Consider the following 57,671-nt stretch of genomic DNA (forward strand, 5'->3'; position numbering starts at 1 on the left):
ATCTCGATGCCCGCCGTCTCCTTCAGGTACGACCGGGCGACGGCGCCGAGCGCCACGCGGGCCGCCGTCTCGCGCGCCGAGGCACGCTCCAGGATCGGCCGGGCCTCGTCGAAGCCGTACTTCTGCATGCCCGCGAGGTCCGCGTGTCCGGGACGCGGACGGGTCAGCGGGGCGTTGCGGGCAAGCCCCGCGAGGATCTCCTGGTCCACCGGGTCGGCCGCCATGACCTGCTCCCACTTGGGCCACTCGGTGTTGCCGACCATGACCGCGACCGGGGAGCCGAGGGTGAGACCGTGCCGGACTCCGCCGAGGAAGGTGACCTCGTCCCGCTCGAACTTCATCCGCGCACCGCGCCCATAGCCGAGCCGCCGCCGCGCGAGGTGGTCGGCGACCATCTCCGTGGTGATCGGCACGCCGGCGGGAAGGCCCTCCAGCGTCGCGACAAGTGCGGGACCGTGGGACTCCCCCGCGGTCAGCCAACGCAGCCTGCTCAACAGTGCTCTCCCGTCCCGCCGATGCGGGCCCCGTGCAGCCACTCGACCTTGTCGTACAGTTCGTGGACCGTGAAGGAGGACAGCATCGCGTTGCGGGCGGCAGCGGCGTCTTTGGCCGGGTGGTAGAGCTGTTCACCCATGGCGCGGGCCAGGTGCTGCACCGCGGCGGTGCGCCCGTACCGCTCGGCGTTGTACTTCTCCAGGCGTTGCGGAATGTCGTCGGCGGCTCCCGCGAGCAGTTGGCCGATGAGGACGCCGTCCTCGAGGGCCATGCAGGCGCCCTGGGCCGCGTACTGGAGCATGGGGTGCGCGGCGTCACCGAGGAGGGCGACGCGGCCGTCCGTCCAGCGCTCGACCGGGTCGCGGTCGCACAGGACCCATTCCTTCCAGTCGGTCCCCAGTTCCAGCAGCTGGCGGGCGGTGTCGCTCAGTTCGGGGAACTCGGACAGGACGTGCGTCCGCTCGGCGGGCCGGCCGACCACGACGTCGCGTGCGCCGTCGTCGCGGGTGGCCGCCAGGTTGAGGAACTTCCCGCTGCCGATGGGATAGTGGACGAAGTGCCATCGGGGACCGGCCCACAAGGTGACGGTGTTCCAGCGCAGTTCCTGCGGAACCAGCTCCATGGGGATGACGGACCGGTAGATCGTGTGGCCGGACACGCGCGGCGCACCGTCACCGACGAGCCGGCTGCGAACGGCGGAACGGATGCCGTCGGCGCCGATGAGCACCGCGCCGATGAAACGCTGCCCGGTGTCGGTGATCGCCGTGACGCTCTCCGCGTCCTGCTCGTACCGGGTCACGGAGCACTTGGTGTGCAGCGTGATGTTCCGCTCCGCGACACAGCCGTCGAGGAGAGCCTGGTAGAGGTCACCGCGGTGCACGACGGCGTACGGATTGCCGAAGCGGGTGCGGTATGCGCCGGTGAGCGGCATGCTCGCGACCCGCTGACCGGTGGTACCGTCCATGAACCTCAACTCGTCGATGTAGACGGCGCGTTGCCGTGCCGCTGCGCCGACGCCGAGGCGGTCCAGGGCATGGAAGGCGTTCGGGCCCAGCTGGATGCCCGCACCCAGTTCGCTGAAGTCGTCCTTTCGTTCCAGCACGACGACCTGGTGGCCGTGGCGCGCGATGCTCAGTGCCGCCGCGAGGCCGCCGATACCGCCCCCGGCAATGAGTACCTTCATCATGATCCTTGTCGCTGTGGGGAAGTCGGTTGAGAGGTCGGGGGGAAGAGCCGGCGCAGCTCCTCGTGGAATCCGGGAAAGGTCTTTCCGACGCAGGACGGGTCGTCGAGCGTGATGCCGGGGACACGGAGTCCAAGGACGGAAAAGGCCATGCCGATGCGGTGATCGCGACGGCAGGCGACACGGGCGCCCGTAGGAGTGCCGGGGTGGACGGTGATCCGGTCGTGGCCCTCGTCGGTGTCCACGCCGAGGGCGCGCAGGTTCTGCGCGACGGCGGCGATGCGGTCCGATTCCTTGAGCCGGGCGTGGGCGATGCCACGGATGGTGATGGGCGCGTCGGCCAGGGGGGCGATGGCCGCCAGTGTCATGAAGGTGTCGGAGATCTCCCCCATGTCGACCGAGAAGCCTCCTCGCAGCCGGCCCTCGCCCGTGACGCTGGTGGCTGCCTCCGTGACCTCCACCCGCGCCCCCAGCCGCCGCAGCACGTCGACGAAGCGCAGGTCGCCCTGGAGGCTGCCGTGGCCCAGGCCGGGCACGGTGACGGTGGCGCCGGTGACCGCGGCGGCCGCGAAGACATAGGAGGCGGTGGAGGCATCCGGTTCCACGATGAGGTCGACGGCGCTGTAGCCGCCGGGCCGGACTTCGATGACGTCTTCGAGCGGTTCGGTGACCTGCGCGCCGAACCGACGCATCAGGGCCAGTGTCATGGCGATGTACGGGCGGCTGACGAGGCCGTCGACCGTGAGGGTCACCGGTGTGCGCATCAAGGGGGCCGCCATCAGCAGCCCGGACAGGAACTGGCTGCTCAGCGAGGAGTCCACGGTGATCGCGCCGCCGTCGAGTCCCCCGGCCTCCACCGCCATGGGCAGTCCGCCGCCCGGACCGGTGGTCACCGTGGCTCCCAGCGCGGCCAGCGTGTCGGCCAGCGGACGCAGGGGGCGGGCTCTGAGCTGAGCGCTGCCGTCGAACACGAACCGGCCCCGGCCCACGGCCGCGAAGGGCGGCAGGAAACGGGCCGCCGTTCCGGCGTCCTCACACCAGACGTCGGCCCTCCCCGTGGGGCCGTGCCCGACGCCCGTGACCTCCCAGACCTCGTCGTGCTCCGGTCCCCCGGCCCAAAAGCCGAGGTCCACCAGCGCCGTACGGAAGGCGAGGGTGTCGGCGCTGACGAGGGGGAACCGCAGCCGGGACGTGCCCATCGCCGCTGCGGCCAGCAGCAGGGCGCGGTTGGTGATGCTCTTGGAGCCGGGGATACGGGCCGTCCTCCCGGCGGGGTGCGCGGTCGTGTCCGTCATGGACTGTCCTCCAGCGTGTGGCACGTCGGGGCGCGTGGGCTCAGCCGGTGAAGGCGAGGCCCAGACGGGCCAGTTGGACGGTGTCGTAGGCGCCCTCCGTGGTGGCCTCGACGTCGAAGACGTGCCTCTCGGTGGGCGGATAGCCGATGAGTTCGGCAGCCCTGGCGGGGATGGGCGCGGCCGCGGCCTGCGCCGATTCCCACAGGAAGACGGCGCCCCACCGGTTGGTGCGCTCGTCGGAGATCCACACCTTCAGGCGCAGCCCCTGTACCCGGGAGAAACGATCCACTGCCTCGTCGCGCAGAAAGTCCCGGAGCGAGGCGATGGTCTGCTCGGACCGGTCGAGGTCCCACCACGCGATCACCGCCCGCACGAGCGCAGCACCCCCACGAGCGCGTCACCGATGATGCGTACGCCGTCCTGGGTGAGCACGGACTCGGCGTGGAACTGCATCGAGGCGAAGCCCGGACCGCGCAGCGCGTGGACCTCCCCGGTGCCGTCGTCCCGGCTCGCCTGGACGATCCCCCTGCCGGGAACCTCGAACTCGTCCCGTGTGCTGCGGGCGGCGAACGTGTTGTAGAAGCCGACCCGTTCATGTGCTCCGAACAGGTCGATCTCCCGCTGAACGCCCTGGTTGGGCACCGGCCGGCGTACCAGTTCCAGGCCGAGCAGGGTGCTGAGCACCTGATGGCTCAGGCAGACGGCGAGGAAGGGCCGGCGCTGGTCCAGGAGCGCGTGGAGCGCGGACCGCAGGAGTGTGATCTTGGGGTTGCGGGTGGCGCGCGGATCGCCGGGGCCGGGGCCCATGACGACGACGTCGTGGTCGTCGAAGGAGTACGGCTCGTCGAAGCGCCGCACCGTCGGCTTCAGCCCCATGGCCCGCAACTGGTGGCCGATCATGGAGGTGAAGGTGTCCTCCGCGTCCACCACGAGGACCCGGCAGCCCGCCAGTTCGGACCTCTGGCCGGTCCGGTCCGCGCGCTCGCCGATCCAGAACCCGGCGATCGAGTGGTTGCGCTGCTCGAGGGCCTGGCGCACGCGCGGGTGCTCGGCGAAGCGTGCGGAGCCGTCGGCGCCCAGAGCGGCGAGGAGGCCGGCCGCCTTGGCCCGCGTCTCGTCGACCTCCGAGCCCGGGTCGGAATGCCGTACCAGGGTGGCACCGACGCCGATGCTCAGCCGACCCCTGTCGTCGATGTCGGCGGTGCGGATGAGGATCGAGGAGTCGAGCGTGCGCCGTCCCCGCTCGTCCTGCCCGATCAGGGCGACGACACCGCTGTAGTAGCCGCGCCCGCGGGGCTCGTACCGGTTGATCACCCGGCAGGCACTCTCCAGCGGACTGCCCGTCACCGTCGGTGCGAACAGGGTCTCACGCAGGATCGTGCGGGGGTCGTGGTCGCTCGCGCCCTCGATGAAGTACTCGGTGTGCGCGAGCCGCGCCATCTCCTTCAGATACGGCCCCACGACCCTGGGAGCGGGGTCGCAGATCCGGGCCATCATCTTGAGTTCCTCGTCGACGACCATGTACAGCTCGTCGGCCTCCTTGCGGTCGGCGAGGAAGTCCATCACCCCCGACAGGGTGGGGCCGGAGGGCGGATAGCGGTAGGTGCCGCTGATGGGGTTCATCACGGCCCGGCCGGCCCGCAGGCTCACGTGCCGCTCGGGGGAGGCACCGACGAAGGTGCGGTCGCCGGTGTGCACGACGAACGTCCAGTACGCCCCCTGCTCCCGCTCCAGCAGCCGCCGGAAGAACGCCAGGGCACTGTGCACCGTGTAGTCGGTGATGTCGGCGACGAATGACCGCTTGATGACGAAGTTCGCTCCCTCGCCCGTGCCGATCTCGTCCGCGATCACCTTGCGGACGATGCCTGCGTACTCGTCGTCGTCCAGGTCGAAGGCGCCGCCGCTGAGCGCGACCGGCTCGCCCGGCAACCGCCCCAGGGCGTCGCTCACCGCGACGGAGGCCTGCTCCTCCACGGTGATCGTGATCAGCGGTTCGCCGTCGTCGGCACAGGCGTAGCCGCGCTCGGCGACCTGGCGGTAGGGGATCAGCGCCAGGACCTCCTGGCGCGCCCCGGCGTCGGGATCGGGTGCCTCGCCCAGGGGTATCCGGTCCACGGCGTCCACCGTCGAGGCCGTACCCGTCAGGATCTCCAGGGTGTCCGGGCCGCTCACTTCGGGGCGGTGCAGCAGCGCGAAGGCGGACGGCCTCGGTCCGAGGATCCGGCCGAGCAAGTCGTGTGCCATGCGGGGGCTCTCCTCGTTCACCGGCCGAGCTCCTCGATCAGGGACTTCGTCGTGGTGACCTGGGCGCAACGCTCGGCGGCGTAGTCGAGGGCCAGCCGGTGGTACGCCTCGGTGAAGTCGGCGACGGCGTCGGCCACCAGAAACGTTTCGATGTCGTTGGTGAAGGCCTCCACCGCGGTTGACAGCACCCCGATGTGCGCGTACACACCGCACAGGATCAGCTGGTCGCGTCCGTGGGCGCGCATCCGGTCCAGCAGGTCGGACCGGAAGAAGGCGCTGTAGCGCCACTTGGTGAGCAGCCAGTCGTCCGGGCCCGGCGCGAGCGGCTCCACGACCTCCCGGTCGGCGGGGTCGACGCGCATCCCCGGTCCCCAGAAGTCCTTGAGCAGTCCGCGCTGTTCGTCGGTCATTCCGCCCGGCTGCGCGGTGTACGCGACGGGCATGCCGGAGGCGACCGCCTGTTCGCGGAGCCGGGTCGCGTTGCGCACGAGGTCGGCACCGGGTGCCTCGCCCTCGGGGAACTGCCGGACGAAGTACCGCTGCATGTCGTGGACGAGCAGGACCGCGCGGTCCGGATCGGCCTGCCACGCCGCCGTGTTGGCGGGCAGGTCCCCGGCCCGGGGCATCGGATAGGGCTGGAGGGAGGGTATCCCTGGCATGGTCTTCCTCGTATCGCTTGGGTTGTCAGACGCCGAGGGTCGCGCCGCCGTCGACGGTGAGGTCGTGCATCGTGATGTGCGAGGCCTGATCCGAAAGGAGGAACGCCACCGCCTCGGCCACGTCCGAGGGGCGGGCCAGCTTGCCGAGTGGTATGCCGACGCGGTAGGCGCCGGGCGAGCCTTCCAGGGTCGCGGTGCGCCCGCTGTCGTCCTTCCACATGGACGTGAGCATCGGTGTCTCGGTGGAGCCGGGAGCGACCACGTTGCACCGGATGCCGTACGGGGCGACCTCGAGGCCGAGGCACTTGGTGAACATGGTCGCCGCGGCTTTGGACGCCGAGTACGCGGCCATGTCCGTGCGTGCCGTTCCCGCCGCGTTGGAGGCGATGGTGACGACGGCCCCGGAGCGCCGCGGGACCATGCGGTTGACCGCCGCGCGCGACATGAAGAACACGCCTGTGGCATTGACCGCGAAGGTCACGGCCCAGTCCGCGTCGGTGAGGTCCCGGGCCTTCGCCAGGCGCAGTACGCCCGCCCCGTTGACCAGATGGTCGAGCGGTCCCAGCGCGTCCTCGACATCCGCGACCAGTCGCTCGGCGCCGGCGCTCGTGGTGACGTCGGCGGGGAACGCCCGCACCCGCAGCCCGTCGGCGGCCAGTTTCCCGGCCACCTCGCTCAGCCGGTCACCGTCCTTGTCCACGGCGGCCACCGAAGCCCCGCGTTCGCCCAGGGTACGGACGACCGCTTCGCCTATTCCGCCCGCTGCTCCCGTGACCAGCGCGATCTTTTCCCGCATGATGAACAGGTCTCCTTGTCAGCGACGCCAGGCGGAGGCGACCTCAACGGCCTGCCGGGGATTGAGCCGCGGGTCGCAGAAGCTCGTGTACTTGTCTCCGACCGAATCCAGGAACGTGGGGTCTGCGACACATTCCGTGACGTGGTCCGGGGTGGTTTCCAGGTGCAGGCCGCCGGGAATTTCACCGGCCAGCGCCACGGATTCCTGGAATTCCTCGACCTCGCGTACGACGGTCTTCACGAAACGGGTCTTCAGACCGTCGGGGCCGCACTCGGTGTTGCCGTGCATCGGGTCGGACAGCCAGATCGCCGGGTGCCCGGCGCCGCGCACGGCGGCGACCAGGGCGGGGAGCTTTCGGGGCGCCGTACCGGCGCCCATGCGCGCGATGAGCGTCAGCCGGCCGGGGACCCGGTCGGGGTCCAGCCGCTCGCACAGGCGCAGCAGTTCCTCCGGCGTCATGGTCGGTCCCACCTTGCAGGCCACCGGGTTGCGCACGGCCGCCAGCAGCGCCACGTGGGCGCCGTCCACCTGCCGGGTGCGCTCGCCGATCCACGGCCAGTGCGTCGACGTCAGCAGCAGGCTGCCGTCCTCCTGCCGGCGCAGCATGGGCAGTTCGTAGTCGAGGAGGAGGGCCTCGTGGCTGGTCCACACGGGGGCCTGGGCGCGCCGGGCGCTGCCGGCCGAGCCGAGGTGTTCCATGACCTCGCGCGCGGCTCGGTGGCCGGTCAGCATGCGCCGGGGGTCGGGCTGTCGCAGCACCGGGTCGGGGTTCGGGTCATTCACCATGTGCCCGCGGTAGACGGGCAGTTCCACGCCCTGGACCGTTTCAGTGGGCCTGGAACGCGGCTTGGCGTACTGGCCGCCGAGCCGGCCGACGCGCACCACGGGCCTGCCCGCGTTGACGCGCATGACACCCGCCAGGAGGTCGAGCACCGCCGCCTTGCGGGCGATGTCCACACGGCCGTTCTCCGCCCAGTCCTCGGCGCAGTCACCGGTCTGGACCACCTGGGCGTGCCCGTGGGCGACCGCCCTGAGGTGGTCGTGCAGCCGGGCCACGTCCGCGGCCTCGACGAGCGGCGGCAGCGCGCTCAGTTCGCGCCTCACTCGCTCCGTCTCAGGATGGTCCTGCCAATCGGGCTGCTGCAGAGCGGGGAGCGATTCGATGTAAGCGAGCTCGCTGTTCAACTCGGTTCCTCTCGTGGGGATGAAGAAAGATTTCTTCGGCTGAACTCGTGAGTTGCTTTCATCGATTCTGCGGAATTGAGGAATCTCCGTGAAGGGGAGATTCCTTACTTCGTCATGTTCCGGTGGAGCGCGACGAATTCATCCGGGGGGCGGAAACACATTCGTCCGACCGGGGGCCGCGGTAAGTCATGGAAAACACGCGTCCCGGCCTCGTGGCACATCGGGCCACGAGGCCGGGACGCCATGGATCAGGCGATGAGACCCGCCTGCGGGATCAGCTGGTGACGCCGCCGTCGATGACGAGGTCGTGGCCGACGACGAAGCTCGACTCGTCGGACGCCAGCCACAGCACCGCGTTGACGATCTCGTCCGTGGTCGCGACGCGGGCGATCGGAACCGTCGTGGCCAGCCGGGCCGCGCGGTCGGCGTCGGTCTCCCCGGGACGCAGCGACATGCCGGTGTCCGTGGCGCCGGGGCTCACCGCGTTGATGCGCACGTTGTCCTTGATGTGGTCCAGGGCGGCGACCCGGGTGAGGGTGCTCACGGCGGCCTTGGACGCGGCGTAGGCGGCCATGCCGGGGCGGCGGCCGTGGTAGCCGATGTTGGACGCGGTGTTGACGATGACGCCGCCACCGTGCGCTCGCATGTGCGCGATCTCCTGCTGCATGCCGAGCAGGACGCCGTTCAGGTTGACGTCCAGCACGGACCGCCACACGGTCAGGTCCAGGTCTCCGACAGGGGTGGGCTTGCCGAAGATGCCCGCGTTGTTGTGCGCGACGTGCAGGCCGCCGTGGCGTTCCACCGTGGTGCGTACCAGGCGCTCCATGTCCTCGGGCCGGGTGACGTCGGCGACGACGGCGCCGGCGGTGCCGCCGTCCTCGTCGACGAGTCGCACGGTCTCCTCGATGGACTCCGGCCGGGCTCCGGCGGCGACCACGGTGGCGCCCTCACGGGCGAACGCCCTGGCGCTGGCCCGGCCGATGCCGGATCCGGCCCCGGTGACGATGACGACCTTGTCCTTGAATCGGGCGGTCATGGGTGGTGCTCCTTGACACTTGTCGTAGCAGATGGATGTTCAGGGTGCCCAAGCGGCGGAAGGACCGCGGTCTTTCAGCCGCCGTCCCGGGGTGGGCGAGGGCGCAGCAGGAAGACCGCGCACACCGCGGCGGCCGCGAAGGCCACGGCCGCGATGGTGAAGGCGAAGCCGTAGCCGGAGGTCAGGGCGGACGCCGTAGCCATGCCGGTGTGCTCCATTTTTGTGGTGTGCCCGGTGGCCAGGGTCACCAGGACGGCGAGACCGATGGCCGGGCCGGCCTCCAGCGCGGTGTTGACCACGGCGCCGGCGAGACCGGCCTGGTCCTGAGGGACGTCGGTGGTTGCGGTGACGGTGGAACCGGCGAACACCAGCGCGGCCCCGGCGGGAAAGAGCACGAGCCCGGCCAGTAGGGCGCCGCCGTACGGCGTGTCTGTGCCGATCAGGCCCAGCGCCGCCAGTCCCAGCCCGGCGACCGCCAGACCGGTGACCAGCACCACGCGTGGGCCGAAGCGCTGCACCAGCCTGCCCACGCACAGTCCGCTGACGACCAGGGTCAGACCGAAGGGCAGGAACGCCGCTGATGTCTCCAGAGCGGAATAGCCGCGGACCTCCTGGAAGTACAGCGCGAGCATGAAGAAGATCGTGGTGATCCCGGCGGCTCCCAGGAAGACCGCCAGCAGCGCCATCGCCCTGCGGGGTGAAGAAAGGAACGACAGCGGCAGGAGCGGCTGCGCCACCCGTGCCTCGGCCACGACGAAGCCCAGCAGCAGCGCGCCGCCGCCGGCCAGCGTGCCGAGCGCCACCGGGGAGGTCCATCCGCGCTCCGGCGCCTCCACCAGGCCGTAGCTGAGCAGGGCGATCCCCGTGGTGACCAGGGCGGCCCCGAGCACGTCCAGCCGACCGCCCCGGCCCCGGGGAGCTGCGCCTTCGGGGATCAGCCGTGGGGCGGCGACGACGGTCACCGCCGCCACCGCGACGGGCACGACGAACGCCCAGCGCCAGGAGTTCGACGAGGCCACCACCCCGGACAGGAGCATCCCGGCGGTCCCGCCGGAGGCCGCGAGACCGCCCCAGACCGCCATGGCACGGGCGTACCGCGCGGGCTCCGGGTGTACGACGCTCACCAGTGCCATCGCGGCCGGTACGGCCAGTGCGGCGCCTGCCCCCTGGGCGAAGCGCGCCGCCAGCAGCATCCACAACCCCGTGGACACCCCCGCCAGCGCCGAACTCGCGCCGAACACGAGCGTGCCGAGGAGGAACACCCGGCGGTTTCCGTACAGGTCGGACAGCCGGCCGCCCAGCAGCAGCACTCCGCTGAACGACATGCCGTAGGAGGCCGAGAGCAGCGCGAGTTCGGCACGGTCGAGTCCGAACTCGCGCTGGATGTCGGGGAGTACGACGTTGAGCACGCTCATGGCGAGGATGAGCACGAACTGGACCGACGCCAGCAGGGCGAAGGCCAGGCCTCTTCTCCTGTCGCGTGCCGCCCCGCCGGCTGCTTCGGCCGGCTTCGTCCGCTCCGCCTCGGCGACGTCATGCTGCTGCACAGCTCGCCTCACGTGTGGTCGGGAAGGGTGATGGACTGCGAGTGCCGGAAGGTGTTCCGGGGATCGTAGGCGGCCTTGACCCGCTGCAGGCGCGGGTAGTTGTCCTTGTAGTAGAGCGTGTGCCAGGGCACGCCGGTGGTGTTGACCTTGGTGTCGGTGATGTCGGCGTCCGGGTAGTTGACGTAGCAGCCGTCCGTGGCCGCGCCCGGTACGGGATATCCGCCGGTGGTGGAGAAGACCTCGCCGTACACGTCACGCACCCAGCCGATGTTCGCGTCGTCGTCGGTGGAGCTCGACCAGAAGCTCTGGAACAGCCCCTTGAAGAGCGAGTCCCGCTGCGCCGACGCGGTGTCGCCGGAGCCCACCGTGTTGATCTTTCCGCCGTACGAGAGGAGGACGACCATGGACTGGGGATTCTGGTGGTCGGTGCGCGTCAAGTGCCGGTACATCGCCGTGGCCTGCGCCGCGGTGACGTTCCTGCGCAGGTAGGCGGACTTGTGGTGGCCGCGCAGCGTCGGATTGGTCAGGGTCGGGTTGCTCGCGCCCAGCAGCTTGACCGAGTGCAGCCACGGAAGGCGCTGCGGCGTGAACAGGTCGGGCAGCGCGCCCAGTTCACCGACGGACTCGGACATCGGACGTACGGCCGCATCGGACAGCGAGGAGGTGACCTCGGTGAGGAAGTCGTCGAGCACCTTCTGCGCGTTCGGCACGGTGGCGTCGATCTGGGTGAGCAGGCCGATGCTGCCGTTCGCCCGGTGATTCATCATCAGGAAGCTGCACAGGGAGGCCGCGGCGGATTCGGCCGAGCGGTTCTTCTCGTGCCAGGCGCCGAACTTCTGCACGAGCGAGGTGAAGGAGTCCTTGTCCAGCTCGCTCCAGGGCAGGGCGATTGCGCTGACGAGGACCTCCTTCGGGGGCTTGGGCAGCAGCGAAGAGGGGTCGGTGCCGGTGGCACCAGGGCTGCGGAACCAGTACCGCGTGATGACACCGAAGTTGCCGCCGCCACCGCCGGTGTGCGCCCACCACAGGTCGCGGTTGGGGTCGTCGGCCTCGCGCGTGGCCACCACGCTGCGGGCCTTGCCCTTCGCGTCGACGACGACGACCTCGACCGCGTACAGGTGGTCCACGGTCAGGCCGTGCCGTCGGGAGAGCATTCCGTAGCCGCCGCCGCTGAAGTGACCGCCGGCCCCCACCGAGTAGCACATGCCACCGGGGACGGTGACACCCCAGCCCTTGAACAGGGAGTCGTACACGTGGAGCAGCGTCGATCCCGCGCCCACTTCGAAGGCCTTGAGCTTCTCGTCGTAGGCGACGGTGTCGAGCAGGGAGGTGTCGATGACCACCCGGACCTCGGAGTTGAAGACGAAGTCCGTGTAGCAGTGGCCGCCGCTGCGCACCGAGATGCGCTTGTTGCCGTCCACGGCTTCCTGCACGGCCCTCACCACCTGCTTGGTGGTCCGCACCAGCCGGACGGAATCGGGGCGGGCGACCCAGCGGGTGTTGTTGCCGACGACGAGATCGGCATAACGGGGGTCGCCCGGAAGAACGGTGACGGCGTCGGCGTCGGGAGCGGCGGTGGCGGCCGCCGCGACGGGGCCGGCCTCCAGGGTCGTGGCGGCTATCGCGGCGGCCGTGCCGGCCAGGACGCTTCGTCTTTTCATGGAACTCGCGTTCTCTTTCTGTATCGGTGCAAGGTTCTGGACAGTCGCACGGGTCCGGTGTGTGTCGAGCGGTCAGTCGCCCCAGATCACGCCGAGCCCGAGATTCTCCGCGAATTCCATGGTGCGGTCGACCGACCAGGATTCACCGACCGGCGCCGAATTTTCCAGCCGGGTCGGATATCCGGTCTCAGAGAAGAACCTCTCGAATCCGCCGGGCGTGGTGATGACATAGAATCGGGCGGTTTCGCTCTCCACCAGGTAGGAATGCGGTATGCCACGGGGCAGAAACAGCACACCAGCACCGTTGACGATTTCGGTGCGGTCCCCGACGGTGAGGAGAACCTCCCCTCCCTCGATGATGAAGATCTCATCCTCGAGCGTGTGGGTGTGGCGCGGTGCGCGTTCTCCCATCACCGCGCTGAAGTGCGTGATTCCCAACGCGCCACCGGTCTCCTGGGCAGAGAGTTTCGTGGTGACCACAGACCCCTTCCCCCAGAGCCGGGAAACCCCCTCGCCGTCGCGGCGAATCACCGGTGACCGTCCGTCGAGCCCTGTGGTCAAGGTACCTCCAGAAAAACTGCATTTACTCACTCACCAGTTCGCCGGGAGCCTCACATGCCACCGTCGCCGCCTGCAACGCGAACGGGCTTAGTTTGTCAGGTATCACCCCGCCGACTTCCGGAACACATAACGAGTCGGCGTGCAACCCCGAGCCGCATACTTTGTCAGGTGCTCGCGACGTGACCACTCAGCAACTCGGCCGTTATCGCGGCATGCACGGAAGCGTTGTGCCGGGCCCTAGAATTACGGCTGCCCGTTACGTCTCGTTCGACTGCTGGAGTGGAGGCAGTCATTGACCATGTGCCCGCGCACGAAACGCAGTGGCGTCCTGGACCAACTCACGGCGGAGGGGGTCGGTCTCTGGCTGGACGACTACCACCGTGGCCGGCTGGCCGACGGCAGCCTGCAGAGACTGGTGGCCGACGGGCTGGTCAGCGGTGTCGTCTCCCGGCCCGTGGCGGTCGCGCGCGCGATGTCGGACACCACCGCCTACCGGGATCAACTGAACCGGCTCTCGAGCGCGGCCGGCTCGGCCGAGGAGCGCGTCTATGCGCTCCTCGTCGAGGACGCCCGTGCAGCCTGCACCGCGCTGGAACCTGTGTTCCGGGCGACGAAGGGCATGCACGGCTGGGTCTCCCTCGGCATCGCGCCCCGGCTGGCCGCGGATGCCAAGGCCATGGCCGACCACTCCAGGCGGCTTGCGGAGATGGTCGACCGCCCCAACGTACTGATCCGGATTCCCGTCATGGGCAGGGGACTTGCCGCCGCCGGTGACCTGCTCGCCCATGGAGTCGGCGTGCATGTCACCTCCGTGTACTGCGTTCAACGGTATGCCCAGGCAGTGGACGTCTACTTCCGCGGCCTGGAACGCGCCATGGCCGGCGGACACGCCGCGTCGGCCGTCACCTCGCTCGTCTCGCTGGACCTCGGCCATCTGAACGGCAGCGTCGACGCTCTGCTGGACGACTCGGCGGACCCCTGCGCCGCCGCACTGCGCGGTCAGGCCGGGGTGGCCACCGCGCGGCTCGTCTACCGCCGCTACGAGGAGAGCCTCGGCAGTTCCCGCTGGCGCTCCCTGGTGGTCGGCGGCGCCCGCCCGCAACGCCTGCTCTGGACATCGGAGAACGCGCCGGAATCCCCTCTGGCCGCGCTGGACCGGGTCGAGCGGCTCATCGCCTGGATGACCTTGCACGCCCTGCCCCAGTCGGCGCTCGAAGCGCTGGACCGCCACGAAGGGTTCCACGGTGACACCCTCTCCGATGAATACGGCTCGGCCTGCGGGGTGTTGGACGGGCTCGAACGGGCCGGCATCGTCTTCGACTCGGTCGCGCGCGATCTGGAAGTTGCCGCGCTCGAGAGGGAACGGGCCGGATGGGACGAGCTCTTGACGGCTGTTCAGGCGGGCTGAGTCATCGTTCGGACGGGCGGGGTACGCAGCCCGCCCCGGAGCACGGCGCCGTCGTACACCTCCGAGGACCTCTCGCCGGAACGTATTTCCACCAGGAAGTGCTCGACCACGTCTCCCCTGTCCGCGACGACGTGCCTGCTGAGCACCCGCAGTCGCCGCCCCGTCTCCTCGGCGATCCGGTGCAGTCCGTCCAGGTCTCCCCTGCTGCTGAAGTGCAGCAGGGCCCGGCCCCCGTTCGTCAGCCGGCGCGGGGCCTCGTTCACGTACCTGCGGTGTGCTTCGTATCCGGGATCCACATAGGCACGTTCCAGGTCAGTACCGAACCGGTAGTGCTCAGGCGCGCGGACGTACGGCGAACTCCAGACGATCGTGTCGAAGAGCTGTCCCGCGGGCAGCCCTTCAAAAAGGTCGCTGTGCACGGCCCGGACCCGGTCGGCGACCCCGTGCCGCCGTGCGTTGAGCGCTGCGTTCGCCACCGCCTCCGCGTTGATGTCAGAGGCGACGACCCGCTCACAGCCAGCGAGCGCCGCGGCAACGGCAACGACTCCGGTGCCGCAGCCGACCTCCAGAAACGCGCCGCGCCAAGGGCGGCCCACGGGATCGGTGAGGCCGAGCATGTCCAGCACGATCTCGGTGGTGCCCGCGTGCAGGGGAGCGAAGACCGTGTCGAGCAGGTCCCACTCCCTTCCGCACAGCGAGAAGACCCCGGTCCGGTGTTCCGGCCGCATGGAGTCACGGCTGCGTGCGAGCGAATGCAGATAACTCTTGATCTCGGACATACCGCCCCGACGTTCCCCCCTGTGCACCGGGCACCGCCTTCGGCGTTCCCGGCCATCATCCCCATGTTCATGGGCCCCGGCCCGATCCTTCCGTGGCATCCCGGACGAGCGACAGGTGATCCGACCACACAACTGAGCGCGGAGAGGGGTGGCCAGGTCACCACCACCGGGGAACCTCCGCAGTTGCAGCCACGGGGCCTTGAGTTTAGGCTCCCTAAAGACCTGCTTGATCATCGGGGATTCACGGGGGGATGATGACGGGCGGACTGGTGTCGGCCTCGCCGGATGTGATGTCCGTACTGGAACTGCTTGCCGAGGGGGCGCCGGCGGCACGGTTCGAGGAACTACTGCGCGCCGCCCGGAGCAAGGGGGCTTCCGGCGACACTCTCACGGAGCTTGACCAGGCCGTCCGTCTGGCCTCGCGCGTCCAGGCCCTGATCAGCCACGCACAGCAGCGGGAGGCGGGACTTGCCGCGCTCGTCGACACCGCCCACGACCTCACCCTGGTGCACGGCATGGAAGCGCTCCTGCACGAGATCGCACGCCGGGCACGCCGATTACTGAACTTCGACATGGCCTATATCGGACTGCGCGACACGGACGACGAGGGCCGCGCCTCCTCCATCCGCGCGGCGGAGGGCGAGACCACCTCACGCAGCGTAGGCCTGAAGACCTCCGACGGCTCCGGTCTCGGCAGCCTCGTCCAGCGGAGCGGGGCGCCCGCCTGGACCCCCGACTACCTGGCCGACAGGGACGTCCCGCACTCCCCTGACATCGACGGCGTCGTACGGGCCGAAGGCCTGCACGCCATCCTGGCGGTGCCACTCGGCTACGGCACCGCGGTCTTCGGCACCCTCTACGGCGCCGACCGGAAGGTTCGGCACTTCACGCCGGACGAGATCAGCCTCATGCGCTCGCTCGGCAAGCTCGCGGGCGTCGCCATCGAACGCGCGCGGCTGCTGGAGGAGACCCGCGCCGAGGTGACCGAGCTGGAACTGGACACCTCGCGCGCCAGGAGCAGTCTCAACGTGCAGCGCCGTGTCGAGGCCGCCTACATCCGGCTGATCGACCTGGTACTCAGGGGCTGCGATCCGCAGACCCTGGCCGAAGCGGCAGCCAAGGAACTGTCGGGGGCGCTCGTCGTCAAGGACTGCGTCGGGCGCACGGTCGTCGTGACCGGTACGCCTCCCGAGCTCACCGAGGACGACGTCCTCAGGTGGACCTACGACGCCCATGCGGCGGGCTGCCCGGTGTCCATGCCCGAGGGCGGCTGGGTCGCGCCGGTCACAGCCGGCGGCGAGAACCTCGGTGCCATTGTGCTGGTCCCCGACGAACCGCTCACGGACGGCTTCGGGGTGCGGTTGCTCCAGCTCACCGCGCGGGCGATCGCTCTCATCCTGTTGCTGCAGCGCACCTCGACCGTGGCCCACGACCAGATCCGTGACGAACTGCTGGAGGAGTTGCTCAGCGACATCCGGCCGCAGCCGCGCCAGCTGATCCCACGGGCGCGCCGGCTCGGCATCGCCATCGACGAACCGCATGTGATGGTGATAGCCCGGCCCGAGGGAGGTCCGGAAGGCCGGGCCGCCGCGTGGGCGTCCTCGTACGCCCATCGCATGTCCGGGCTCGTGAAGTTCCATGACGGCTGTGTGACGCTGCTCGTCCCCGGCGAGGACCCGCACGCCGCGGGCACCGCAGTGTCCGCGGAGCTGGCGCCGCTCGTCGGCCATCCCGTCACGGTTGGCGCGGCCGGGCCCGTCGTGGGCCCGGGCCGTGTGGCCCAGGCCCACCGCGAGGCCCTCAGCTGCCTGGAGGCGCTCACCGAGCTGGGCAACCTCGGCTGTGTCGCCACCCCGCAGCAGATGGGCTTCCTCGGAGTCCTGCTCTCCGAGACCCACGGCGTCGGCGACTACATCGAGTCCGTGATAGGCCCCGTACTGGACTACGACACCCAGCGCTTCACCGAGCTGACCCGCACGCTCGACGCCTATTTCGCCTCCTCATCGAGCCCGACGCGCGCGGCGTCGGAGCTGCATGTGCACCCCAACACGGTGTCCAGGCGGCTGGAACGCATCACCGAACTCCTCGGAGACGACTGGCAGGATCCCGAACGAGCACTCGAGATCCAGCTCGCCCTCCGACTGCACCGCACCCGGCGAACCCTGCAGCACCGGCAGACGACCGCCGGGGGCGTACGGGACACCGGCAATCCGGCCCCACAGCGGTCGGGTCCGCAAGGGCCGGTTCCATGAGGGTCAGGCGGAGAGCTGACGTGCATAGAAGTGCAGCTCGTCCGGCTCGTCCGCCATGGCCGCCAGCACCGACACCATGTGGGCGACGGAGGCCAGGGTCATGTGACGGTGCCAGCCCCGGAACGAGCGCCCCTCGAAGTCCCGGACGCCCACCTGCTCGCCGATCTGTTTCTCGTCCTGGGCGACCCGCTGCGCGAGCCGCGTCAACCGCACGAGGTCGCCGGCCGGTGCAGTGGCCGGGGCCGCGAGCCACAGGGCCGCCGGCGCCTTCCCGTGCTCGTGCCACTCGCCGATCAGCAACAGCTCGGGCCCGGAACCAGGCTGGGGGAGTCGCACCCTGACCGCCGCCGCGAGCGTGGTGCGCCGCACCGGCCCCCGGGGGGACTCCAGCGGACGGCGCAGGCCCTGCACCGACTCCATGATGCGGCGGGCCGGGATCGCTCCCGCCCGGTATCCGGGCATCGCGGGGTCCGCCACGGTCAGCCGGATGCTCCCGTTCACCCGCGTGAGCAGGGGAACCCGAGCTTCGGCGAAGGCCCGGACGACCCCGCCGAGGCCCGTCACGTGGGTGTCCAGCACGACGGGACCCTTCGGCACCTCCCACTGGCCGAGCACGCTCAGCGCCGCGGCGGTCGCGCACTCGTCCGGTGTCTCCGCCTGGGCACTGTCGGGAATCTCCGCCCTGCGACGCCTGCGCGCGTCCCCGAGCCAGGACTCGGGAAGATGCAGCCGCCACTGAACGGGGACACTGGTCCCCTCGGTCGCGGCCCAGGCCCCGAAGGCCAGTTGGCCGTTGAGCACCTGTCCGCGCTCCGGTACGAACTGCCGCTCCACCCCCACGGAGTGCTCGCCTTCCTTCGGGATGAACAGCGGTCGTACGACCCAGGCCCGTGGTGCCAGCTCCCGCGTGACGTGGTCGGCGAGGGCCTTGCGTATGGGCGACCAGTCCCAGGTGGAGCTGCTGATGAAGTGGTGCAGGCTCTGCTCTGCCGCGGCACCACCGACGAGCGCGGCGATGTTCCGGATCGACTTGCGTCCCTTCGCCGCCAGCAGCCCATTCAGATAGTGCCGCGCCCGCAGCCGCTGGTCACTGCGGCGCAACGACGCGAAGAGCGCGGCGCTGAACTCGTCGCCCGGATGCGTGACCTCGTAGGAGCCTTCTCGTATTCGGTAGCTGGAGACGACTTTTGCGTTCATGCTTTCCCCCGTTCGCCAACCAACTTCATGGCTGTGCCCTCAACACTGGCCGCCCACGTCCGACAACGGGAGGTGCACCGGGCACACACCTGCGGGCGACGACGGTTGCCGGGTCACCGGCGGGCTTCGCCCCGGAGCGACCAGACGCCGTCCACCGGATCGGACTCGGGTGCGTGGCACGCATGAAGCAGGTGCACCGGGCGCGGTGAGTTCGCCAGGGACGTCGGGGAAGCCGGTCAGCCGCGAGCCGTCACAGCGACCCGTTCACTTCTCAGGCGGCTCAGCGCCTGCATGGCGTCGCGCTCCATGCGTGAAAGGTCGCAGAGGACGGTACCTGCCCGTTCGAGGCACTGCGCATCTCCTGATTCACCGGCTTTTGTGATCAGTGCCGCGGCCTGCGTCCAGAGGATGGCCGCCTCGGCGTACAGCCTGTGACCGGTGCGCAGGTGGCTGCTGTCGAGCAGTTGGGTGCATTCGGCGAGGAAGTCGCGGTAGAGGTTGCGGAACAGAGCGCCGCCGGTGCCGGCCTGCTCCATGAAGCGGGCGGCCTGCGGCAGGTCCCGCTGCGGATCGTCGGTGCGCCGGAGCCAGGTGCGGACCAGCTTGCCGGCTTTCTCGATGCCACGGTGTCCCAGGTTGGCGATGGGCGGGTCGAGGAAGGCGTCGGCGCAGGCGGTGATGGCGGGAACGATCCGGCCCCGCAGGGAGGGGAGGTTCTTCGGAGCGGTGAGGGTGAAGGACCGGTGCCTGGCGGTCATCGGGCCGCGCGCGGCTCTGGCCCGGGCGAGGCTGGTCAGACTGGTGGACACCGCTCCGCCCTGCTGGTGGGTGTCCACCAGGTGGGCGTCGCGGTCGTCGTAGCCGTACATGGCGACGACATGACCGCCGAAGTGCACCTTCGATGCGAAGTAGTCCAGGTGGTAGCTGTCGAGCTGCAGTCCGACGGGCTGGCCGGCGTCGATGGGGGCCACCACGTTCTCCCAGGCTCTGCGGGGCGAGGTGGTCTCCTGGACCAGGAGCTCCAGCTCGAGCGCGGTGGCCAGGTTTCTGGTGAGCTCGAAAGGCTTGACCCGTCCTCCGAGGAAGGGAAAGCCCATGTTCTTGCTGTCCCAGTAGATGAACGACAGACCCGAGCCGAGGCCGAAGAGCATGGGCTCGGACAGATCGAGTCCCTGGTGCCGCAGCAGCACCCCCAGAGCTGTCGTCTCGCAGTGCTGCCTACCGCGGGCGTCGATGTCTATCAGCGTGGCCATGCCGTGTTCTCCTGTACGGGGATGATCAGCCGGGTCATCAGTTCTTCTTGCGGTGCCTCTGCCGGTCCGACGAGATAGGTCTCGCGTACGGGCGCTTGCGGGCGCAGTCCGCGCTCGTGGATGGCGGCGAAGAGAGCGTTGTAGGCCAAGCGCAGTTGGCCGTACGGCCCGATGTGCACGGTCTCGGCGACGAGTCCGCCGGGCAGCGCCTCGAACTCCAGGCCCGGGGTTCCCTCGCTCCGCGGGACCTGCATTCCCACGGCGATCTCCGTCCGCTCGTCCAGATCCAGCGGGTACAGCGCCCACAACGGCGGTTCCCACGCGACACCTGCCCTGCCGAGCGCGGGCAGCAGCCGCCCTGTGCATTCCTCGACCTTCTCCCCGATCTCCGCGGGGGTGCAGACCGTTCGCACCACTGCCAGCCGTCGCTCCGGCTCCCTGCTCAGCGTCACCTCATAGCCGGGCAGACCGCCCTCGGCCAGCCGCTCCAGCATCTCCATGCGCGCCTGGTCCCTGCTGATCCGCTCGGCCAGCCGGTCCCGCTCGGCGCGCAGGATCCGTGCCCTGTGCTCGGGCTCGGCGGCCAGCGCCTGGGCGATCACCGCCAGGGGAAGATCCATCTCGCGGAGCAGGGCGATGGTCAGGGCATCGCGGGCCTGTTCAGGTGCGTAATAGCGGTAGCAGGAGGCGGCGTCCACGCGGACCGGGACCAACAGCCCCATCTCGTCGTAGTGCCGTAGCTGCTTGACGCTGAGCCTGCACAGGCGGGCGAAGCGCCCGATGGTGAGAAGTTCGTCTTGCACGCCATCATGCTGGACCGTCCCACGGTGGGAGAGTCCAGCGCTGTGCCCATGGGTCGCAAGTCGCCTTGGTCACGACGGGTTTCCCGTCAGCGGGCGTGCGGTGTCAAGCGGACCCACAGGTGCCAGCCCAGTGCCTTCCCGCTGCCCAGGCCGTGCACCGGCAGCGGCGGGGCGTGCAGGAAATGCTTCTCGGCGTGGCGGACGTCGAAGTCGGGGAAGTCCCGGCGGACGCGTCTGACGTCGTAGACCTGTGAGTACGGGTTGTGCGGCCCGTCGGTGTTGCTGTGGATGAAGTTCCGCATGCGCAGATACCGCGCGAGCCCGAGCCTGCGGGCGTTGTCCAGATGGGCGCCGAGAAGCCCCTTGGGGTGGGGCAGCCCGCCCAGCCGCGCCACGGGGTGCGCCGTCAGGAGCGCCGTCCGCCGCAACAGCCCGATGGAGACGAGGTAGTTGAGGGACCAGCGGGCGTACAGCATGACCACCAGCTCCCCGCCGGGTTTCAGGACGCGGTGGATCTCCCGCTGGGCCCGGCGGATGTCGGGAACGTGGTGGAGCACCCCGTGACTGAAGACCACGTCGAAGGACCGGTCGGGGAAGGGCAGTTCAAGAACACTGGCCCGGTGCAGCCCGTCGTACGGCAGTTCACGCAGGGCGAGGCGGGTGCCCGTTCTTCCGACCGCCGTCTCGGTCAGATCGACTCCCGTCCACCGTGCGCCTCGGCGGATCAGCTGCTCGGCCTCGGAGCCCTGTCCGAGCCCGATCTCCAGAAGGCGTCGGCCGGAGACGCCCAGCCTGTCCAGACATGCCGGAATGTGCGGTTCGAGCCGGTACTTGGCGGCGTCGTAGCGCGAGAAGAACTCCTCGTAGTCCTGCCGCTCGTCTCCGCCCGGTGCTCCGAAGATGTTGTCGCCGCACGGATGGTCGGACCAGAACTCCTTGATGTCCGGCTCAATCACGGATTCTCCTGCCGTTCTCACATGCGCATACGGGGGTCACTGGGTACCGTCGGCCGGCTGCCTGCCGCTCGTCAGCGTCGTCGACGGGTGTGGACGCCACTGGGCGGGGAGGTCCTCCGCGGCCAGGGCGGCGGTGGTCCCGGTGAAGTCCGCGGGGCTCTCGCCCAGGCCGAACCAGTGGCCGAGGGCCTGGAGGGTGCGGTCCGCCGCGAGGCCGTCGCCGTAGGGGTTCACGGCCTGTGCCATCTTCGTGTACGCCGCGGGGTCCTGTAGCAGCCGGGTCACTTCCGTGACGATGCGCTCGGTGTCGGTGCCGACGAGTGCCACGGTGCCCGCAGCCACCCCTTCGGGGCGTTCGGTGGTCTCGCGCATCACGAGGACCGGCTTGCCGAGGCTCGGCCCCTCCTCCTGGACGCCGCCGCTGTCGGTGAGGATCAGGTGCGAGCGGTTCATCAGATGGGCGAAACCCTCGTAGTCCAGCGGCTCGACGACCCTGACGTTCTCCAGTCCGGCGACCTTGGGCACGATGGCGGCCCGTACGGCGGGGTTGCGGTGGATGGGGAAGACCACCAGCAGGTCGGGGTGGGCCGCGGCCAGCCGGGCGAGGGCCTCACCGATGGACTGCATGCCCTTGCCCCAGGACTCACGGCGGTGTGCCGTGACCAGGAGGACGCGTCGGGGGTCGGCCTCCAGGAGGCGCAGGGTGGAGTCGGACAGGCGGCCGGCCGTGCGGTCCAGGGTGGTGAGCAGGGCGTCGATGACCGTGTTGCCGGTGACCACCACCGACTGCTGATCGACGCCTTCGCGCAGGAGGTTGTGCCGTGCACCGCCGGTCGGCGCCAGGTGCAGGTCCGCCAGCCGGGTGGTGAGGCGGCGGTTCATCTCCTCGGGGTAGGGCGAATACGTGCTGCGCGTCCGCAGGCCCGCCTCGAGATGGACGACGGGGATCTTCTGGTAGAAGGCGGCCATGGCCCCGGCGAGTGTGGTGGTGGTGTCGCCCTGTACCAGGACCGCGTCCGGCTGCTCCTTGTCGAGCACGGGCTGGAGCCGTTCCAGCGTGCGGGTGGTGATGTCGGTCAGGGTCTGCCCGGCGCTGAGGATGTCCAGGTCGTGGTCGGGTTCGATGCCGAAGAGCCGGTTCACCTGGTCGAGCATGGACCGGTGCTGCCCGGTGACGGCGACCAGCGGCTCGAAGTGGGCCGATGCGCGCAGCACTTCGACGACGGGAGCCATCTTGATCGCTTCGGGGCGGGTGCCGTAGACGGCCATGATCCGCTTCACATTTCGCCTCCGGCTGTGGGGTCGCCGCACTGGGTGCCTGCGGACCTGGCTATCGCGCGGTGCGGCAGGCGCCGTGAAGGCAGGCGCGCCGGTCGGCCGGCCGGATGCAGGAAATCGCCCTTTCAGGTCGACCTGACTTTTCCCTGCGTGGTCTTTGCCCTGCGTGGTCTTTTCTCTGCGTGGTCATTTCTCTGCAAGTCTTTCCCCGCGTGGTGTCCGCCCGGCGCGGAGTGCACGTGGCCCATTCGAGTTGCGATGTCGGCGGGTTGCGCACATTGCGGTCGTCCGGGCTCGAACGGCACTTAGCGTGACGGACACGTCCACTGTCAGGCGGAGGCTATGGGGCCAGACAATGTTCTTGCACCGATGGACCGGCCGAGCCGTAGGAGCGAAACAGCACCGGTTCCCCTCTGCGGGCTGCCGGTGCACGCGCTCACCCTGGCGGAAAGTGTCGCCGCGGCCGAGAAGTTGATCGCCGATGGGCGACCTCACCAACATGTATCGGTGAATGCCGCGAAAGTCGTCAGGGCCCGGCGGGATCCCGAATTGGCGCGCATCATCCGGTCCTGCTCGCTCGTCAACGCCGACGGGCAGGCCGTTGTGTGGGCGGGCCGGGTGCTCGGGCACCCTCTTCCCGAACGGGTCACCGGCATCGATCTCATGCTGGCGCTGTGGGACCGCGCGGCGCGTGAACGCTACCGGGTCTACCTGCTCGGCGCCGAGCCCGCGGTGGTGCGCCAGGTGGCGGCCATCGCCACGCGCCGCGGAGTGGACGTGGTCGGGTACCGCGACGGCTACTGGTCGCGCGAGCAGGAGCCGGAGGTGGTCGCATCCGTCCGCGAAGCCCGCCCCGACCTCCTCTTCCTCGCGGTGCCGACGCCGCGCAAGGAGTACTTCCTCGCCGGGCACCTGGCCGACCTCAACTGCGGGCTTGCGGTGGGCGTCGGCGGGTCCTTCGACGTGGTGGCCGGGCTCAAGACGCGTGCGCCCCGGTGGATGCGCGGCGCCGGCCTGGAGTGGGCGTTCCGGCTCATGCAGGAGCCTCGGCGGCTGTTCGCCCGCTATCTCGTGGGCAACACCGCGTTCGTCCTGCTGGTCCTCCGCGAGGCCCTGGCGCGACGCAGCCCGCGCGGGTAGCGCCCCGTGGCACCCCTGTACTCCTGGTCCCCCGGTGACGGTCCGGCCCGCTCCCCGTGCTCCTGCACGCCGAAAAGTCGTACCTCCCTGAGACGAAGTGTCGTACCCCCTGAAAGGAACGCGCGTGTTCAGCACTGTCTCCGTTGTAGGGCTCGGATACATCGGGCTGCCGACCGCTGCCGCACTGGCCACCAAGGGAGTGGACGTCGTCGGTGTGGACGTCAACCGGGCCACGGTGGATCTGATCAACGCCGGGCAGGCGCCCTTCGTGGAACCGGACCTCGCCGTCGCGGTGAGCGGTGCGGTGGCGATGGGACGCCTGCGCGCCTCCACCGAGGCCGAACCCGCCGACGCGTTCATCATCGCCGTCCCCACTCCCGTGGGCGAGGACCGCGAACCGGATCTGTCCCATGTGCGGGACGCGGCGGCTTCGGTGGCCGATGTGCTCCGGCCCGGCGCGCTGGTGGTCCTGGAGTCGACGTCGCCGCCGGACACGACGCTGCGGCTCTCGCAGTGGCTGGCCGAGCGGCGGCCGGACCTGACCTTCCCGCACACTGCGGGCGCGTCCGCGGACGTGCATGTCGCGCACTGCCCCGAGCGCGTCCTGCCGGGCCGGATCATGATCGAGATCGTCACCAACGACCGTCTGATCGGCGGGGTGAGCGAATGCTGCGGCGCGCGGGCCAAGAAGCTGTACGAGGTGTTCACCCAGGGGCAGTGCCATGTCACGGACGCCACCACCGCCGAGATGGCCAAGCTGAGCGAGAACGCGTTCCGCGACGTCAACATCGCCTTCGCCAATGAGCTTTCGATGATCTGCGACAAGCTGGGCATCGACACCGGCGAGGTGATCGCGCTCGCCAACCGGCACCCGAGGGTGAACATCCTCCAGCCGGGCCCGGGGGTCGGGGGGCACTGCATCGCCGTCGATCCGTGGTTCATCGTCAGCGCGGCCGGTGAGCAGGCGCGGCTGATCAGGACCGCCCGGCAGGTCAACGACGCCAAGCCCGCTCATGTGATCGCGGAGGTGTCGAACACCGCGGCGCGTTTCAAGGACCCGGTCATCGCCTGCCTGGGGCTGGCGTTCAAGGCCAACGTGGACGATCTGCGGGAGAGTCCCGCGCTGCACATCACGGCGGAACTCGCCCGGCAGGCAGTGGGCCGTCTGCTGGTGGTCGAGCCGCACATCACCGAGCTGCCGTCCGTGCTGGCGGACACGGGGCAGGCGAAGCTCGTGGACCTCGAGGCGGCCCTCTACGAGTCGGACCTGATCGTCCTGCTCGTCGACCACGACGCCTTCCGCGGGGTCAAGCGGACGATGCTGCGGGGGAAGGTCGTCTTCGATACACGGGGTGTCTGGCGCTGAGGTCACCGGGGCGCCCCGACGGTGCGTCAGGGGCCGGGCCGGGTGCCCGCACGGGACTTGGCCCGGCCCGTGTCACCGGCAGCCGGTGACGATGACGTACCAGCCCAGGGCGAGCGCCATCATGAACGTCGCCCCCGGACGCATGACGCGCCGCATCTCGGCGACGCCTCGCTCCGGGTGATCGGTGTGGTGCAGGACGCCGAAGGAGCAGACCCCGTCGAAGGACTCGTCGGGGAAGGGCATGCTCTCTGCGTCGGCCACCTGCGCCACACCGCGCCGGCCCTCGAGTTCCAGGCGGGTCTGTGTGAGGCGGGCCCCGCGTTCCGCCAGGTCGACCGCGACCGTGTCGCGGGCGATACTCGCAATCACCGAATGATCGCTACCCGCCCCACAGCCGATTTCCAGCACCCGTCCCCGGGGAACCCACGAGCGCAGCGGACCCGGCAGCCAGGGCTGCAGCCGATAACGGCTTCTGGTCATTTGATCATAGAATTCCTTGGTGCCCTCGGGGTGCGATTGCGCGATTGATTCCCGCCGGATTTTCCGACCATTGTTCACTCGCCGCTGCACGACCATCGGTTGTCATGCGGAGGATCCTACTCAACGGATGATTCACCGAGTCGCAGAATTACTCGGATTTTTTCGGGTGAGGGGCACGACGCATTAACGTGTTGTGTTGCGGCGCAGTGCCTCGTGTGGAATACCTTGAAAACCGTCGGACTGCTTACAGCCGCCTTGTGGAGGTTCCACTGACTGCCCATCGTGATTATCGGGGTGATGTGAACGCCCAGCAGCGGTGGGCGGTGCTGACCGAGTCGCGCTTCGGTGTCCCCGGTGTCAGGCGCATCGCCGCCTCGACGCTCGGTCAGGAGCCGGTCGTGGTGATGGCCGCGTCCGACGCCATCCGTGACATCCGTGGATACCGGGCGGAGTTGCGGCGGCAACGCGTATCGGCGGTCGCGTTGCTCAGTGACGACATGGCACGCAGGCCGTTCGCCACCCCTTTCGAGCTGGTCGCCGCGCTGGCACCGGTGCGTGAACGGTGCGTCATCGACGTGAACCGCCCCCATGAACATGTGCCGGTCGGCAGCCGTGCGGCGCTGACGCTGCGCTGTGCCCAGGACGCCGCGACGGCCGGGCGGCGCGTCCTGCGCGAACTGACGGTCCGTGAGGCTCCCGCTCCGCGGGGCCCCCGCACCGCCGGCTCGCCCGAGAGGCCGTGGGTTCTCGCCATGTGGCGGGACGCCGGGGAGGTAGGGGTCGGCGGGTCTGTCAGCCATGTCTCCGGAATCCTGACCGGTTTCCGGCGCCTCGGCCGGCAGGTGGCGCTGGTGACCAACACCCGCCCTCCGGAGCAGCTGAGAGCCGCTGTCGACGTCGTCGAGGTCGCGGCGCCACTGCCGCGCGGCGACCGTTTCATGAGGGAGTCGGCCCGGCTGGCCGCGAACGACGGGATGTGTGAGGCGGCCCTGGCGCTCGCCGCCCGCACACCGCCCTCCTTCGTCTACGAGCGGCATTCGTTCCTGTCGCGGGCCGGCGCCGACGTCAGCCGGCGCCTGGGGATCCCGCTGGTGCTGGAGTGGAACACCTCCGTCGTGTGGGCGCACGAGCACTGGTATCGCAAAGCGCCCCTGAAAAGCGTCTTCCAGCTCCTCGGCGCACGCTACGAACGGCACGCGGTGCGCAGTGCGCACATGGTCGCGGCGGTCTCGAGGGCCGCGGCGGCGGTGGCGACGGACATGGGAGCCGACCCCTCGACGGTGGAGGTGGTCGCGAACGCGGTCGATGCGGCGTGCATCCCCGAACCCTCACCACTGCCGGTCCGCAAGGGAGCCCGACTGGGCTGGGTCGGCAGCTTCGGACCCTGGCACGGTGTCGAAGTGGCGATCGAGAGCCTTTGCCACCTTCCCTCGGACGTCGAGCTGGTGCTGATCGGTGACGGGGACCGGCGGCAGACCTGTGTGCGGATGGCCGACCGGTTGGGCGTCGGCGACCGGATCACCTGGGTCGGCAGCGTCTCCCACGACGAGGCCCTCGATGTTCTGTCGCGCTGCGACGTTCTCGTCTCGCCGCACGTCTGGGAGGGAACCCGCCCGTTCTTCGGCTCGCCCGTGAAGCTGTTCGAGTACATGGCTCTCGGCAGGCCGATCGTGGCCAGCCGTCTGGAGCAGATCGGCGAGATACTGACGGACGGCGTGACCGCCCGACTCACCGAGCCCGGTGACCCGAAGTCCCTCGCCGAGGGCGTCATGCGGGTGCTGGAGCTGCCCGACCGTGGGGCGTCGCTCGGGCTGCAAGCGCGCCGGGAGGCACTCGCCGAGCACACCTGGGAACGGCGGGCCGGACAGATCCTCTCCAGGCTGTCCCTGCCGGCCTCCGCCCCGGCCACGGTGAGGGGCTGACCATGTGCGGGATCGCGGGGATCTACGAGTACGGGCGTGCGGTGGGATGCGTGACGCCCGAAGCCGTCACGGACATGCGCGACCGACTGGCCCACCGGGGCCCGGACGGCGTGGGAGTGCACGTCAGCGAGGACGGCCGGGTGGGCCTCGGCCACCGGAGGCTGTCCATCGTCGACCTCGCCCACGGCGCCCAGCCCATGTTCGGCGAGGACGGGGAGTGTCTCGTCTTCAACGGCGAGATCTACAACTACCCCGCCCTGCGCCGTGATCTCGAAAGCAGGGGCGCCCGGTTCCGCACCGACTGCGACACCGAGGTGATCCTGCACGCGTACCGGCAGTACGGCGAGGCGTGCGTCACCCGGCTCACCGGGATGTTCGCCTTCGCACTCTGGGACCCCCGCTCGGCGCGGCTGCTGTTCGCCAGGGACCCCCTCGGCGAGAAGCCTCTGTACTGGACGCAAGTGGACGGCACGTTCCTGTTCGCCTCCGAGACGAAGGCACTGCTGGCCCACCCGAGGCTCACCGCGGAGGTCAACACCACGGCCCTCGAGAGCTATCTCGCCAACCTCGTGGTTCCCTCCCCGGCGACCCTCTACCGCGGGATCAACAAGCTGCCCGCCGGAACGGCGGGTACCTGCGACGCCCGCGGGGTCCGTACGTGGCGGTACTGGGACATCACCTCGCAGCGCTCCTTCCTGGACGTGCCGCTGTCCGACGCCGCCTCGCGGGTGCGCGGCCTGCTGGAAAGCTCCGTACAGGCACGGCTGATGAGCGACGTTCCGGTCGGCGTCCTGCTCAGCGGGGGGTTCGACTCCACCGCGTTGGTCGCCCTGCTGCGCGAGCGCGCCGCCGGCACCTCGACCTTCTCCGTGGGCTTCGCCGACGCGCCCGGCCTCGACGAGCGGCACGAGGCCCGCTGGGTGGCCCGGTACTTCGGGACGGATCACCACGAGGTGACGGTGTCCCCACGTGAAGCACTGGAGTCGCTGACGGCCATGGTGCACCACCAGGACGAACCGCTCGCGGATCCCGTGTGCATGCCGCTGGGCTTCGTCTGCGCGCTGGCCCGGCGCCGCGGGGTCCCGGTGGTGCTGGCCGGCGAGGGCGCCGACGAACTGTTCTGGGGTTATCCGGGCTATGTGCGGGAGATGCAGCGGCAGCGGGAACTGCGGCTGCTGCAGAGGTTGCCCGCGGCGGCTCGCCGCGTCCTCGCCGTGGCGGTGCCCCCCTCGCGGCGCCGGAGAACCTTCGATGTGCTCATGGGAGCGGTCGGCGGCCGGCAGCTCCCGATGCACTACCCCCTCGGCATGCCGTCCTCGGTGCGCTCCGCGGTGCTGGTGGAGCGGCCCTACGATCCCCCTCTGATCCCCCCTCAGGTCGCTCGCGGCGAGACCCCTCTGCAGACGGTGGCGTTCGACACGCAGCACTACGAGTTCTCGCTCCGGCTGCCCGAGCTGCTGCTCATGCGGATCGACCGGTTCTCCATGGCGCACTCCGTCGAGGCCCGCGTACCGTTCCTCGACCACGAGCTCGTGGAGTACGCCTACCGGCTGCCCGTGCGGCACAAGCTGGAGGGCGATCGCACCAAGGTGGTGCTGCGCCGCGCTCTTGCCGACCTCGTGCCCGAGCGGGTGATGCGCCGGGCGAAGCAGGGCTTCGGCGCTCCGGTCGCGCACTGGCTGCGCGGTCCCATGGGGGACGTACTGCTCGACCTTGTGGCCGCACCCGGGTTGCGGCGCTACTTCCGGCCCGAGGCCGTGGCCGACATGGTCGCGGAACACCGGGCCGGGCGGGCGCACCACGCCTGGTTCCTCTGGCCGGTCCTCAACTTCGCGGTCTGGCACCGGGTGTGGATCGAGGGCGAATCGGCGGACGACCTGACCGAACGGATGCTGAGAAGGTGCACCGTTGACGCACGCTGACCGGACCGACCACGCGCCCGTCGGACGTCCGCACCAGTCCCGGCTGCGCCGGCTGGCCGTCTCGGCGGCCGCGCTGCCGCCCGGCGTGCTCGCCGCCGAAGTGGCGTGGCGCACCGTCCGCACCGCAGGCAGGACGGTCGCCGACGGGCGGGAGCGGAGGGCACGGGCCCGTCCGGCGCCCCCGGAGAGGTGGCGCCCCTTCGTCGTCGGCGCTGCCGAGGCCCGCCCGAAGGTGGGGCCGAGCCCCCTGGAACTCGACGCATGCCTGCGCGAGGCGGACGCGGCGCTCGACGGCAGGTTCACCGTCCTCGGCTACGGCGCCGTGCCGGTCGACACGAAGCGACGGGGCTGGCATCAGGACCCGGTGCACGGCTTCACCTGGCCGGATCGGCACCACCACCGTATCGGCCCCGCGCCGGGCACAGCCGACATCAAGGTGCCGTGGGAGATCGGCCGGCTGCAGTGGCTGTGCGCCCTGGCACGCGCCCACGCCTACACAGGTGACTCGCGCTACCGCGACGGCGCGGTGGATCTGCTCCGCTCATGGGCCGAGGCCAACCCGGCCGGCTCGGGGCCGAACTGGACCAACGCGATGGAGGCGGGAATCCGCGCCGCCAACCTCGTATGGTCCGCGGAGATCCTCGACGATCCGGAGTTCACCGCCCTGACCGGCGGAATGCTGCGCAGCCACGGATGGTTCATCCTGGCCAACCTCGAGTACACCCCACGTCTGACCAGCAACCACTACCTGGCCGACCTTGTCGGCCTGGTCCACGCGGGCGGAGCCCTGCGCCACAGCATCGCCGGGCGGCTGTGGCTGCGGGTGGGCGGCGGACAGTTACAACGGGAGGTCCTCAAACAGTTCCACGAGGACGGCTCCAACTTCGAGGGGTCCACCGGCTATCACCGGCTGTCGACCGAGCTGGCGTTGATGGGGCTGCTCGCGCTGCGGCGCCTGCGCGTCCCCGTGCGGCCCGAGGTGCGGGAGCGGGTGCAGGCGGCGGCCGGGGTGCTGTCCGGCCTCACCAAACCCGACGGGCTGCTTCCCGCGCTGGGCGACGACGACAGCGGGCTCGTGGTCGGTCTGCAGTCCGGCCGGGACCCCCGGGACCCGTCCCCGGTCGTCGCCGCCGCGACCGCCGTGAGCGCTCCGGGGCCTTCCCCGGAGGCGGCAGGGCCCGAACTCGCGCAGTGGTGCGGGGCACGGGGTGACGGCACCGGAGTCCACGCCCCGAAGACGTCCTTCCCGGGGGCGGGCTGGCACCTGCTGACCGCCGGCCCGTACTGGTGCCTCGCGGAGTGCGGAGGCGTCGGGCAGAACGGCAACGGCGGGCACGGGCACAACGACACGCTGTCGTTCGTGCTGTGCGTGGCGGGCCGGGAGTTCGTCACGGACCCCGGCAGCGGCGTCTACACGCCCGATCCGGAGCTGCGGAACCTGCTGCGCTCCACCCGTGCGCACGCCACGGTCGAAGTGGACGGTGCGGAGCAGAACCGCTTCGACCCCGGCCTGCTGTTCACCATGTGCGACGACGACCGCCCCCGCATCGTCGACCACCATAGGGACGGCGGTGGCCGGCAGGTCCTGGAGGCGGTGCACGACGGATACCGACGGCTGGGCGATCCCGTCGTGCACCGGCGCCGCTTCACCCTCGACCGGGAGGGACTGACGGTCTCGGACACCCTCGACTGCCGTACCCGGCACACCGTCGTGGTCAGCCTTCCGCTGGCACCGGGCGTGCGTGCCGAACCGCGCGGCGACCGAATCGTGCTGTCCGCCGACGACACCGTGGTGAGTCTCGGCCAGAGCGCCGGACCCGGTCTTCCCTTCCGTGTCGAGGAGATGCCGTGGTCGCCCGCCTACGGCAGGACCGTCACCACTCAGGTCCTGCGCGCCACCCTGCGGATCGACGGCCCGGTCACCTGGGCGCTGCGGTTCCGCCTGACGGACGGAGCGCACGCATGAAGATCCTCATGGCCGTGGTCTCGGACCTCCGCAGCGACGCCCGTGTCCGACGCGAGGCCGCCGCGCTCGCCGCGGACGGCCACCAGGTGCGGGTCATCGGCTTCGACTCCGGGGTACGGCGCCGCAGCCGCACCGTCGAGGAGGGCGTCCACTACGACGCCCTGCCGTTCCCGCCGCGGAGCCTTCCCCGGATGCTGCGGCTGGCCCATGCGGGCATCGGGGCCCTGCGTGCCGCGCTGCTCATGGGGCGGGGGCGACCGGACGTCGTGCACTGCCACAATCTCCACCTCAGTCTGCCCGCGCTGCTCGTGGCACGCCGCCGTCGCGCCGCCCTGGTCTACGACGCGCACGAGCTGGAAGCCTGTATGCACCGGCGGCCGGTGCGGCAGCTGATCGAGTGGTGGGAGCGGACGGTCTGGCGACGCTCGCGGGCCACGATCACCACGAATCACTCGCGTGCGGCCTACCTCGAGGACATGCACGGAAGCCGGCCCGTGGTCGTCGGCAACTACCCCCGTACACCTGCGGCCGGTGTCGCCCCGAAGGACCTCCGCCGCCGGCTGGGCATTCCGCCCGACCGCCTGGTGCTGATCTTCCAGGGAGGCTTCTATCTCGACTCCCGGTGCTTCGACACCGTCGCGGCCGCGCTGCGGGACATGCCGGAGTGGCACTGGGTGATCATCGGGTTCGGCAGCGACGACAGCGTGCGCAAGCTGCACGAGCTCATCGCCGAGTGCGGCATCGAGGACCGCACCAGCATCCTCCCCGCGGTGCCGGTGGACGAACTCCTCTCCTACACCGCGGCGGCGGACGTCGGCGTCGTCGCCCTCACCAACGCCCATCTCAACTGCTACCTGGGCGACACCAACAAGCTCTTCGAGTACCTGATGGCCGGTCTGGCCGTGGTGGGCAGCGACTTCCCCGAGGTCCGCAGGGCCCTGCTCGGCAATGGAACCGGTCCGGCGGGCGCGCTCTTCGACCCGGCGGATCCCGCATCGGTGGCCCGTGCGCTGCGCCAGGTCGCCGACGACCTGCCGACGCTGCGGCGCAACGCCGAGAAGGTGCGCGGCACCTACTCCTGGGAGACCGAGAGCAGGACGCTGACACGCCTGTACCGTGCGCTCGCCCCTTCGCAGGGCGCACGGCCCGATACCGAACAGGGGCGGTCGGCTGAGCCGTCCAGTCTTCCGAAAGGCGCTTGACGTGAAGGCAGTACTGCTGTCGGCCCGGGACGGTTCGATCAGTGTGGGAGAGATGCCGCCCCCGGTGGTGCAGTGGGGCACGGTGCTGATCCGCAACACCTACTCGCTGATCAGCGCGGGCACCGAGCGGGCGACCGTGGAGACGGGGGCCAGCAGCCTCCTGGGCAAGGCGCGGCAGCGTCCCGACCAGGTGCGGCAGGTCCTCAACACGGCCCGGCAACTGGGTGTCGTCGAGACCTACCGGATGGTCCAGGACCGGCTCGACCGGCCCATGACGCTCGGGTACTCCTGTGCCGGTGTGGTGATCGCGGTCGGGGAGGGCGTCGACGACCTCGCCCCCGGCATGCGGGTGGCCGCGGGCGGAGCCGGTTACGCCTCCCACGCGGAGCTCGTGACCGTGCCCCGCAACCTCGTCGTGCCCGTACCGGACGGGGTGGAGGACCGGTGGGCCGCCTTCGCCACCGTGGGCGCCATCGCGCTCCAGGGAATCCACCAGACCGAGGCGCCGGCGGGCTCCCGTGTCGCGGTGATCGGCCTCGGTCTGGTGGGGCAGCTCACCCTGCGGATCCTGCGGGCCTACGGGTACGACGCGGTCGGCATCGACCAGGACCCGGCGGCCGTCGACGCGGCGCGCGCGGCCGGGTTCGTCGCCCACCCCCGCCAGACGGAGGACCTCCCCGGGACCGTCGCGCGGCACTGGGGCGGCGCGCGGGCGGACGCGGTCCTGGTGACCGCGGCGACCTCGAGCACGGATCCGGTCGAGCTGGCCGGGAGTCTGGCGCGGGACCGGGCGACCGTGGTCGTCGTGGGGGACGTCAAGGTGGCCCCGCCCCGGTCGTCGTACTACCACAAGGAACTGACGATCCGTTACTCGCGCTCGTACGGTCCGGGCCGCTACGACCCGCGCTACGAGGAGGCCGGCCAGGAGTACCCGGAGGGCTATGCGCCCTGGACCGAACGCCGCAATCTGGCCGAGATCCTCAGGCTGGTGCCGGGCCTGGACCTGGAGAGCCTCGACCCCCGTGTCTTCGCCGTCGAGGACGCCGCCGAGGCGTACCGCGTGCTGAACACGGAACGGCCGCGCCGCCGCCCCGCGCTGCTGCTGCGTTATCCCGGCACCGCGAAGGTGAGCGAGCCGCCGCGGCCCCGGGGCGAGGCCGCCACCTGGTCACCGCCCGCCGGGAGAGCGAGGATCGCCGCGATCGGGGCCGGGAACTTCGCCACCAAGATGCTGTTCCCGCATCTGCACCGCGAGCAGGGCACCGCCTTCTCCTGGGTGGCGAGCGCGCGCGGCCTGACGGCCGTCCAGCAGAGCAGGCGTTGGGGATTCGGCGAGGTCGCCGAGAGCGCCGAGCACGGGCTCGCGTCGGGCGACGCCGACTGCGTCATGGTGCTGTCCCGCCATGACAGCCACGGTCGCTACGCGGCCGAGGTGCTCGGCCGCGGGATCGCCTTGTACTGCGAGAAGCCCGTGGGCCTCACGGAGCAGGAGCTGGAGGAGGTGGCGGCCGCCTGGTCCCGGTCCGGCGCACCGGCGCTCGCCGGTTTCAACCGCCGGTTCGCCCCGGCCGTACGGGAGTTGCGGGCGGCCCTGCCCGAGGGGGCGCCGCTGCAGGTCGTCCACCGGGTCTTCGCCGGCCGGCTGCCCGACGACCACTGGTACTTCGACCCCCGGCAGGGCGGCCGGCTGCTCGGCGAGGTCTGCCACTTCATCGACACCGCGAACTTCCTCGTACCGGGCAGGCCGGTGAGCGTGACCGCGACGGGTGTGGACGGCAGGGACCCGGCGTCCACCCAGAGCGTCACCCTGCAGATCACCTACTCGGACTCCTCGACCGCCTCCATCCTGTACGGCGGGCTCACCCCGCCCGGGGCACCCAAGGAGCTCATCGAGGTGGCCTGTGACGGTGTCGCCGCCAGGATCGAGGACTTCGGCTCCCTGACGCTGTGGAAGCGGGGGAAGAAGTCGGAGTCGGTCTACCGCGGAGCGCCGAAGGGGCACGCCGAGGAGATGCGGGCCCTGACCCGGCTGCTGCGGGGCGAGAAGGTCGCCGAGGCGGACTTCCGGCTGGCGCTGTGGAGCTCACTCGTGGCCTGCCGGGCGGCTGCCGCCCTCGCGGACGGCGGCCAGGCCACCACCGCGCCGTCCACCCCGGCGCTCGCCGAGGTCCTCGGCTGCACACTCACCGCCCCTGGGGAGGGCAGCCCGGTGGGCGCGGTGCCGGAGCAGACCTTCGCCACGCCCGAGGGGGCCGTCGGTACGACGGGAGGTTCCGGCGCATGAGTGCTCCGGGTGCGGCCGCCCTGCCGACGGGTACGGCACCGAGCGCGGCGGCGGAAGCCTGATGTGCGGCTTCGTGGTGGTCCTGAACCGCGCCGCGGCCAGGGGCGGAGATCCATGTACGACGATCGAGCACCGGGGCCCCGACTCGTGCGGGCACCAGGAGCTCCGGGGCACCGGCTGGCATGCGTCACTGCACTTCCGCCGGCTCGCGATCATCGACGTCGGCTCCCGCAGCGACCAGCCGTTCGGTGACGCCGAGCGCGGGTTCCTCGTCTACAACGGGGAGATCTACAACGCCCCCGAACTACGGGAGACGCTGCGCTCCCGAGGTGTCCGGTTCACCACCGAGGGCGACACCGAGGTCCTCCACGAGCTGCTGCTCCAGCCCGACGCCGCACAGCTGCTCGGGCAGGCCGACGGGATGTTCGCCTTCGTCCAGGTCCTGCCCGACGGGCAGGTGCGCTACGGACGCGACCGGCTGGGCATCAAGCCCCTCTACATCGCCACGAACACGGCGGGCCGCGTCACCGCCCTGGCCAGTGAGATCGCTCCGCTGCGCGCGCTGGGCCTCGCCGAGCACGTCGATCCCGTGGCCGTCGCGCAGGGGGCGATGTTCCTGTGGACGCCTCCCCCGCGCACGGGCTGGCACCGGGTGCACGCGGCGCCGGCCGGCGCCGCGCACCGCGTCCTGCCGCCCGAGTACGCGCGCCCCCGGCCCCTCTGGCAGGCGGAGATCCCCACGGCGGCCCAGGACATCGGCGCGGCGGTACGGGAGTCGGTGCGGCGCCAGGTCAGGGCGGACGTACCGGTCGGGCTGCTGCTGAGCGGGGGAGTCGACAGCACCTGGCTGGGCGTGGAACTGTGCCGGGCGGGGTTCTGCGGCCCCGTCTTCTCGGCACGGGACGCGTCGCCGCGGCAGGACCCGGCGGAACCCTTCGAGGGGGACGCACCCTACGCCGAGCGGGCGGCCCGCCACCTCGAGGTGCCCCTGCACTGGGTGGACCTCGATGTCGATGTGCTGAGGCAAGTGCCCGAGATGGTACGGGTGATGGAGCTGCCCTTCGGCGACCCGGCGGCCATCGCGCTCATGCGTCTGTCGCGGGCCGCGCGCGCCGAGGCGACCGTGCTGCTGTCCGGGCTCGGCGTGGAAGAGCTGTTCCTGGGCTACGAGCGGTACCAGGCCGTACGGATGCTGCAGCGGATTCCCGCGCCCGGCCGAAGACTTCTCGGGCGGGCGTCGCAGGGCCCGGTCCCCGGGAGGCTGCGCGAACGGACGGACAAGCTCGGCCGCATGTGCCGGCAGAGTCCCCGCGACTGGGCGTGGGGCGGCCAGTCCTATTACACGGCCGGGGAATGGGCGCGACTGGCTCCGAAGGTCGAACTGGACGAGGTCACCGCCGCCCACCGCGACATCACCGACCCCCTGCTGGCGGCGGGAGCGAGCCCGTTGCACGCCGTCGCGGAGTGCGACCGGCGGCTGTTCCTGCCGGGCCTCAACCTCCTGTACGGGGACCGCGCGTCCATGCGGGCCAGTGTGGAACTGCGCGTGCCGTTCCTCGGTGAACCCGTCGTCGCCGCGGCGCTCGCCGCCCGGGCGGAGGACCAGCTCCGCACGGGCAACGGCAAGGCGCAGTTCCGGGCCGCCGCGTCGGCCGCGGGGGTTCCCGACTTCGTCACGCGCCGTTCGAAGACGGGGTTCGGGGCGCCGGTCCGCTCCCTGCTGCGGCGCCACGGACAGCACCTGTGGTCACAGGTACGGCAGTCCGGCGTCTTCGACGAGCTCTTCGACCGGCGGACCGCCGACCGGTTCGTGGCCGAGCATGTGTCGGGAGAGCGCGAGCGCGGGCTCGCCGTGTTCGGTCTCTTCTGCACGGCGGTGTGGTGGGAACAACACGTAGACGGGGCCGGGGCCGGGGCCGGGGCCGGGCGGGTCGCCGAAGCCCTGCAGACCTACCGGGCGGCCGCGCCCTGACCCCGCCGCGGCGGGACCAGGGACCCGGTTTCCGGGTTTTCCTCGCGGTCGGGGCGGGCGGTCTCCCCCGCGGCCACGGCCCGCCGGTAGCGCACCACGTGGGCGATCAGGTTGACGGCCAGCGCGAGAAGGCTCGCCCATGCCGCTCCCGCGGCCCCGTAGGCCGGAATGAGCAGGAGGTTCAGCACGAGATTGGACACCGTCAGGGTGATCGCCGCGGTCCGCAGGTCGGAGCCGAGGCCGTGCGCGGCCAGGAAGGAATTGAACAGGCGGGTCACCGCACTGACCACCTGCGCCGCGGCGAGCACGGGTACCAGGGCCGCCGCCATCACGAACTTGTCCGAGTAGACGAGCCGGACCAGCGGCCCGGCCAGCATGCTCAAGGCGACCGCCGGTACCGCGCTCACCACCGTCACCGTCGCCACCCAGCGCCGTGCCATACGGGGCAGGCCGGTGAGCCGCCCGAAGAGCGCGGTCGCAAGCCCCGCACCCGGCAGCGCGATGGGAGCCGTCAGCGAGGCGGCGCACATGTAGCAGGCGAAGGAACGCGGATCGCTCGCGGCACCGAGCATCAGGGTGTCCATGTGGTACGTGCCCATGCTCAGCACCCGGCCGACATAGGCGGACAAGCCGTAGTCACGGGCGTCGCGGAGCATGCGCGAGGCGGCCGTGCGAAGGCCGTGGAACACCGGCCTGAAGTACGCCAGAAGCGCGACCCAGGCGGCGAGCAGGAACAGGGCGTCCGCGAGGAGAGCCCCCGACGCCGTCAGCCGTACCCCCGCCGCCGGCATGGCCATGAGCGCACCGAGCAGGCCGAGCCGCGACAGTACGGCGGCGATCGAGTAGCCGTGGAGCCGGTCGAGGCCCTGGGCCATCTGCAGGCACACGAAGTCGAGCGGGTATCCCATGGCGACGAGGGCCGCCACTCTCAGGGCCGGTCCGGCGTGCACGCTCATGCAGGCGTCCACGATCCAGGACAGCGCGAAGACGGTGACCGCGAACAGGACGGCGACCGGCACGAAGGACGCCACCACGGCGCCGGTGATGCGGCGCCGCTCGGCCGGGTCCGAGAGCACCAGCCTCCGCGCCGCGGGAAGGAACAGCCCGAACTCGAAGAACATCCCGCTGAACAGGAGCAGTTGTTTGCCGAACGTGTAGCTCGTGTAGGCGTCGACGTCCAGGGCCCTGGCCAGCAGCGCGGAGGTGGTCACACCGAGTCCGCCGATCACCGCGCTGGAGCAGGCGAAGCCGACGGCCTGACGGACCGTCCTGGAGGAGCAGGCGACCTTCACCTTGGCGCAGGTCCGAACGGCGACGCCGCCGCATGCGGGCGTCACGACACCCGCTTCGCGAGCCGCGTCCGGACCGGCGGCTCCGGGGTGGCCTCCGGGGCGGCCGGCTCTGGGGCCTCTTCCCGGGCCGGGCGCTGCCGGGGAGTCTCGAGGGCTGACGCGGCGAGCGCCAGGAGCACGGCCAGCACGGCGTTGCTCGGCCCCAGGGGCAGCATCGTCAGTTCGACGGAGAAGGCCAGATAGGACAGGGCCCCGGCGACCACGGCGGCGTGCAGCACCTGGCGCGTCGCGTCCCCGCGGGCCGCCCCGGCGAGCCGGCGGATCATCCGGGTGCCGTATCCGCAGACGGCGAGCAGGGCCGTGAAACCGATCAGGCCCTGTTCCGCCAGCGTTGCGACGAATGAGCTGTGCGCGGACTGCACCGACCGCACGCCCCACACCGCCTTGGGATCGACCCGCTTCTGCGCCTCGACGAACTGGTTGATCCCCACGCCGGCGAGCGGGACGGACCGCCAGATCTCCATGCCGACCTGATAGGTCGCGAACCGGCCGGCCACGTTGTTGGTGTCGGACATGCGGGCGCGGAAGAGGTCGTTGCTCTGCATCGGCACGATGAGGATGAGCGCTCCGAGCAGCACGGCGACGGCCGTGGCGGCGAATCTCAGCTTCTTCCCGACCCGCAGGCCGAGCCCGAGGAGGAGCACCAGCAGGGCACAGGCCCAGGCCACGCGGAACAGCGAGAGCGCCATGCCAGTGATCTGCACGGCGGCCAGCAGCGGTCCCGTGAACGCGGGCCACCCCCTGCGGCGCCGGCCGTCGGCGCTCGCGCCGGTCCACCAGAACAGTGTCGCGGCGAGCGTGAGGGCCAGGGTGAGCGCGTAGACCTCCGGGCACGTGTAGGGCCCGGAGACGCGGACGAACCCGCCGATCTCGGTGTCGGTCCGTACGACGCCCCCGCTGAGGGTCGCCAGTTCGTATCCGAAGAGGTACTCGGTGATGCCGAGCGCGGCCACGAGGGTGCCGCAGACCATCAGTCCCGCCGCCCACGTCCGCAGCCTCCGTGGGCTGTCCGCCGTGCGCCGGCAGACGCAGAAGGCGGCGCAGGGCAGCAGGATCGCGTCGACAGAGGTCTCCAGGGCGCCCATGACCGGGTGGGTGGTCAGGGCGCGGCACAGGAACAGCGCCGCGAATACCGCCACGGCGACGGTGAAGCCGCGCACGCTCCGGGCGCCCGGCCTTCTGTTGCCCCGTCCGAACAGGAGCACGAGAACCAGCGCGGCGAGCATGACGCGGTCGAACGTCACCAGAGAGCCGGAGCGGGGATAGCGGGCGAAGGGGTAGAGGACCGGCGAGAGGACCAGCCAGGTCATACCCGCGGCCAGCGGGCTCCGGCTGCACACGAGGGCGAGCGCCGTCACCATCGCGACGGCGCACACGACGACCGTCGGCATGCTCGGTGACAGCAGGACGGCGGCCAGCGCCAGGACGCCGCCCACCGTGTAGAGGGCGGCCAGGACCGCCGCCGGGGTGGGCCTCATGGACCGGTACGTCCTCGCCAAGGCGCTCATCCGGCGCCCCGCGCCGCCTGGAGAGCGGTCAGCGCGTCCAGGAGCGGCGCCAGACTCCACCGCGGCGACCTGCGGACCGGCGGTCCCGTGAGCGCGGATTGCCCCACGGGCGCCCCGGGCCGCCGGGCCTGCTGCGGCACGAAGCCGCTGACGGCCGCAAGGACACGCTCGGCGAACCCGGGGCGCACATAGCCGTGTTCCTCCACCCAGGTCGCCATGCGTACGGCCGTCGCGTCGTTGTTGGGGTCACCGCAGATGCGCCCGCGCCGGTCCGGCTTCTCGTCCGCGTAGTAACAAGGCACCGGGCCGTCGAACAAGTGGTCGAGGTAGTACCGGACTCCGGAGTCGATCGCCTTGTCGTGTTCGAGCCCGAGTCCGCGCGCGGCCGCCTCCAGCCGCAGCAGCACATAGCCGGTGTGGAAGCCGTCCACCCAGCCGAGGCTCGCGGAGGTGCCGTACGGCCACGCGCCGTCCGGACGCTGCCCCGCCACGGTGGCGGACACCGCCGTACGTGCCGCGTCGAGCAGGCGTGAGGCGAGCGGCCGGGGCATTCCGTCCAGGAAGGCGAGTCGGGTCGCCAGTGCCGCGCCCATGAGGTTCGCGTTGTGGATGAGCGTGCCGGACGCCGGCGTGTAGGCGAAGTGCGTGCCGGTGTACAGACCGTCCAGCAGCCCGGCGGCAAGTCTTTCGGCACCGCCGCCGTCGAGGGTTCCGCTGTCGAGGCATCCGTCGGCGCAGAAGGTGGTGGCCACGATGTTCGGCATGGAGGACGGGTAGTACCCCCAGCGGGTCTGCACATCGAACTCGTAGCCCCACAGCCCCGTATGACGCCCCCGCAGTTGCCGGGCGGCGGTCCACCGCCCCAGCTCGTGCGCCCTGCCGCGCCAGAGCGGGGAGTCGGCGAGGCGGCTGCACGCGGTCGCGCCGAGACCGCAGGCGGTCGCCGTGCGCAGCGGGCGGATCGCCAGGAAGGGGCGGAGATCCACCCGGCTTCTCTTCACCGTCTGGAGGAGAACCTGACGCAGAAAGGGGTGAACGGTAAGACGCGCGAGGGGACTTGTCAGGCCGTCATAGGGATCCGGGCCCGCCCAGCCGCAATCGTCGAGCAATCGGAAAACGCGGTCGGCGCGCCTTTCGATTTCTTCGGGCGTCATCAGATCGGCGGTGAATTCAGCATCCGTCAGACTGCTGCTGTTCCAAGCGGCCACTGGCTCTCCGGAGGTCCACCCGGCCGGGTCGGTTTTCCCCGCCGAAGTCCGTCAGGCCAGGCTAATGTCACAACCAGCACGAAGACGCCGGACGACGCACCTTCCACAGCTAATTCCGGAGCCCGGACGATTCATACGAACAGGAATCCGTCCGTTAAGAATCCTGCCTGTGTCCGAGTTCCCCTCGGGGTCCCTCACCCCTCGTCGAAGAGCAGGTCGCCGACCGGGTGGGTCAGGCGGATGGTGCTGCTGTTGGTGACGGTGACGACGTGCTGCAGGCCCGCGAAGCGCTCACCGGTGGACAGGACCGTGAACATGTCCTCCTTGCCGGCGAGATAGGCGGGGAAGCAGGAGACCGGCATACCGGCGTGGAAGTGGTCCATCAGCCGCCGGAACAGCTTGGGCAGGATCACGACGTCGTCGGTGATGGAGGACGGCCCGGTGACCTTGAATCCGGAGGTGGTCACGTCCTGGGGCCACAGCCCCTGCCCGGCCGCCCGGGCGCTCTGCGCGACGGTCGCGAATTCCTCCCGCAGGTCACGGAACAGGCCGGCGTAGAAGGTCGGATAGACCAGGCCCTGCGCCGCCAGGTGGTGATTGACGGTCTGCCGCAACAGCGGCACGTCGACGGTGACGGCCGTACCACTGTCCGCGGGAGGTGCGCCCCGGCCGACGAGGGACACGACACGGCCGTACAGGTCGGCGCCACCGGTGAGGAGGTAGCCGGGCGTGCTCTCGGGCGTCGAGGCGGTGACGGTCTCGTCCGGCCGGCGCTGTACGTCGTTGAAGCCGAGCCAGGTGAGGAGTTCGGCTGCGGCGGCATGACCGAACTGCAGCGGCTGGTGTTCGTCGTGATAATGCGTCTCCAGCGCGTCGACGCCCTCCAGCCGGAGCTTGGCCTCACCGGCGCCGGTGAGTTGTACCTGATTCTTTCCCTTGACCAGCTTCCAGTCACTCGCGTTGTCCGCGACGAAATGGACGGTGTCCCCGTCCGGCTGAGTGTTCTTCAGGTGGAAAGTTCCTTGGACCAGCAGCAGAGGCATGGCGACTCCTACGGGAACTGAGGAGAAGAAAATTTGTTCGTAAAAGACAAAGTAGTAGTCGCACGAAGTGTTCTCCGTGAGGCGCGCGGATCGTCCGGCCGCGTGCAGCCGACCGGGCAACTCGGCGAATTGCAGATCCAGGCCGGTGCCGTCCCGTTCGGCGTGGATGTGCACAGCGGATTTCCCCCGGCTCTGGGTCGTGGACGGTGTTCGCGGCAGAGATCACGCGGCCGTCGCAGGGGGATCTGGCGGGGGCGGGCGTACGCGGTCAGGTCACGGCCGGGCCGGGTGCGGGTGCCGTACGGGGGTGACCGGACGTCAAGTGAGCGCGTGAGCAAGGGACATTCATCCGGGCCGACCGGCCGCTATTACGGCGTAATAGCGGCCCGGTGTCCCGGTCACGGCCCGGCGGTCACCTTCCGCGCAGCCACCACAACAGCCACTGGACCAGTGCCGAGCCGATCGCGCCGGCCGCCCCGAGCGCGGCCCGCAGTGCGAAGCGGCGGCACAGCGCGGCCCGTACGCGACGCGGTCGCCGCTCGATCTCGTCATGGGTCGTCATGCGTTCCCTCCAGCTCTGGGGCCGAGGTGCGCCCCGTGCCGGCCATCATGACCACGCGCAGGCTTCCGCGGGCCGATCACGGCGTTGCCGTCGGCAAGTGGCAGCATCCGGGAAACGTTGCCGTCGAAGTCGGCAACAGCCTTTCCGCTGCGGCCGGTTGGGGCAGCCGTGATACTGACCGGATGCACAACGGACAGGCGCCCCAGGGCGGCGATTCGGCCGTGGACAGCTCAGCCCGGCCGGTACGTCTGGCGCCCCTGAAAGAGGACCTGCCGCCGGAGAAACGCGCGCTGGCGGAGGATCTGCGCCACGTCTTCCTCTCCCTCGGTGTCAGCGTCAGGCGCTATGCGGCACGCCGTCATCTGGACGCCAGCTCGGTGACCCGGTACCTCAACGGCGACCGGGTCCCGCCCTGGAGCTTCATCGCCGGAGTCGTGGCCGACGTCGGCGAGACACAGGCCCCGCTGACCGGCGAGGCCGAGGAGGCGTTGCGCGAGCTGCACCGGGCCGCGCTCAGGTCCAACGGCCGCCGCAGCGAGGTGGAACGGCTGCAGGACCGGCTGTCGGAGGCCGACGAGAAGACCCGGCGCCTGCGGATCCAGCAGCGGGCGCTGGAGGAGATGCTGCAGGACCGGGAGACACGGCTGGCGGAGCTCCGGGGCCGGTGCCGCAACCTGGAGATGCGGCTCGAGCAGCAGCACTTCGCGCATCACGCGGAGCTCGAGGTGTGGCGGGAGGAGTACAGCGACCTGCAGGAGGAGGTCCACTGCCTGCGCCAGGTCCTGGCGGCCACCCGGACCGAGCTGATCGAGGCCGAGGAGCGCTGCCACCGGCTGGAGGCGCGGCTGGAGACGCTGCACGCCACGGACGACGACGAGCCGGACCGGCCTCGCTCGCTCATGGTGATGCTGGAGGAGGCCGACCGGACGGCGTCCGTGCCCGAACTGGTCCGGGTCGTGGGCGACCTGGAGCTGCACACCCGCAAGGCCACGGCCGGCGAGTTGGTGCGCTCCGTCAGCCGCTCGCGCACCGTGGCGGAGGTGGCGGGCCTGCTGATCGCGCTGCGTCGGGCCGGGTACGACGCGCATGTCCAGACCGCGCTGCCGACCATGGTCACCGGCCGCCCGGTCGCCGACATCGGCGCCCTGGCCCACGCGCTGTACCGGGAGGGCCTGGACGACTACGTCCTGACCCTGCTGCAGGCGTCGGTGGAGTTCCACGTCAGCGCGGACCTGGTGGTGTTCGTACGCGCCCTGGACTCGGCCGGGCTGCACGAGCACGCCGAGAGCCTGCTGGGGGCAGTGGCCGCGGTCCGGCCGGTCGGCGACCTGGTGACGGTCACGGAGTGCCTGGCCCGCGGCGAGCTCAACCCCGCGGTCACCACGGCGATGTCCGTCGCGGCCGCCCGGCGCTCCGTGCCCGACCTGGTGGCGCTGAGTCTTGCGCTGCGCGAGGCGGACATGCCCGAGCTGCCCTCGCTGGCCGACGCCCTGCAGTCGGCGGCCGCCGGGCAGCGGTCGGCGTCGGACGTCCTCCACTTCGCGGACTCGCTGGCACTGTCCGGCCTGAGCCGGGACGCCGACAAGGTCTTCGAGAGCACCCAGCAACGTGGTGTGGGGCATCTGATAGCGCTCGTCTACGTCCTGCTGCAGGCTCACCGCTACGACGACGCCTGGTCGGTCGTGGTCCACGCCTCCAAGAAGCGGCCGGTCGACGACCTCGCCGCCCTGATCAGCGACTTCTACGGTGCCGGACGCCGGCAGTACGCGGCGGAGCTGCTGATCGTGGCCGTACGGACCAGACCGGCGGCCCAGGTCCGGGCCCTGCTCGGTGCACTGGACCAGACGTTCCCCGGCGCGGGCGGCGTGGTGCGCACCGCGGCCCGCACCGGCACGCCACCGGCCGTGGCCGCGCTGCTGACCTGCATGGAACGGTGCGAGCTGCACGATCATGCCGAAGCCGTCTTCCAGCACGCCCTGAACGACATCGAGCCCCGGCTGCTGGGCGAGTTCCTCGACGCGCTGGCCCGGGCCGACTCCGGCTACGCCGACCCCACCGCCCTGGCCGAGCGTGCCCGGACCGCGGCGGTGCCCAAGGTGGCACGTCTGCTGCTGGCCCTGGAGTCGGTCGGGATGCACCGGCACCTCGAAGCCGTGGTGGAGGTCCAGTGCCGCAACGGCATGGTGGCGAACTTCCCTCCGCTGGTGATGGACGTCGAGTCCCTCGACAGCCGGCGCGACCCGGTGGCCTGGCCCGTCGTGGAGCGGATCCTCGACCGGGTGGTGGACCTGCGCTCCCCCGCCGACCAGGCCGCTCTGGCCGGGGCGTTCGAGGCGACCGGCCGGACCCGGTACGCCGAGCATCTGGTCGCCCGCGCCTCCGGCTTCCACGGGCGGCGCTTCCGGGACGAGTTGAGGAAGGAGCGCGCCCGTTACGAACGCCGTGGCGTCTCCCGCGCCCTGTGGCTGCCCGCCACGGACGCCCGCGAGGACCAGCCGGTCCAGCCGGCGCCGTAGCAGGCGACGCTCGGCGGGTACCCGGAAGAGTCGGCGTGCCGGTCGTCTGCAGGGCGAGATCAGACAGGACGGAGCCCGTGCGCTACGCCGGGGTCCAGGCCCTGAAGCCGTACGGCGGGTACTGCTGGGCAAGCCGATCCGCCTGGGCCAGCAGTCCGCGCCGCTTGCGCACCCGCGACCAGGTGAGCCAGACGACGGCCGTGTCCAGCAGCACGGCGAAGCACAGCGGCACGACCAGGGCGCCCTGCCCGGTGCTGATCAGCTGCGCCGCCATGCCGATCGCCCCGAGGAAGATGAACACCGCGGCCGGAACGAGTTTGAGCAGGTTCATCTCGTTCTTGATCAGCTCGGCGTGGTTGCGGGCGGCTCGGGCACTGGCCCCGTGGAAGGCGGGGTGCTGCGCGGCCACCTCGAAGGGTGTGCCCGGCGCCACGGCCTCCAGGTGCACCGCCGCATCCGGATCCGGCACGAACACCCGGCGCCGCACGGCCTTGCTGCCCCGCGTCTCCAGATGGCGGTAACCATAGGCGGTGGCCAGCTGGATCGCCTGCTCCGGCAGCAACTGCGTGGTCTTGATCACCACCTGCGGCCGGCCGTCGAAGAGGTGCGCGAAAGCACCGGGCCTCCGCCGCCGGGCCTCCGCCATCCGCTCCGCGAACGTCCCCTGCACCTCGCTGACCACGACACCGCTCCCCACCCGTTGGCACCAACACGTTCCCGATCATGTACGCGTCGACAGTACCGGGACCGGGAGCCGTTCCCGACCATGTCCGGGGCGTGGGCACGCTCGCTTCGCCGGTCAGCTCGAGCTCACCGGACGCTGCACACTCGCCGCCCACCCGGACGATGCCCTGAAGGTCGTCCTCACCGACGGCCAGGGCGCAAGCGCCGCATTCCCGGTCCGCCGGGCAGACCCCGACGACGCCCGCTTCACCGTACGAATCCCCGTCACCGGACTCACCGCAGGCGTGTGGGGCGGCGTACTCCGGCTCGGGAAGTGGACCTGGGTCCTACCGCCCGTCCCCGCAAAGCTCACTCCGGCCAAATGGCGCCGTCGCGGCCTGCCGTGGTACGCGAAGCCGGCACCGGGCGGCCGCGACCGGTTCGCTCTCCGGGTCGCCAGGACCGATCTCGTCAAGGCGCTCACGAACCGTTTCAGGTAGAGGTGTGCGAACTCCGGCATCAGGCCGGTTTCTCCGTGGACGAGGTCGGCTTGTCCGTCGCGGCGGGGGCTCCCGCGAAGACGACCAGGTGCCAGTCGCCTTTCTCCCGCATGACGGTGAACGTGTCGCGCATGGTCGTCCCGCCCCTGTCCGTGGCCTCTAGGCGGGCGGAGCCGACGTCCGGGCTGATGTCGTACTCGATCCGGACGTTCTTGATGGTCCACCCGCGGCCGCCCTTGCCGTCGAGGATCTGCGCCGCTTCGTGCCTCGACCACTGTTCGTCCGGTACGCCACCGACCGCGATCAGGGCGTCGGCACTGCGCTTGTTGAGCGCATCGACATACGCCTCGACGGCCCGGCGCGCTCCGTCGGACGAGGACCGGCCGGAAGACGGCGGACGTGACGTGTCGCTGTCGCCGGACGTGCATGCGGGCAGGACGGACAGGGTGGGCAGGACGGCCACAGCGGCGAGAAGTCGTCGGCGTTCCATGGCGGGCTCTTCTCCCTGTGGTGAGTGAGCGGGTCATTCGTCCAGTGGCACGCGCGACCCGCTCCGGTCCGTCAGTGCAGTCACCGGCCCGGCGACAGGGCCTAGGAGTGGAAGGACCCGAACTTCACGTCCTTGGTGCAGACGTTGAAGATGCCTGCCGAGCCGTTCGTCCTGGTGACCTTGACGGTGCGGGCGATGTCCTTCGGGAGGGCGATCTCCACCTTGGAGGCCTGTACCGCGCAGACCTCGCGGGCGGACTGGCTGCCCTCGAAGTTGAGGTCCGTGTAGAGGACTTCGGCGGAGGCGGAGGCGCCGGCCGCGATCTCGACGGCATCGGTGCCGGCGGCCGAGTTGTCGGTCTCGACGGGGGCGGCCTTGCCCTGGTCGTCCTTGGCGGTCAGGGTGGTCGCGCCCACGAGGGTGCAGGTGCTGCCCGAAGTGTTGGTGACCTTGACGGTGGCGGCCGCCGGCTCCGACTCGCTGGCGTGCGAGGCCGAAGCGATGAACTGGACGGTGGTCGTCCTGGTGGTGCACGCTCCGACGGCACCGCCGCCGGAGCCGGTCCCCTTGCCCGCCGCGGTCGCGGAGGCCTTGGCGCCGCCCGTCTTGCCGGCGGACGTGCCCGCGGTGGTGGAGCCCGTCGAGCCCGTCGACGTCGACGAAGCCGTGGCGCTCGGGCTGGAGCTGTCCTTGGACTTGGCGTCGTCATTGCCCGAGTTGCAGGCCGTGAGGCTGAGGCCGGCGACGAATACAGCGGCCGTCGCGAGAGTGGCCGTACGCAGACGCATGAGTTTGTCCCCCTGGGTCGGTCCGGCACAGGGCCGGTGGTCTTCAACGTGAGTACTCCACGTCGGCGGCCGCACCTGCGGTTCCCCTGACGATCGGGCACCCGCCTGTGAAACAACTCACCGGTAACTTCGACAACCGGGGCGTGCCGGATGACATCTGACAGGCAATCACCGTCCGGAACGCCGGTGCCCCGGCACGCCCTGTGCGGGGCGGCCGGGGCAGCGACGGAGCGGGGGCGTCAGCCGTTCCGGCTGGGGACCTGCTTCATGCCGTCGACGATCGCGCGCTTGACGATGGCGCTGGTGTACCTGACGGTGCCGGGCTTGATCAGGCCGCTGTCCTCGTCCGTCGCCTTCACCTGGACCTCGCGCTTGCCGAGGAAGACATGGGTCTTCCTGTCGAAGATCCACTCCTCGCGGGTGCCTCCGGTCTCGTCCAGCCGGGCCACCGCCACGCCGGGGCGGCCGAGTGCGTCCTTCACTTCCGGCACGACGACGACTCCGGGAATCTTCGCGGCGGCCTTGAACAGCGCCGAGTAGAGCTCGGCAGGCGGGTAGGACTCGCCCAGCAGGTCACCGATCGTGGTGAACGCCTGCTGGTCGAGGCTGTTTCCGTGCCCCTCGGACGCCTTGTAGATCATGGCCAGCAGCTTGTCGGGGTCCGTGGTGAGCTTGGTCAGGTAGTCGTACGACGGGGCGTTGAGCGTGGCCTGTGGGGTGTTGCCCTGCTCGTCGGGCAGGCTCAGCGTCTCGCCCGCGGGGTCGTTGTTGACGGCGGGGTCGATCAGCCAGCCCTTGGTGCCGTCCGCGGACTCCCACGTCTGGCGCTTGTGCAGCACATGGCTGGCCAGGGAGACCCTGTCGCCGTCGTGCCGCAGATAGGTCTCGGCGCTCTTCGACTCGATGTAGACGTACTGTCCCGGCTTGAGGCCGGGGGTGCGGACCTCGGCCGCCGCCAGCGAGATCTGGTCCAGCAACTGCGGGACACCCTTGGTGGTCGGGGTGCCGAGCCGGGTGGTGAGGGCCGGACCGCTGGCGACACCGGCCGTCCTGACGCCGTCCGCGTCGCTCATCACCGACACGGCGACCACCGCGCCCGCCAGGGCGCAGGCCAGGGCGGGAAGCGTGATCGCCGGGCGCGGCAGACGGAACCGGCCCGTCTTCGGGCGGGCTCCCGGCGCGGTGGCCGTCGCCGTCGTCGTGCGCTCCTGCTGCTGGTCGTCCTGCTGAATGTCCTGCTGAATGCGAGCCATCAGGCGCTCCCTGTGGAACTGGTGACGGCCCGTCGGCAGGTCGCGCACCGTCGGAGGCAGGAGAGAAGCGCTCTCTTCCCACTCGGCCGGGCTCTGCCGGGACGGGGTCGCTTTCATCGATTTCCTTCCGATACGGGCCGGATCGCGTGGTTACGTTCTCCTCTTGTCTGGCGATCCGGCGGGCCGAGTTCCCGTTTTCCGTGCACGAGTTCGGCGGGCGGTCCCGCCAGCTCGGCTTCGGTGAGGCGGCGCAGCTTCACGCGGGCCCGGGAGAGGCGGGAGCGGACCGTGCCGACCGGGATGCCGAGCGCCTCGGCCGCCGCCGTGTACTCCAGTCCCTCCCACAGACACAGCGCCAGGACCTCGCGCTCGGGTCTGCGCAGCAGGGCGAGTGCGCGGAGCGCGGCCGCGAGGCGCCGGCGGTCGTCGAGCCGGCCCGCGACCTCGTCGGCGTGGTCGGGCAGCGCGGTCTCGGCCTCGGCGGCGGCGATGGCGGCGGCCCGGTAACGGCGGTTGCTCCGGTAGTGGCCGCGGGCGACGTTGGTCGCGACGCCGAGCAGCCAGGGCCGCAGGGAGCCGCCCTCGGCCTCGACCCGGTCACGCAGCCGCCAGGCCTCCATAAAGGTCTCCGCCATCACGTCCTCGGCCGCCGCCCAGTCGGCGGTGAGCCGGAACGCATGGTTGTAGACCGCCCGGGCGCAGCCGTCGAACAGTTCGGCGAAGGCGCTCGGATCCCCGGCCCGTACCCGGGTACGCATATGAGTGCTCACCCCCCTTAGCTGCCGGGGCGAGCGCCCCTGGTTCCCGTGACTCGCGTCACACCGTCCTCTGAGGTCTCGTGCCGCCCCAGCGGTTGCGAGCGTACGGGCAGCGGGGGCGGGCAGCCGGAGGCGCGGCCCTGCGGAACAGCCGCGCGTTCTGGACGCGCTCGGGGCGTCCTTCGTACGGGTCGAGCCCCCCGCTGGCTGAACCAGCTCAAGCCTTCAACAACCCTTGAGTGAGCCACGAGCACGCGACTGTACAAAAAGCGGTGCAACTCCCGGTCAAGGAGTAGCACCCGCTGACAGGCGTGAACGTCCCGCCGAGTCACACCGTTCGCTCGACAGCGCCAGCCTCGCACCCCCCACGCAGGACCAGATCGCTGCAGGACCTCACCCGAGAACGGAAGTCCCATGGCCACTGACCAAGTACTGACCGGCTCCGCGCCGGCCGGAGAAAGCGGTGTGGGTGCCCAGGCCGCTGAAGCCACCGAGCCGAAGCGTGCCCAGATCTCCCGGCTGCCGTCCCTTACCGGCCTGCGGTTCCTCGCCGCGCTGGCCGTGTTCGCCCACCACGCCTTCCTGCCGATACCGCCGCTGCGGCTGCTGGCCGACGACCGTACCGAGTTCCGGCTGTTCCGCTGGTTCGACCAGGCCGGCGGGCTCGGCGTGTCCTTCTTCTTCGTGCTCAGCGGGTTCGTACTGACCTGGTCGGCGCGGGACAACGACACCACGACGGGGTTCTGGCGACGCAGGTTCGTCAAGATCTACCCGAACTACGTGGTCGCCTGGGTGCTCGCCATGGTGCTGTTCGCCAGTGACTACACCTCCACCCGGATCGCCGTCGCCAACCTGTTCATGGTCCAGGTGTGGGTGCCCAAGTACTTCACCAACTTCAGCGTGGACTCGCCGAGTTGGTCGCTGGGCGTGGAGGCGGTCTTCTATCTGAGCTTCCCGCTGCTGCTCGCCGTCTTCCGGCGCATCGACCCCCGTCACCTGAAGTACTGGATCACCGGGGCGATCGCCGCGGTGTGGGCCACCCCGGCGGTGGCGTACGCGGCGTTCCCGAAGACCCCGCTGGTGCCCAGCGGCCAGGACCTCTCCGTTTCGGCGTACTGGTTCAGCTATGTGCTGCCCCCGGTCCGCATGGTCGACTTCGCCCTCGGCATCCTGGTCGCGCTCGCGGTCAAGCACGGGCGCTGGCGCAACATCGGCATGATCCCGTCGTTCGTGCTGCTGGCCGGCGGGTACTGGCTCACCTACCACGTGCCCTACCTCTACGGTCAGCGCGCCGCGATGATCATCCCGATCGCGCTGCTGATCGCGGCCGCGGCGACCGCGGACATCGAGGGCCGCTTCAGTCTGTTCCGCAATCGCACGATGGTCTGGCTGGGCGAGATCTCCTTCGCCTTCTACCTGCTGCACTACATAGCGCTGTCCTGGCTCCGCAAGCAGCTCGGCACGGAGATGTACTCCACCACGGAGGGCATCGCTTTGCTGGTCGGCACGGCCGTCGGCACGGTGGTGGCGTCCTGGCTGCTCTACCGGCTGGTCGAGGCTCCGCTCGTGCGCCGGTTCAGCCGGTCGCGGCGCGCAGCGCGTGCGGAGGCCGTCGCCTGATCATCCGTCAGGCACTACGGCGGCGGCGCGCCACTCCCGGGGAGTGGCGCGCCGCCGCCGAATGAAGAAGAACCGCGAAGAAGAACCGTCAGGCGTGGCCTCCCTCGTAGCGACGCTCGTCGATGCGGCGGTCGTCGTAGCGACGGTCGCCCATGCGGCGGTCGTCGAAGCGGCCGTGGTCGCGGCGGTCGTCGTCGTAACGCCGGTGGTCGACGATGTGGCGGGGGTGGTCGCCCCAGCTGGCGGCGCTGATGAAGCGGCCCCGGTCGTTGCGCAGGGTCGCGGTGTCGGCGTAGTCGTCCCACACCTCGTAGCGCCGGCCCTGGTACAGGTCGCCCTGGGTGTCCCGCCCGAACCCGGTGTGGACGCGCACCGTCGCCTGGCCGTTCAGCCGGAAGCGGGGGAAGGTGTAGGTGCGGCCGGCCTCGTCCGACAGCGTCCACCCGCTGAGGTTGACGTCGTGCCGACTGTTGTTGCTGATCTCCACCCATTCCCGGTTCAGGGAGCGGTTCGAGCGGTCGCCGCGGCTCGCGGAGTCGTACTGCACACGGCTGATGACCACCCGGTCGGCCGAGCCCCTCGGCAAGTGGTCGGCTGCCGCAGCCGGCACCGCCAGCGCGCCTACGGCCGCGGCCGCCACGGCAGCGGCCGCCGTCAGACGGCGGGTGGTCACGAGAACAGAAGCGGACACAGGGTCCCCCTTTGCAGGGTGAGCGCACTCCCCCGGGCGTGCGGCGTCGAAGACGCAGGCCACCGGGGGTGGTGCGTGGTGCGGGTGGCGGCCGGGCGGCCGCACGTCCACACCTTCCGTCCCGCGCGGCACGGTCGGCGGGTGACCCGAGGGCTGTTACAGATCGCGCACAGTTCCGTGACGCTTGTCTGTAATATTCATTTATGTGGGGGATGTCGCGTTTGATGCTTCGGTGAGCTGTTGTTCCCGTGTCAGTGCCGGAGTCCGACGGTGTCGTACCGGCACCGGGCTTCCGCCGTCATCAGGGCCCTCACCCGAAAGTGAGTAACAGTCACCAGCCGCCCCGGGCGGGGAGCTCGGGGACTTCGGGGGTGGACCAGCGGGCAGTCCAGACCAGGTCCTCCCGTACAGCGGGGCCGCGCGGGTCGTCGAGTGCCGCGATCCGGCGTACCGCCTCGGCCGCGGGGACGGCGGGCGCCGCGGTCAGGTCACCACGGGCCAGGAGCGGAGCAGGGTGGCGATCCTGCGGGTGGTGCAGGTGGGGTCGCGGAGCAGGTCGCGCAGGGCCACCGCGTCCTCACGGGCGGGCTTGACCGGGATGCCGGACGCCTCCAGGTACATCACGCCCGTCGCGGCGGCCACGGCCATGTTGGAGCGCTCCAGCCAGCGGCAGCGGCCCAGGATGTGGATCAGGGCCGCGGCTCGGGCGTAGGGGCCGTCGTAGACGGGCTGTTGGAGGAGTTCGGCCTTGTGGGCGGCCACGGCGGCGACCGGTACGCCGTAGTCGTCGGGGGCGGGGTCGCCCGCGCCGGCGATCTCGGCCGCCTGAAGGATCCAGGGGACGTCGATGTGCAGGTCCATTACGCGGCGTGCGCCCCCGGGGTGACCGGCTCGCCGGCCCTCTCGGCGTCCTCGGCCTCGTCGAAGACCGACTGGTGCTCGTCGAGGAAGCGGCGGGCGGCCTCCAGGGCACGGGCACGGATGCCCTCGGTGTCCTCGCGGACGAGACGGGCGATGTAGTCGCCCAGATCCAGCCCGAGGTCCTTGGCGCGGACCTGGGCGAGCTGCTTGACCTCGGGGTCGACGCGTACGCCGAGCTGTGGCTTCGCCATACCCGGATGGTAACAGCTGTTACCACCAAGGGGCCAGAGAGGGGCCCGGCCGGCCGGCGCCGGGCAGATCGCGGTCGGATCATGCGACTTGCAGATCGGGCGGCCGTACATGCTGTATGGTCGATCTTGAGCTCGCCGCCCGGACGAACCGGGGGAGCGTGCGATGCGTTGGTGGTCCAAGGAAAGACGTCCCGCTTCCTGCGGGGAGATGCAGGTGCAAGGCCTGCCCGGCGCTCCGACCGAGAACCCCGGTCCTGATCCTTCAGGGCCGGGGTTTTTCGCGTGCCCGGGGCCCCCGTCGGGGTGATGTCCGAGGTCGGCCTGAAATGTTCGGTGAGTGGGGTCGCGGCAGGTCAGAGGGTGTCCGAAAGCGTGCCCGGGAGGGTGGTTGCGGGACTTTTTTCCTGGAACCGCGTTTTTAGCTAGAGCTAAAGGTGGCATCCTAGAACCACGGACGGCTCAACAGACCTTGCTGTCCGCCGACTTGGGGGTGACACCATGGGCTTCTTCGCCGGAAGCGAGAACCGAACAGACTTGGCCGGTGCGCAGCTCGCGCGTCAGGCGACCGCTTCACTGGCGGGCCTGCTGGCCGGCCTGGGCAAATCACGCTCCGATCTGGCCAAGGCCATGGGCGTGAGCCCAGGACGCGTGAGTCAGATCATGTCCGGAGACGCCAATCTGACGGTCCGTACGCTCGCTGCCGCCGCGGAGGCGCTCGGCGCCGACGTCGAGATCAGATTCTCGCCACGCCCGAAGACCGCCGACGGCAGCCTCAGCACATCGCCGGTGCGCGACAGCGGGATCACATCGCGGCTGTAGGCCGGGGCGCCGCGCCCGTTGCCCCTGCCGGGGCCCCGCGGTTCAGCCGCGGTTGCGGCGCAGACCGCCGAAGCGACGGCGTTGCACGGGCAGCGCGGCGCTGTGATAGGCGTCCTGCGGCAGGGCCTTCTCGCGCAGTTCCTCGAGCTGGGGAGCCTCGGAGCGGCGGCCGTGCAGATAGGCGATGAGGAGAAGGTGCCCGCTCTGGGCCCGGGCCTCGCCGAAGGACGAACGGCAGTCGTAGCGCTCCTGCTCGGTCGGCTCCCGCTGTGACAGCCAGGTTCCGTCGCCGTGGCACGCCATGTCGGTGCTCGTCTGAACGTCCAGGGCCCTGTCGATCGCCTTCTTCGCGTCCTCGTAGCAGGCGGTGATCTGCTTGGTGAGGGCCGGCTGGCGGTGCCGGTCCAGCAGGTACTGCATGAGGTCGTGGTTGAAGAGGCGCAGCGGCGCCGATTCCCTGAAGTCGGCCAAAAATGCCTCGCTCCAGCTTTGGCCATCACTGTGCAGCCGATATTCGAGCCGCTCCATCAGCCAGGCGACGCCCAGCGTCAGGAACTTGACGTAGGGCTGGGTGCTCTCGTCCTGCTTCTTGCGGGGTGCCGCGGCGGCTCCGGTGGCCACGCCCGCGGTCACCGGCGGTAGCGAGGCGAGGTGCGGCAGGAGATGGGCCGTACCGATGGCGGCCGCGCACATCAGGGCCAGGACGGCGAAGGACAGGCCGGCGGACCTCGCCGTGCCGAGCAGTCTGCCCTTGCCGTGGAAGTGGCGCAGCATCCCCAGCCAGCCGATGACAGCGCAGGCCGCGGCAGGTAACACGTAGTCAGTGCACCATGTCTCTTGATACCAGCTCATCGACGGCCCCATGCGATACGCGGACAGGAAGGACCGTCGTCAGTGAGCGAAGGTGAGGCGGGCTCCCCCTCGGCGTTCATGCGCCCAGCCCTGCCCCACGGCAGCCGTGTGTGACAGGACTGCCGCAAGTGCCTCTCGATAATCCCACTCGGTGCTGCCCGGTGGCGTTACTTTGCGCAACAACCGGCACCTGGTGACAAGGGATTCGGCCACGCACGTACGGCGCTCGTACCGGCGTTCGGGATCAGGCGAGGGTGTCGATCCACGTCTGCAGGCGGCGGCCCTGGGTGGCCATCAGGTCCGGGTCGCGCAGGGTGTTGGTGAGGACCGACATGCCCTGGTAGGCGGCGACGAGTTCGATCGCGAGGTCGTGGGCGTCGGGGCGGCCGAGCAGGGTGAACTGGGACTCGGCCCAGTCGATCAGCGCCTGCATCACCTTGGCCGCGGCCTGGTCCAGGCCGTCGTCGCGCTTGTCGAGCTCGGTGGCCAGGGTGCCGAAGGGGCAGCCGAAGCGGGCCGCGACGTCGCGCTGTTCGACCCAGCCCGCTATGAGCGTCCTGAGCCGGGTGGCGGGGTCGGGAAGGGCGTCCAACCGGTCGGTGAGCGTGCGCAGTTGGGCGCAGTGGGCGTCCACCGCGGCCTCGACCAGCTGGTTCTTGGTCTTGAAGTAGTAGTAGACGTTGCCGAGGGGGACGTCGGCGGCCCGGGCGATGTCTCCGAGGGTGGTCTTCTCCACGCCCTGCTCGTGGAACACCTGGACGGCGGCGGCCACCAGGCGCTCGCGCTTGCTCGGCTTTGAGTCAGTCACCTGACTGAGGATAGACAGCGGGGGTCGGGGGCGGCTAGCGTGACGACTTAGTTAGTCAACTGACTCACACGCAGCGCATCTCAACTCATGGAGGGGCCGTGATCGTTGTTACGGGTGCCACCGGAAACGTCGGACGGACGCTGGTCCGGATGCTGGCCGGGTCCGGGGAGGCCGTGACCGCAGTTGCCCGGCGGATCTCCCGGACCGATGTGCCGGACGGAGTGCGGGCCGTCGCCGCCGATCTCGGTGAGCCGGAGAGTCTGGTGCCGGCGCTGGAGGGGGCCAAGGCGCTGTTCCTGCTCGTCGCCGGGGAGGATCCGGGCGGGATTCTGGCGCGGGCGGCCGCGGCCGGGGTCACCAAGGTGGTGCTGCTGTCCTCGCAGGGCGTCGGCACGCGGCCGGGAGTGTATGCGCACGCCGCCGGGTTCGAGGCCGCGGTGGCCGGGTCGGGGCTGGAGTTCACGGTGCTCCGGTCCGGCGGGCTGGCCTCCAACGCCCTCGCCTGGGCGGAGCCGGTGCGGCTGCACCGTACCGCCGCCGCGCCGTTCGCCGAGGTGGGGCTGCCCTTCGTCGACCCGGACGATGTCGCCGCGGTGGCCGCCGCCGTACTGCGGGACGACGGGCACGACGGGGCCACCTATGTGCTGACCGGGCCCGAGGCGACCACCCCCCGGCAGCGGGCCGCGGCCGTCGCGGAGGCGATCGGGGAGCCGGTGGCCTTCGTCGAGCAGAGCCGCGAGGAGGCGCACGCCCAGATGTCGCGGTTCCTTCCGGCGCCCGTCGTGGAGGGCACGCTGGCGATCCTCGGGGAGCCCACGGCCGAGGAGCGGCGGATCAGCGAGGACGTGCGGCGGGTGCTCGGGCGGGCGGCGGCTCCCTTCGGGGCGTGGGCGGTGCGCAACTCCGGGGCGTTCCGCTGACCTTCGGGCGCGAGGAGCCCGTCACGGTCTCACTGGTGCTGCGGGAGCGGCGACAGGAGGCCCGGCCAGTCCTGGGAGGCGGTCCAGTCGGCGAAGGTGTGCCAGGGCACCTCGGGGTGGTCGCGGCGCAGGGCCGGTACGTCGACGTCCAGGCCGGTGGCGGTGAAGTACTCGAACATCGCCGCGAGGTCCGTGGAGTGGGTGCGGACGTACGACAGGGGCACCTCCTCGTGGACGATCGGACGGGCGGCGGCCGTCGCCAGGGTCTGTGCGATCCCGGCCGGGGTGAGTTCGTCCGAGGCGATGTCGAGGCGGTGGCCGGCGAAGTCGTCGCGGCGCTGGAGGGCCAGTGCCGCGAAAGCGCCGATGTCCACGGCGGGGATGAGCGTGAGCGGGCTGTCGGCGGGCATCGGCCAGGCGAAGGTGCCCGTGCGCAGTCCGTCCAGGGTCCACCCGGCCGCGTAGTTGTCCATGAACGCGGCCGGGGCCAGCACCGTCCAGGGCACACCCGACGCCCGCAGGTGCCGCTCGACCAGGTATTTGCTCTCGTAGTGCGGGATGCCGGTGCCGCGGTCGGCGTGCGCCGCCGAGGCGAGCACGACATGACCGAGGCGGGCGGCCGCCGCCGCGTCGAGAAGGGTTCTGCCCTGGCGGGTCTCTGCGGCGGTGTCGGTGCCGAACGGGGTGGTCACCGCGAACAGGGCGTCGGCGCCGGTGAGGGCGGCGTCGAGGGTCGAGCGGTCGTCGAAGTCGGCGCGGCGGACCTCGGCGCCGAAGGTGCGCAGGGCGTCGGCGGCGGGTGAGCCGGGGTCGCGGGTGAGGGCACGGACGTGGTGGCCGGCGGCCAGCAGGGCGCGGGCGGTGGCGCCGCCCTGGGCTCCGGTGGCGCCGGTGACGGCGACGGTGAGCATGGGTGTGAACTCCGAGGGTTTGTGTGCGTGACACATTGACTGCGTTGCGCAGAAGAATAGCAGGAGTTTACTGTGCCGCGCAGTTAATAATGTTCGCCTCGGGGTTCGCGGTCACAAGGCTGCGGGCGGGGCCTCCGTCACTCCGGTCATGTTCGGGGCCACGCGCCAGCCGCTCAGGTCTCGGCGGCGGGCCAGCCAGGCACAGGCCAGGTCCACGAGTTCGGCGGCCGGGCAGAGCAGGGCGCGGGCCGCGCCGACCGGGCCCTCGGTGACCAGGCCCGCGCGGGCCGCGGCCGCGCCGATGTGCTCGTAGTCGCCCTCGTACATGACCAGTTGATCGCTGGGCTCCCAGCGCACGGCTCCGCCCGCCGTCTCGCGTGGTACGTCCATACGGTGGCTGCGGCGGCCGGGGTACGGCGTGAGGTGCTCGGCCAGGTGGAGGACCGTCGCCCTGT

General features: G+C 70.7%; 50 protein-coding genes (1 of these 50 running past the window's edge). 14 read left to right on the plus strand and 36 right to left on the minus strand.

Translation table 11 applies throughout. The annotated features are described in order from the left end of the window. The 12 genes from Q8A52_RS45435 to Q8A52_RS45490 all read right to left on the minus strand — a co-directional run. Positions 1–494, minus strand: a 494-nt coding sequence (locus Q8A52_RS45435; RefSeq protein WP_316763785.1) for a chorismate synthase, incomplete at its 3' end; no start/stop codon positions are given. Then, positions 491–1,681 (minus strand): 3-hydroxybenzoate 6-monooxygenase, encoded by a 1,191-nt coding sequence (locus Q8A52_RS45440; RefSeq protein WP_316763788.1) that lies wholly within the window; start codon positions 1,679–1,681, stop codon positions 491–493. The genes Q8A52_RS45435 and Q8A52_RS45440, both read right to left, overlap by 4 nt. Next, complete coding sequence (aroA, locus tag Q8A52_RS45445) at positions 1,678–2,973, minus strand: 3-phosphoshikimate 1-carboxyvinyltransferase (protein WP_316763789.1); 1,296 nt, start codon at positions 2,971–2,973, stop codon at positions 1,678–1,680. The genes Q8A52_RS45440 and aroA overlap by 4 nt, the downstream gene beginning before the upstream one ends. Before the next feature lie 40 nt (positions 2,974–3,013). Further along, a complete protein-coding gene (locus Q8A52_RS45450; protein WP_316763791.1) occupies positions 3,014–3,346 on the minus strand; it encodes a hypothetical protein in 333 nt (110 codons plus the stop codon). Beyond that, positions 3,334–5,217, minus strand: a complete 1,884-nt coding sequence (locus Q8A52_RS45455; RefSeq protein WP_316763792.1) for an anthranilate synthase family protein — start codon at positions 5,215–5,217, stop codon at positions 3,334–3,336. The genes Q8A52_RS45450 and Q8A52_RS45455 overlap by 13 nt, the downstream gene beginning before the upstream one ends. Before the next feature lie 17 nt (positions 5,218–5,234). Beyond that, positions 5,235–5,876 carry an isochorismatase family protein gene (locus tag Q8A52_RS45460; protein ID WP_316763793.1) on the minus strand — a complete coding sequence of 214 codons (642 nt, stop codon included), beginning with the start codon at positions 5,874–5,876 and terminating at the stop codon, positions 5,235–5,237. Between the two features lie 25 nt (positions 5,877–5,901). Then, entirely contained in the window at positions 5,902–6,672 is a 771-nt protein-coding gene (locus tag Q8A52_RS45465; RefSeq protein WP_316763796.1) for a 2,3-dihydro-2,3-dihydroxybenzoate dehydrogenase, read from the minus strand. A gap of 18 nt (positions 6,673–6,690) precedes the next feature. Continuing rightward, a complete protein-coding gene (locus tag Q8A52_RS45470) occupies positions 6,691–7,857 on the minus strand; it encodes a 3-deoxy-7-phosphoheptulonate synthase (protein WP_316763799.1) in 1,167 nt (388 codons plus the stop codon). Between the two features lie 274 nt (positions 7,858–8,131). After that, on the minus strand, positions 8,132–8,893 hold the full coding sequence (locus tag Q8A52_RS45475) for an SDR family NAD(P)-dependent oxidoreductase (protein WP_316763801.1): 762 nt from the start codon (positions 8,891–8,893) through the stop codon (positions 8,132–8,134). A 74-nt stretch (positions 8,894–8,967) separates the two neighbouring features. After that, positions 8,968–10,440: an MFS transporter gene (locus Q8A52_RS45480; RefSeq protein ID WP_316763804.1), complete on the minus strand. Its 1,473-nt coding sequence runs from the start codon at positions 10,438–10,440 to the stop codon at positions 8,968–8,970. Between the two features lie 8 nt (positions 10,441–10,448). Further along, positions 10,449–12,101, minus strand: a complete 1,653-nt coding sequence (locus tag Q8A52_RS45485; protein ID WP_316763806.1) for an FAD-dependent oxidoreductase — start codon at positions 12,099–12,101, stop codon at positions 10,449–10,451. Positions 12,102–12,173: 72 nt separating this feature from the next. Further along, positions 12,174–12,662 carry a cupin domain-containing protein gene (locus Q8A52_RS45490; protein ID WP_316763808.1) on the minus strand — a complete coding sequence of 163 codons (489 nt, stop codon included), beginning with the start codon at positions 12,660–12,662 and terminating at the stop codon, positions 12,174–12,176. 298 nt (positions 12,663–12,960) lie between these two features. On the opposite strand from Q8A52_RS45490, the gene Q8A52_RS45495 reads away from it, so the two are divergent. Beyond that, entirely contained in the window at positions 12,961–14,070 is a 1,110-nt protein-coding gene (locus Q8A52_RS45495) for a transaldolase family protein (RefSeq protein WP_316763811.1), read from the plus strand. Here Q8A52_RS45495 and Q8A52_RS45500 read toward each other — a convergent pair. Beyond that, the gene (locus tag Q8A52_RS45500; RefSeq protein WP_316763813.1) at positions 14,058–14,849 is read right to left on the minus strand and encodes a 50S ribosomal protein L11 methyltransferase; all 792 of its coding nucleotides are present in this window, start codon (positions 14,847–14,849) and stop codon (positions 14,058–14,060) included. The two genes, Q8A52_RS45495 and Q8A52_RS45500, sit on opposite strands and share 13 nt — an antisense overlap. Before the next feature lie 251 nt (positions 14,850–15,100). Between Q8A52_RS45500 and Q8A52_RS45505 the strand changes: the two genes are divergently transcribed. Next, positions 15,101–17,101, plus strand: a complete 2,001-nt coding sequence (locus Q8A52_RS45505) for a helix-turn-helix domain-containing protein (RefSeq protein WP_316763816.1) — start codon at positions 15,101–15,103, stop codon at positions 17,099–17,101. A gap of 3 nt (positions 17,102–17,104) precedes the next feature. Here Q8A52_RS45505 and Q8A52_RS45510 read toward each other — a convergent pair whose 3' ends face one another. From Q8A52_RS45510 to wecB, 5 genes are all read right to left on the minus strand, one after another. Continuing rightward, on the minus strand, positions 17,105–18,298 hold the full coding sequence (locus Q8A52_RS45510; protein ID WP_316763819.1) for an IS701 family transposase: 1,194 nt from the start codon (positions 18,296–18,298) through the stop codon (positions 17,105–17,107). A 236-nt stretch (positions 18,299–18,534) separates the two neighbouring features. Then, a complete protein-coding gene (locus tag Q8A52_RS45515) occupies positions 18,535–19,551 on the minus strand; it encodes a BtrH N-terminal domain-containing protein (protein ID WP_316763822.1) in 1,017 nt (338 codons plus the stop codon). Then, positions 19,539–20,354, minus strand: coding sequence for a MerR family transcriptional regulator (locus tag Q8A52_RS45520; RefSeq protein WP_316763824.1), 816 nt, complete (start codon positions 20,352–20,354; stop codon positions 19,539–19,541). The genes Q8A52_RS45515 and Q8A52_RS45520 overlap by 13 nt, the downstream gene beginning before the upstream one ends. Positions 20,355–20,440: 86 nt before the next feature. Then, entirely contained in the window at positions 20,441–21,310 is an 870-nt protein-coding gene (locus Q8A52_RS45525; protein WP_316763827.1) for a class I SAM-dependent methyltransferase, read from the minus strand. A 36-nt stretch (positions 21,311–21,346) separates the two neighbouring features. Further along, a complete protein-coding gene (gene wecB, locus Q8A52_RS45530) occupies positions 21,347–22,591 on the minus strand; it encodes a non-hydrolyzing UDP-N-acetylglucosamine 2-epimerase (protein WP_316763831.1) in 1,245 nt (414 codons plus the stop codon). Positions 22,592–23,095: 504 nt separating this feature from the next. Here wecB and Q8A52_RS45535 point away from each other — a divergent pair. Beyond that, the gene (locus Q8A52_RS45535) at positions 23,096–23,728 is read left to right on the plus strand and encodes a WecB/TagA/CpsF family glycosyltransferase (protein ID WP_316763836.1); all 633 of its coding nucleotides are present in this window, start codon (positions 23,096–23,098) and stop codon (positions 23,726–23,728) included. Positions 23,729–23,852: 124 nt separating this feature from the next. Then, complete coding sequence (gene wecC / locus Q8A52_RS45540) at positions 23,853–25,094, plus strand: UDP-N-acetyl-D-mannosamine dehydrogenase (protein ID WP_316763839.1); 1,242 nt, start codon at positions 23,853–23,855, stop codon at positions 25,092–25,094. 72 nt (positions 25,095–25,166) lie between these two features. On the opposite strand, the gene Q8A52_RS45545 is transcribed toward wecC, so the two are convergent. Next, positions 25,167–25,670 (minus strand): class I SAM-dependent methyltransferase, encoded by a 504-nt coding sequence (locus Q8A52_RS45545; protein ID WP_316763841.1) that lies wholly within the window; start codon positions 25,668–25,670, stop codon positions 25,167–25,169. Positions 25,671–25,873: 203 nt separating this feature from the next. On the opposite strand from Q8A52_RS45545, the gene Q8A52_RS45550 reads away from it, so the two are divergent. The 6 genes from Q8A52_RS45550 (at position 25,874) to asnB (Q8A52_RS45575) (ending at position 36,842) form a co-directional block, all read left to right on the plus strand. Continuing rightward, positions 25,874–27,496 (plus strand): glycosyltransferase, encoded by a 1,623-nt coding sequence (locus tag Q8A52_RS45550; protein WP_316763844.1) that lies wholly within the window; start codon positions 25,874–25,876, stop codon positions 27,494–27,496. A gap of 2 nt (positions 27,497–27,498) precedes the next feature. After that, positions 27,499–29,418 carry an asparagine synthase (glutamine-hydrolyzing) gene (gene asnB, locus Q8A52_RS45555; RefSeq protein ID WP_316763847.1) on the plus strand — a complete coding sequence of 640 codons (1,920 nt, stop codon included), beginning with the start codon at positions 27,499–27,501 and terminating at the stop codon, positions 29,416–29,418. Next, positions 29,405–31,384, plus strand: a complete 1,980-nt coding sequence (locus Q8A52_RS45560; RefSeq protein ID WP_316763849.1) for an alginate lyase family protein — start codon at positions 29,405–29,407, stop codon at positions 31,382–31,384. The genes asnB (Q8A52_RS45555) and Q8A52_RS45560 overlap by 14 nt, the downstream gene beginning before the upstream one ends. Next, entirely contained in the window at positions 31,381–32,586 is a 1,206-nt protein-coding gene (locus Q8A52_RS45565) for a glycosyltransferase family 4 protein (RefSeq protein WP_316763851.1), read from the plus strand. Before Q8A52_RS45560 ends, Q8A52_RS45565 begins: the two co-directional genes overlap by 4 nt. A gap of 1 nt (position 32,587) precedes the next feature. Next, the gene (locus Q8A52_RS45570; RefSeq protein ID WP_316763854.1) at positions 32,588–34,870 is read left to right on the plus strand and encodes a bi-domain-containing oxidoreductase; all 2,283 of its coding nucleotides are present in this window, start codon (positions 32,588–32,590) and stop codon (positions 34,868–34,870) included. Positions 34,871–34,931: 61 nt separating this feature from the next. Beyond that, positions 34,932–36,842 carry an asparagine synthase (glutamine-hydrolyzing) gene (asnB, locus tag Q8A52_RS45575; RefSeq protein WP_316763857.1) on the plus strand — a complete coding sequence of 637 codons (1,911 nt, stop codon included), beginning with the start codon at positions 34,932–34,934 and terminating at the stop codon, positions 36,840–36,842. Here the strand turns inward: asnB (Q8A52_RS45575) and Q8A52_RS45580 are convergent. The 5 genes from Q8A52_RS45580 to Q8A52_RS45600 all read right to left on the minus strand — a co-directional run bounded on the left by Q8A52_RS45580 (position 36,821) and on the right by Q8A52_RS45600 (position 42,515). After that, positions 36,821–38,179: a lipopolysaccharide biosynthesis protein gene (locus tag Q8A52_RS45580; RefSeq protein ID WP_316763859.1), complete on the minus strand. Its 1,359-nt coding sequence runs from the start codon at positions 38,177–38,179 to the stop codon at positions 36,821–36,823. The genes asnB (Q8A52_RS45575) and Q8A52_RS45580 overlap by 22 nt on opposite strands. Then, a complete protein-coding gene (locus Q8A52_RS45585) occupies positions 38,176–39,672 on the minus strand; it encodes an O-antigen ligase family protein (RefSeq protein ID WP_316763861.1) in 1,497 nt (498 codons plus the stop codon). The genes Q8A52_RS45580 and Q8A52_RS45585 overlap by 4 nt, the downstream gene beginning before the upstream one ends. A gap of 26 nt (positions 39,673–39,698) precedes the next feature. After that, positions 39,699–40,688, minus strand: coding sequence for a hypothetical protein (locus Q8A52_RS45590; RefSeq protein ID WP_316763863.1), 990 nt, complete (start codon positions 40,686–40,688; stop codon positions 39,699–39,701). A gap of 416 nt (positions 40,689–41,104) precedes the next feature. Beyond that, a complete protein-coding gene (locus Q8A52_RS45595; RefSeq protein ID WP_316763866.1) occupies positions 41,105–41,953 on the minus strand; it encodes a thermonuclease family protein in 849 nt (282 codons plus the stop codon). A gap of 412 nt (positions 41,954–42,365) precedes the next feature. After that, entirely contained in the window at positions 42,366–42,515 is a 150-nt protein-coding gene (locus tag Q8A52_RS45600) for a hypothetical protein (protein WP_316763870.1), read from the minus strand. A gap of 182 nt (positions 42,516–42,697) precedes the next feature. On the opposite strand from Q8A52_RS45600, the gene Q8A52_RS45605 reads away from it, so the two are divergent. Beyond that, entirely contained in the window at positions 42,698–45,031 is a 2,334-nt protein-coding gene (locus tag Q8A52_RS45605) for a coiled-coil domain-containing protein (RefSeq protein WP_316763871.1), read from the plus strand. Positions 45,032–45,113: 82 nt separating this feature from the next. Here Q8A52_RS45605 and Q8A52_RS45610 read toward each other — a convergent pair whose 3' ends face one another. The 5 genes from Q8A52_RS45610 to Q8A52_RS45630 form a co-directional block, all read right to left on the minus strand. Then, positions 45,114–45,713, minus strand: coding sequence for a hypothetical protein (locus Q8A52_RS45610; RefSeq protein ID WP_316763874.1), 600 nt, complete (start codon positions 45,711–45,713; stop codon positions 45,114–45,116). A 500-nt stretch (positions 45,714–46,213) separates the two neighbouring features. After that, positions 46,214–46,684 (minus strand): hypothetical protein, encoded by a 471-nt coding sequence (locus Q8A52_RS45615; RefSeq protein ID WP_316763877.1) that lies wholly within the window; start codon positions 46,682–46,684, stop codon positions 46,214–46,216. Between the two features lie 101 nt (positions 46,685–46,785). Continuing rightward, the gene (locus tag Q8A52_RS45620) at positions 46,786–47,472 is read right to left on the minus strand and encodes a DUF4232 domain-containing protein (protein ID WP_316763879.1); all 687 of its coding nucleotides are present in this window, start codon (positions 47,470–47,472) and stop codon (positions 46,786–46,788) included. A gap of 239 nt (positions 47,473–47,711) precedes the next feature. Next, positions 47,712–48,842: a CU044_5270 family protein gene (locus Q8A52_RS45625; RefSeq protein WP_316763882.1), complete on the minus strand. Its 1,131-nt coding sequence runs from the start codon at positions 48,840–48,842 to the stop codon at positions 47,712–47,714. After that, entirely contained in the window at positions 48,839–49,495 is a 657-nt protein-coding gene (locus Q8A52_RS45630) for an RNA polymerase sigma factor (RefSeq protein WP_316763884.1), read from the minus strand. The genes Q8A52_RS45625 and Q8A52_RS45630 overlap by 4 nt, the downstream gene beginning before the upstream one ends. Positions 49,496–49,897: 402 nt before the next feature. Here Q8A52_RS45630 and Q8A52_RS45635 point away from each other — a divergent pair, with 402 nt between their 5' ends. Then, entirely contained in the window at positions 49,898–51,103 is a 1,206-nt protein-coding gene (locus tag Q8A52_RS45635; RefSeq protein ID WP_316763887.1) for an acyltransferase family protein, read from the plus strand. A gap of 88 nt (positions 51,104–51,191) precedes the next feature. On the opposite strand, the gene Q8A52_RS45640 is transcribed toward Q8A52_RS45635, so the two are convergent. The 3 genes from Q8A52_RS45640 to Q8A52_RS45650 all read right to left on the minus strand — a co-directional run bounded on the left by Q8A52_RS45640 (position 51,192) and on the right by Q8A52_RS45650 (position 52,906). Next, a complete protein-coding gene (locus tag Q8A52_RS45640) occupies positions 51,192–51,794 on the minus strand; it encodes a lamin tail domain-containing protein (protein ID WP_316763890.1) in 603 nt (200 codons plus the stop codon). A 483-nt stretch (positions 51,795–52,277) separates the two neighbouring features. Then, entirely contained in the window at positions 52,278–52,655 is a 378-nt protein-coding gene (locus Q8A52_RS45645) for a fic family toxin-antitoxin system, toxin component (protein WP_316763892.1), read from the minus strand. Next, positions 52,655–52,906, minus strand: a complete 252-nt coding sequence (locus Q8A52_RS45650; RefSeq protein ID WP_316763894.1) for a hypothetical protein — start codon at positions 52,904–52,906, stop codon at positions 52,655–52,657. The genes Q8A52_RS45645 and Q8A52_RS45650 overlap by 1 nt, the downstream gene beginning before the upstream one ends. A 498-nt stretch (positions 52,907–53,404) precedes the next feature. Here Q8A52_RS45650 and Q8A52_RS45655 point away from each other — a divergent pair, with 498 nt between their 5' ends. Further along, complete coding sequence (locus Q8A52_RS45655) at positions 53,405–53,725, plus strand: helix-turn-helix transcriptional regulator (RefSeq protein WP_316763896.1); 321 nt, start codon at positions 53,405–53,407, stop codon at positions 53,723–53,725. 42 nt (positions 53,726–53,767) lie between these two features. Here the strand turns inward: Q8A52_RS45655 and Q8A52_RS45660 are convergent, their stop codons facing one another. Together Q8A52_RS45660 and Q8A52_RS45665 are read right to left on the minus strand one after the other, a co-directional pair. Beyond that, positions 53,768–54,541 (minus strand): hypothetical protein, encoded by a 774-nt coding sequence (locus Q8A52_RS45660; RefSeq protein ID WP_316763898.1) that lies wholly within the window; start codon positions 54,539–54,541, stop codon positions 53,768–53,770. Positions 54,542–54,821: 280 nt separating this feature from the next. Further along, the gene (locus tag Q8A52_RS45665; protein ID WP_316763901.1) at positions 54,822–55,385 is read right to left on the minus strand and encodes a TetR/AcrR family transcriptional regulator; all 564 of its coding nucleotides are present in this window, start codon (positions 55,383–55,385) and stop codon (positions 54,822–54,824) included. A gap of 98 nt (positions 55,386–55,483) precedes the next feature. Between Q8A52_RS45665 and Q8A52_RS45670 the strand changes: the two genes are divergently transcribed. Then, positions 55,484–56,305 carry an NAD(P)H-binding protein gene (locus Q8A52_RS45670; protein WP_316763904.1) on the plus strand — a complete coding sequence of 274 codons (822 nt, stop codon included), beginning with the start codon at positions 55,484–55,486 and terminating at the stop codon, positions 56,303–56,305. Positions 56,306–56,334: 29 nt separating this feature from the next. Here the strand turns inward: Q8A52_RS45670 and Q8A52_RS45675 are convergent, their stop codons facing one another. Both Q8A52_RS45675 and Q8A52_RS45680 read right to left on the minus strand, forming a co-directional pair. Beyond that, complete coding sequence (locus Q8A52_RS45675) at positions 56,335–57,216, minus strand: NmrA/HSCARG family protein (protein ID WP_316763908.1); 882 nt, start codon at positions 57,214–57,216, stop codon at positions 56,335–56,337. A gap of 111 nt (positions 57,217–57,327) precedes the next feature. Beyond that, on the minus strand, positions 57,328–57,671 hold the 3' portion of the coding sequence (locus Q8A52_RS45680) for an aminoglycoside N(3)-acetyltransferase (protein ID WP_316763910.1). 538 nt of this gene lie beyond the right edge of the window; only the last 344 of its 882 coding nucleotides appear in the window; its start codon lies beyond the right edge, outside the window; the stop codon is at positions 57,328–57,330.

The sequence above is a fragment of the Streptomyces herbicida genome (assembly GCF_032656585.1).
GTDB lineage: Bacteria > Actinomycetota > Actinomycetes > Streptomycetales > Streptomycetaceae > Streptomyces > Streptomyces herbicida.

Bases quoted from the DNA above. Each gene is read 5' to 3' on its own strand.
- Q8A52_RS45675 (WP_316763908.1), bottom strand. From the start codon at position 57,216: ATGCTCACCGTCGCCGTCACCGGCGCCACCGGAGCCCAGGGCGGCGCC.
- asnB (WP_316763847.1), top strand. From the start codon at position 27,499: ATGTGCGGGATCGCGGGGATCTACGAGTACGGGCGTGCGGTGGGATGC.
- Q8A52_RS45645 (WP_316763892.1), bottom strand. From the start codon at position 52,655: ATGGACCTGCACATCGACGTCCCCTGGATCCTTCAGGCGGCCGAGATC.
- Q8A52_RS45510 (WP_316763819.1), bottom strand. From the start codon at position 18,298: ATGAACGCAAAAGTCGTCTCCAGCTACCGAATACGAGAAGGCTCCTAC.
- Q8A52_RS45585 (WP_316763861.1), bottom strand. From the start codon at position 39,672: ATGAGGCCCACCCCGGCGGCGGTCCTGGCCGCCCTCTACACGGTGGGC.
- Q8A52_RS45515 (WP_316763822.1), bottom strand. From the start codon at position 19,551: ATGGCCACGCTGATAGACATCGACGCCCGCGGTAGGCAGCACTGCGAG.
- Q8A52_RS45655 (WP_316763896.1), top strand. From the start codon at position 53,405: ATGGGCTTCTTCGCCGGAAGCGAGAACCGAACAGACTTGGCCGGTGCG.
- Q8A52_RS45605 (WP_316763871.1), top strand. From the start codon at position 42,698: ATGCACAACGGACAGGCGCCCCAGGGCGGCGATTCGGCCGTGGACAGC.
- Q8A52_RS45440 (WP_316763788.1), bottom strand. From the start codon at position 1,681: ATGATGAAGGTACTCATTGCCGGGGGCGGTATCGGCGGCCTCGCGGCG.
- Q8A52_RS45650 (WP_316763894.1), bottom strand. From the start codon at position 52,906: ATGGCGAAGCCACAGCTCGGCGTACGCGTCGACCCCGAGGTCAAGCAG.
- Q8A52_RS45460 (WP_316763793.1), bottom strand. From the start codon at position 5,876: ATGCCAGGGATACCCTCCCTCCAGCCCTATCCGATGCCCCGGGCCGGG.
- Q8A52_RS45545 (WP_316763841.1), bottom strand. From the start codon at position 25,670: ATGGTCGTGCAGCGGCGAGTGAACAATGGTCGGAAAATCCGGCGGGAA.
- Q8A52_RS45495 (WP_316763811.1), top strand. From the start codon at position 12,961: ATGTGCCCGCGCACGAAACGCAGTGGCGTCCTGGACCAACTCACGGCG.
- Q8A52_RS45475 (WP_316763801.1), bottom strand. From the start codon at position 8,893: ATGACCGCCCGATTCAAGGACAAGGTCGTCATCGTCACCGGGGCCGGA.
- Q8A52_RS45485 (WP_316763806.1), bottom strand. From the start codon at position 12,101: ATGAAAAGACGAAGCGTCCTGGCCGGCACGGCCGCCGCGATAGCCGCC.
- Q8A52_RS45505 (WP_316763816.1), top strand. From the start codon at position 15,101: ATGATGACGGGCGGACTGGTGTCGGCCTCGCCGGATGTGATGTCCGTA.
- Q8A52_RS45635 (WP_316763887.1), top strand. From the start codon at position 49,898: ATGGCCACTGACCAAGTACTGACCGGCTCCGCGCCGGCCGGAGAAAGC.
- Q8A52_RS45595 (WP_316763866.1), bottom strand. From the start codon at position 41,953: ATGCCTCTGCTGCTGGTCCAAGGAACTTTCCACCTGAAGAACACTCAG.
- Q8A52_RS45465 (WP_316763796.1), bottom strand. From the start codon at position 6,672: ATGCGGGAAAAGATCGCGCTGGTCACGGGAGCAGCGGGCGGAATAGGC.
- Q8A52_RS45625 (WP_316763882.1), bottom strand. From the start codon at position 48,842: ATGAAAGCGACCCCGTCCCGGCAGAGCCCGGCCGAGTGGGAAGAGAGC.
- Q8A52_RS45565 (WP_316763851.1), top strand. From the start codon at position 31,381: ATGAAGATCCTCATGGCCGTGGTCTCGGACCTCCGCAGCGACGCCCGT.
- Q8A52_RS45615 (WP_316763877.1), bottom strand. From the start codon at position 46,684: ATGGAACGCCGACGACTTCTCGCCGCTGTGGCCGTCCTGCCCACCCTG.
- Q8A52_RS45620 (WP_316763879.1), bottom strand. From the start codon at position 47,472: ATGCGTCTGCGTACGGCCACTCTCGCGACGGCCGCTGTATTCGTCGCC.
- Q8A52_RS45455 (WP_316763792.1), bottom strand. From the start codon at position 5,217: ATGGCACACGACTTGCTCGGCCGGATCCTCGGACCGAGGCCGTCCGCC.
- aroA (WP_316763789.1), bottom strand. From the start codon at position 2,973: ATGACGGACACGACCGCGCACCCCGCCGGGAGGACGGCCCGTATCCCC.
- asnB (WP_316763857.1), top strand. From the start codon at position 34,932: ATGTGCGGCTTCGTGGTGGTCCTGAACCGCGCCGCGGCCAGGGGCGGA.
- Q8A52_RS45500 (WP_316763813.1), bottom strand. From the start codon at position 14,849: ATGTCCGAGATCAAGAGTTATCTGCATTCGCTCGCACGCAGCCGTGAC.
- Q8A52_RS45600 (WP_316763870.1), bottom strand. From the start codon at position 42,515: ATGACGACCCATGACGAGATCGAGCGGCGACCGCGTCGCGTACGGGCC.